We start from the raw sequence: 56968 nt of genomic DNA on the forward strand, positions 1-56968 counted from the left end.
GACCACTCGGCCTGCACCGCGTCGGCGGGAAGCTCTTCCGTGGTGGCCCACTCGGGCTGCGCGGCGGGAGTCTCCGTTGACGTGGCAGACCACTCAGCCTGCACGGCATCGGCGGGAAGCTCTTCCGTAGCGGCCCACTCGGGCTGAGCGGCAGGCGTCTCCGTCGACGTGGCGGCCCACTCGGCTTGCACCGCATCGGCGGGAAGCTCTTCCGTGGCGGCCCACTCGGGCTGAGCGGCGGGAGTCTCCGTCGAGGACGAGGACCACTCGGCCTGCACCGCGTCGGCGGGAAGCTCTTCCGTAGCGGCCCACTCGGGCTGCGCGGCGGGAGTCTCCGTCGACGTGGCAGACCACTCAGCCTGCACGGCATCGGCGGGAAGCTCTTCCGTGGCGGCCCACTCGGGCTGCGCGGCAGGCGTCTCCGTCGATGAGGCAGACCCGTCGGTCTGCACCGCGTCCGGAGCAATCTCCGGCGTGGCCGCCCACTCAGCCTGCGTATCTGGCGTCTGCGCGGAGGACGCAGACCACTCCGACTGCACGGTGTCCGCGGGAAGCTCCTCGGCCGCCATCCATTCGGGCTGCGCTCCAGGCGACTCCGTCACGGGCGCGGACTCATCCGTCTGCACGGCGTCGGCAGGAAGCTCTTCCGTGGCGGCCCACTCGGACTGCGCGGCGGTGTTCTCCGACGTGTCGTGTGCCTGCTCCGTCTCGGACGCGCTCCACGCGGCCGAGGTCGCGTCCGCCGCGGCGTCGGTCGCCGGGGCCTCTGCTCCCGCCTCACCCGTCGACCACTCCGATGACGTGGTCGCCGCGAGTTCGCCCGCCGAGGCGCCTTCGCTCGTCGCGCTCCACTCGGGCTGTGCCTCGGACGTCGACCACTCGGTCGATGCCGCCTCCGCCGTCTGCTCTCCCGTCGCGTCCCAGGTGGGCTGCGCGGCCTCGGCGTTGGCCGAAGCCCATTCCGGCTGCAGCTCGATGACCTCCGAGCCCTGCGCCTCCGCGCTCCACTCCGCGGAACCACCCTCGGCCGGCGCCTCGCCGGAGGACCACTCCGCGCCGCCCGTCGTCTGTGACGCCATGCCCGCGCTGCTGGCCAGCGGCTCCAGCTCGCTCGACTGCGTGCTCCAGTCCTCCTCCGCGCCGCCGTAGGCCGGAAGGTCCAGGCTGCGCTCCGCCGAGGCGGTGAACTGCCCGGGCTCCAGGAAGTCTCCCGCGGTCGCGAGGGGAACGGCCTCCTCGGGGCTGCCGCTCAGGTCGAACGCATCCTGCGACGCGGGCGCGGCCTCCGTGTCGACCTCGATGGTGTCCGCCTGGAGGTCGGGTCCCACCTGCACGGAGCGAAGCTCCAACGAGGGAACCGTGCTCGAGCTGAAGGGCAGCGGCGTCGTCGAGACCGCCTCCGCTCCAACCTCCGCGACGTCGAGCGTGGGCGACTCGCCCGCGGATGTGCCGTCCTCGCCCGAGGTCGCCTGCGTGGCCGTGGAGGCCATCCACACCTCGGCGTCCGTCGCCTCCTGCGTGGGCTCAGGCTGCGTCGAGGCAGCCGTGTCATCCGTGGACGCGGACACCTCGCTGACGTCGGAGGCGTCGAGCGAGATCTCCTCGGCCGTGCCCGCATCGACGTCCCCAGCCGAGAGCTCCACGGTGGAGGACGACGCGTCGCTCACCTCCGAGGCCTCGAGCACCAACTCCTCCGCCACATCACCCGCGTCGAGCGCGATGGGCTCGGCGGACTCCATGGCGCCGACATCGATGATGTCGTTCGCGTCGGCGACCTCCGTCGGCGAGGACTCGAGTGGATCCACCGCCAGCGGAGCCGAGGCCCACGCCTCGTCCACGGGGGCCGACGAGAGGTCCTCCGCGAGCACCGGCTCGCTCTCCGCCGAGGCATCGAGCAGCTCGACCTCGGACGAGGGAACCTCCACATCGGAGGACTCGAGCGAGGACTCCTCGACGGGCTGCGCCTCCAGCACCGGCGTCTCGGCGACGTCCGGCGTCGTCTCGACCTCCAGGGAGAGGTCGGCGAAGGACGACTCGAGCGAAGACTCGGGCGCGTGCGCGGCGGCCGCGGGCTCCTCCGCGCCACCCAGCGCGCTGAAGTCATCCTCGGCGCTCGTCGGAACCTCCACGGGCGTCGCCGCCTCGGACCCCGACGCGACCTCCGCCTCGGAGACCTCCAGCACGTCCTCGAAAGAGGTGGCGTCAGAGGCGGGCGCGCTGACCTCGGGCGTCGCGGCGGGCGCCATCCACGGCGCGGGCTCGCTCAGCGCCGGGATGTCGATGTCGTCCGAGCTGAGGTGCAGGTTCTCCGGCTCGGCGGCGGGCTGCGGCGCGTAGGCGCTCGGGTCCTGCCCTGCCCAGCCCTGCTGCTGCGCATAGGCCTGGTTCGGATCATACCCCTGCTGCGCATACGCCTGGTTCGGATCATACCCCTGCTGCTGCGCGTAGGCCTGGTTCGGGTCGTAGCCCTGCTGCGCATAGGCCTGATTCGGGTCGTAGCCCTGCTGCGCATAGGCCTGATTCGGGTCGTAGCCCTGCTGCGGGTAGCCCGCGTAGGCCTGGTTCGGATCGTACGGCTGCTGGGCGTAGGCCTGGTTCGGGTCGTACCCCTGCTGGGCGTAGGCCTGGTTGGGGTCGTAGCCGGCGGGGTAGGCGTACCACTGGCCATCGGCGCCGTAGTAGCCCTGGGCCTGGTTGGGGTCGTAGCCGGCGGGGTAGGCGTACCACTGGCCGTCGGCGCCGTAGTAGCCCTGGGCCTGCTGGGCATAGGCCTGGTTGGGGTCGTAGCCGGCGGGGTAGGCGTACCACTGGCCATCGGCGCCGTAGTAGCCCTGGGGCGCGGCCTCCGGCTGCTGCCACGCGGAGGCGTCGGCGGGCGCATCCTGGATGCCGAGGAGACCACGCAGCTCACCCCAGCGAGCCTCCTCCACGGGAGACAGGCTTCCCAGCTTTCGCTTCTCGTCGAGGAAGCGAAACTCTCTCATTGCCGCGCGCGTGTCCGACATCCGTCACCTTGCTGCGGACGGCGGACTGCCCGGTTACCGTCGCAGCGCAAATGGGGGGGCTGCGAGTGTAGGTGACTCCCGGGGAGGGGTAAACCAAATGGACCGAGCTTGCCCGGCCGCTACCTCTTCTGGACCGACTCCTCGACCTCTTTTTCGAGGTCATCCATGGTCATCCCATAGTGGGTCAGTAACGCCTTCTCGAAGGAGGGCTGCCCCCGGCCCCTGCATACGGCTCGGGTGAGGGTCATCAGGCGGTAGGCCCCCTCACGGCGCATCAGCTCCTTAACCCCCAGTCCGGAGATGTCGTACGCCATCCCCGCGTTCCCCATCCGGATAGGGGGGATCTTCGTCATCGACCGGAGGCTCATGACGCGAACGTCCGACGTGGAGAGGAGGGCGTGAATCTGCTCCATCATGTCCGGGGTGGGGCCCGGGATGTCCAGGTACTTCCACTCCACGAACATGGCCACGCCCTCGCTGAACCACATGGGGAGGAAGGCGGTGTCGAGGTCACCACTGCCGCAGATCTCCGCCATGACGGCATGGACGTACTCATGGACGATGGTCGCCTTGTTCTGGCTGTTCAGTTCGGCGGCGTTGTTGATGTGGATGGCGTTGGTCTTGTAGATGCCCGCGACGCTGTTGGCGACCCTGTCACCGAACACGACGCGGAACTCCGCCGACGTGTAGAGGACGACCGTCACGGGCTGCTCACGCGTCTCGCCCAGGACCTTCTGGACGAAGTGGTGCGCCGTATCGAGTATCTCGACGATGCGGCCCTCGTACTCGGCGCGCTGGGCGAAGTCCCGGTCGTTGTTGAAGTAGGTGATGACGTACCGGCTGTTGGCGCGCACGCGCATGCCCAGGGAGTTCACGCCGGACTCGAAGCCGACGCGCGGCGTGCGCACGCTCATCCCTGGCCGCGTCTCCAGGGCCACGACGGTGGAGTCGTCGCCCGCCTGGGCGCTCGCCGGCCGTGTCTCAGCGCCCCGGGAGGGGGAGCCCCCGAGCTTCTTCTCGATGCGCGACGCCTCCGCCCGCGCCGAGTCCTCCTGCAGCGTCTGCTGCCGCGCCTGCTGGAGCAGCTTCTTCGCCTCCGCGGCCTCGCGGCTGCGCGGGGGCACCTTCTCCAGCGCCGCCTGGGCGCCCGCCGAGTCCTGCTCCTCCAGCAGCAGCTTGCCCAACTCCAGCGGGAAGGCGCCGTCCTTGGGGAAGAGCGTCACGCCCTTGACCAGGGTCGCCTCGGCCGCGGCGCGCTGCTCGGTCTTCCGGGCCGCGCTCGCCAGGCAGCGCAGCGCGGGAGCGGACTCCTGGAACACCACGGCGCGCTCGCCCAGCGAGTACGCCATCACCGCGTCGTCCTTCAGCAGGGCCTGGCAGCCCTTCACGAGCGCGCCGGACACCCCGGCGCGCTGCTCGGGGGGCACCGCCGTCGCGTCACCGGAGGAGAAGGCCAGGTACAGCTCCTCCCAGGCCTTCTGTCCGGAGAGCTCCTTCGCCTTCTGGGCGGGGGTTTGCGGAGTGGCGGCGACCAGCAGCGCGACGAGCAGGGAACGCATGGGCCCAGTATGGCCGACCCCCTCGGGCCGCGTGCAAGGCCCCCTCCCGTTACTTCCGGGCCACCTGCCAGCCCAGCTCCTCCAGGGCCTGCTCCAGCTCGCGGATGTGAGAGGGGCCCGTGGTCTCCAGCGTCACCTCCACCATGGCCTCGCCCAGCCCCGCCTTGGAGAAGGCGCGCTCGTGGTGCAGGTCCACCACGTTGGCCCTCAGGTCCGCGATGCGCGTCGTCAGCCGCGCGAGCATGCCGGGCCGGTCCGGCAGCCGCACCTCGAGCTGCACCAGGCGGCCCGCCTTCACCAGGCCCCGCTCGATGATGCGGCTGATGACGTTCATGTCGATGTTGCCGCCGCTCAGGATGATGGCGGTGCGCTTGCCCTTCGCCTGGGGCACGTGCCCGTTGAGCACCGCGGCCACGCCCACCGCGCCCGCGCCCTCCACCACGCTCTTCTCCTGCTCGAGCAGCGTGAGGATGGCGGCGGCGATCTCCTCCTCGTCCACCGACACGATGGTGTCCACGTACCTGCGCACCATCTCGAAGGTGAGCTCGCCCACCCGCTTCACCGCGATGCCGTCCGCGATGGTGGTCCCCGCCGCCGGCAGCTCCATCAGCTTCCCCGCCGCGACGGAGGCCTTCATGCTGTCGATGGTGGACGTCTGCACGCCGATGACCTGGATGCCGGGCTTCTTCTCCTTCAGCGCGCAGGCGATGCCGGAGATGAGCCCGCCGCCGCCGATGGGCACCAGCACCACCTCCACGTCCGGCCACTGCTCGAGCAGCTCCAGGCCGATGGTGCCCTGGCCCGCGATGACGTGCGGGTCGTTGAAGGGGTGCACGAAGACCAGCCCCTCGGCCTGCTGGATGCGCAGCGCCTCCGCGTAGGCCTCGTCGTAGTTGGTGCCCTTGAGCACCACGCGCGCGCCGTAGTCGTCGCGCGTGCGAGACACCTTGATGAGCGGCGTGCGCTCCGGCATGACGATGGTGGCCTTCACCCCCAGCCGGCGCGCGTGGTACGCGACGCCCTGCGCGTGGTTGCCGGCGGACGCGGCGATGACGCCCCGCTGGCGCTCCTCCGGCGACAGCGTCAAGAGCTTGTTGAGCGCGCCGCGCTCCTTGAAGGCGCCGGTGCGCTGGAGGTTCTCCAGCTTGAAGTACACCGCGCCGCACTCGGTGCGCTCGGTGAAGTAGTCCGAGGCGGGGCAGGGCGTGGGCCGGATGGCGTCGCGCAGACGCTCCCGCGCGGTGAGGATGTCCTGGAGGGTGACCATGAGCGTGCGCGTCTAGCGGAAGCGCGCCCCGGGCGGAAGGGACAGCCTGCACCGGACCTGGGGCCCCGACGCGTTGCCGCGATGCGGCAGGCTCGCCCGCCCGGGGGACGGACGGGCGCCCGGAGTATCAGATGCCGCGCAGCACGGTGGCCTTGCCCACCCGGCCGATGGCGAGGATGTAGGCCGCCGTCCGCATGGAGACCTTGCGCGAGCGGGCAATCTGCGCCACGCGCTCGTAGGCCTCCTTCATCGTCTTCTCCAGCTCCGCGTTGACGCGGTCCTCTTCCCAGGACAGGTGCTGGAGGTTCTGCACCCACTCGAAGTAGCTCACCGTGACGCCGCCGGAGCTGGCGAGCACGTCCGGCACCACGAAGATGCCGCGCTTCTCGAAGATTTCGTCCGCCTCCGGCTGGGTGGGGCCGTTGGCGCCCTCGATGATGAGCCGCGCGCGGACATGGTTGGCGTTGTCGCGGGTGAGCACGTGGCCCAGCGCGGCGGGGATGAGCACCTCGCAGTCGGCCGCGAGCACCTCCTCGTTGGTGCACGCCGTGCCGCCCGTGAAGCCCGTCACCGTGCCGGTGCGCTTGACGTGCTCGAAGAGCGACGGGATGTCCAGGCCCGCGGGGTTGCGGATGCCGCCCAGCACGTCCGCCACGGCCACCACCACGCCGCCGTCCTCCCACAACAGCTGCGCGGTGTGGCTGCCCACGTTGCCGAAGCCCTGCACCGCGAAGCGCGTGCCCTTCACCGGCAGGCCCAAATCCCTCAGGATTTCACGGCACACGTACAACAGGCCGCGCCCGGTGGCCGCCTCGCGGCCCTTGGAGCCGTACAGCTCCAGCGGCTTGCCCGTGACGACGGCGGGCGAGTGGCCGTGGTAGCGCGAGTACTGGTCCATGATCCACGCCATCACCTGGGGGTTGGTGTTGACGTCGGGGGCGGGGATGTCCCGCGTGGGACCGATGACGTCCTGGATCTGGTCGACGAACTTGCGCGTCAGCCGCTCCAGCTCCTTGAGGCTCAGCTGCGACGGGTCGCACGCGATGCCGCCCTTGGCGCCGCCGTAGGGCACGTTCACCACGGCCGTCTTCCACGTCATCAGCGACGCGAGCGACGAGGACTCGTCCTGGTTCAGCGCGGGGTGGTAGCGCAGGCCGCCCTTCATGGGGCCGCGGCTGTTGTCGTGCTGGATGCGGTAGCCGAGGAAGGTGCGAATCTCCCCGGAGTCCATCTCGATGGAGACCTGGACCTTCACCTCGCGCAGGGGCGTGGCGAGCAGCGTTTCGATGGGGGTTCCCACGTCCATGATCCGCGCGGCCTTGCGGAAGTAGTAGTTGGTACCCTCGACGGCGCTCATGATTCGCAGGGCTCCTGGTGGCGGTGGACCCGGGTGGGCCCGCACCGCGCGCGAGACCTTAACAGAAGGGGTGCGCTACCATAGGAAACTGCCATGTCACCCGGTCCCCCGGATGCTTCCACGGTGAACGGACACCTGCAGGGCCTGGCCCGACGGATTCGCGCGCTGAGGGAGCGCCGGGGCCTCACCCAGGAGGACTTCGCCGTCCGGTGCGGCATCTCCGTGTCCTTCGCGTCGCTGCTGGAGCGCGGGGAGCGCAGCCCCAGCTACGAGACGCTCCTCCAGGTGGCCTCCGCGCTGGAGATGCCCCTGTGGGAGCTGCTCCGGGTGGAGGACGTGGACGACGCCGGGGGCCACCGGCTGGAGGGCTTCGCGCGCACCCGTCACCTCTCCCGTCCGGACGTGGACCGGCTGCTCGAGGTGGCGGAGGTGATGTTCAGCGGCGGCCCGTCGGCGACGCGGCCCGCGCGGCCCGAGCCCGTCCCGTGCTCGCAAGCGGGCTGCGAGCGGCCCGTGCTGGCCCGGGGCCTGTGCACCGCGCACTACCACCGGGAGCGGCGCAGGAAGGCCGCCGCGTCCGAGGAACCCTGAGAGGAGGGCTTGGGCACGGCCCGCCTGGGACTGACGCGCGGCACGCCTCGCGCGGGGCCCTTGTCCGAGCCCTCCGCGCCCATGGCGTCCGGCATGGCCCGAAGGCCCGCCGGACGCCCATGCGGTGCGACTACTTCTTGCGAGCGCGCTCGACCTTCAGCGTGCGCTCACCGTGCTGCTTGCCGTGCGTCGCCTCGAAGCCCGCGGCGTCCTCGTCCGCGACGAACACGTACGCGTACGTGGGGCGCAGGTCCATGCGCACCACCTTGCCGGCCGGAGCCCCGGCGGCCTCGAGCGCGCTGGTGACGCCCGCCTCGTCCAGGCCGTCCTGCTTGCCCAGGCCCACCCACAGGCGCACCTGGCCCGGCAGGTCCGGCAGCGCCTCGTGACGCGGGCGACGCTCCTCGCGTGAACCGCGCGGACGGTGCCGTTCAATCTTCAGCACCTTCTCGCCGTGCTGCTTTCCGTTGAGCGCCTCGAAGCCCGCCGCGTCCGCCTCGGCCACGTACGCGTAGCCGTAGGTGGGGCGCAGCAGCGCCTTGAGCACCTTGCCGGCGGGAGCCCCCGCGGCCTCCAGGGCGGCGGGCAGCTTCGCCTCGTCCATCCCGTCGTCCATGCCCAGGTTGGTCCACAGCTTCACCTCGCCGGGGCCCGCGTCCGGGGACGGGGGCGGACGGGTGCCGGGCTCACGCTCGGTGCGCGGCTTGCTCTTCTCCACGCGCAGCGTCTTCGTCCCGTGCTGCTTGCCGTTGAGCGTCTCGAACGCCGCGCTGTCCTCCTCCGCGACGAAGACGTACGCGAACGTGGGGCGCAGCTCCGCGCGCACCACCTTCCCCAGGGGCGCGCCCGCGTCCTCCAGCGCCGTGGCGATGCTGCCCGGCCCCAGGCCATCCGCGGTCCCCAGGTTCACCCACAGCTTCGCCTCGCCGGGGCCCGCCTCCAGCGCGGCGGCGCCGCCACGGCCGGAGTCACGCTCCCGCCGGGGCTCGTCGCGGCGCGGACGGCGCTCGCGGTCCGGATGCTCCGGACGCGCCATGGGCTTCTCACCGCGCTCGCGACGGTCCTCGCGCTCACGACGCTCGCCCCGGCCACCGCGCTCCTCGCGGTCCCGACGACGGCCCTCGCCGCCGCTGGACTTGCGCTCGGGCGCGGGCTCGCGGCGCTCCGTCTCCTGGGCCGCCTGCAGCTTCTCCATGCGCAGGTGGCTGAAGAAGTACTTGAGCAGGAACGCGACCAGGTCATCCGCGTTGGGGCGGTTCTTCAACTGCGCGGCCAGGGGCAGGAAGCCCTCGAAAATCGAGCCGCCGGCGGCCTCCTGGATTTCGCGCACGTGGCGCTCGGTCCAAAGGCGCATCGCCTCCTCGGGGGCGGGCATCTCCTGCTTGTCGAACTTGATGCCGTACTTCTTCTCCAGCGCGGTGTACGTGGCCAGCTCGCGCCCGGAGAAGAGGTTGATGGCCGTGCCCTTGTTGCCGATGCGGCCGGTGCGGCCCACGCGATGCAGGTAGACGGCCGGGTCCTCGGGCAGCGAGTAGTTGATGACGTACTCCAGCCCGGAGATGTCGATGCCGCGCGCCGCGATGTCCGTGGCGACCATGAAGGCCACCTCGCCGCGCTTCACTTTGCCCATCACCCGCTCGCGCTCCTTCTGCGGCAGGTCTCCGTTGAGCAGCTCCGCGTCGAAGCCGTTGCGGTTGAGCACCGCCGTCACCAGCGCCGTGTCATCCCGCGTGTTGCAGAAGATGATGGCGTTGGGCGGCTCCTCCTTCTCCAGGATGTAGATGAGGTTGCGCGGCTTGGGGAAGGCGTCCGACACGTCGTAGCGGACGTGGTGGATGTGCTCCACGGTGAAGACGTCGCCGGAGAGCAAGAGCGTCTCCGCGTTCGTCGTGTACCGGGCGATGAGGTTCTGGATGTCCGTGGGGACGGTGGCGCTGAAGAGCAGCACCTGGCGCGACTTCGGAAGGCGGTCGAGGATGCGGGTGACCTCCTCGTAGAAGCCCTGGTTGAGCATCTCGTCGGCTTCGTCCAGCACCGCGTGGTCGCACCCGTCCAGCTTCAGGTTGCCGCGGTTGATGTGGTCGAACACGCGGCCGGGCGTGCCCACGATGATGGGCGTGCCCTCCTCGAGCGCGTCCTCCTGCTGCTTCATGGAGGCGCCGCCGTAGATGGCCGCCACCTTCACGCCCTTGTACTTGGCCAGGAGCGTCAGCTCCTCCGCCACCTGCAGCGCCAGCTCGCGCGTGGGGCAGAGGATGAGCGCGCGCACGCGCTTCTCATCCGCGGGAATCTTCTCCAGCAGCGGCAGGCCGAACGCGGCCGTCTTCCCCGTGCCCGTCTTGCTGCGGACAATCAGGTCCTTTCCCTCGATGGCGGGCCGGAAGGCGCGCGCCTGGACAGGGGTGGGGTGGGTGTAGCCGCGCTCCGCCAGCGCGCGGCGGAGGGGCTCGGACAGATTCATGTCGTCGAAGCCGATGTCCGCGATGTATTCGGCGGGACGCGTCGGGGCTTCGTCAGTGGCCGGGCTGCCCGGCGCGGTGGGCTCTTGGATGTCGCTCATCAAGCAGGGGCATAGCCCCTGCATTACCCTCTGGCAACAATCGCGGCACTTTGGGGTATGGAGAGCCGATGGCGAGTGGAGGGAAGAGAACCAAAGGAACGTCGCCCGGACGCCGGGCGAAGCGGGCGCCCGCGAGCGCCCCCGCCAGGGCGGATACCGTCGACGCCGAGGTCGAGGACACCGGGGTGGAGGCCTCCCCAGACCCGGATTCCCTGGAGCCGGACGAGGCCGAGCTGACCGACGTGGAGCCCGAGGAGGAGGCCGCTCCCCGGCCCGCCCAGGCCCTGGTCCGGGCGAGCGAGTCGGGGCTGTCCAACCGGGACCCGCTGCAGGCCTACATGGCCGAGGTGACGCGCCACCCCCTTTTGACGCGCGAGGAGGAGCTGGCCCTGTCGCGGCACTACCGCGAGACGGGGGACGTCAGGACGGCGTACCGGCTGGTGGCCTCCAACCTGCGGCTGGTGGTGAAGCTGGCCCACGAGTACCACCGCAACCCCCTGTCCCTGCTGGATTTGGTGCAGGAGGGGAACATCGGGCTGATGCAGGCGGTGAAGAAGTACGACCCGGAGCGGGGCGTGAAGCTCTCCAGCTACGCGGCCTGGTGGATACGCGCGTACATCCTCCGCTACATCATGGACAACTGGAAGATGGTGAAGCTGGGGACCACCGAGGCCCAGCGCAAGCTCTTCTTCAAGCTGCGCCAGGAGCAGGAGAAGCTCATCGCCCAGGGCTTCGAGGCGAGCCCCAAGCTGCTGGCGGAGCGGCTCAACGTCTCCGAGCAGGACGTGATGGAGATGGACCAGCGGCTGGGGCACGACGAGGTGTCCATCGACGCGCCGCTGGGCGGGGACGACGAGGGCTCGCGGGCCACGCGCGCGGACCGCTACCTGCCGTCGGGCGCGGTGCCCGCCGACGAGCGGCTGGGCGCCGAGCAGCTCAAGGCCCTGTTCCGCGAGAAGCTCGCCGAGTTCTCCCGGACGCTGGAGGGCAAGGAGCGCTTCATCTTCGAGAACCGCCTCACCTCCGACGAGCCCCTGACGCTGCAGGACATCGGCGACAAGTACGGCGTCAGCCGCGAGCGCGCCCGTCAGATTGAAGCCGCCCTGATTGCGCGGATGCGGGAGTTCATGCGCGAACACATCCCGGACTTCGACCTGGTGGCCACGCCCAAGAGCTGACGGACCGGCCCGGGCGGGGGGCTGCCCGGTGGAGAGGTGGGGGCGTTATGCTGGGCGCCCCCGTCTCCGCGGGTCGGAGGTTGCTCCATGCGCAGTCTGCTCGTCGTCGTGCTGTGCCTGCTGGCGGGGTGCTCCCGCTCGCTCCGGGAGAACTACCAGCGCGACAAGGCGGCCAGCCATGTCTACCAGCGCACGCTGCCGGACCTGTGGCCGGAGGTGAAGGCGCACCTCCAGAAGGAGGGCTACTCCTGGAAGGAGATGCCGGGCCGCTACGTGCTGGAGACGGAGTGGCGCGACGCGGGGGGCGGCACGCTGGGGCCCACGTCGTCCTCGCGCTTCCTGATTGAGGGCCACACGCTGCCCAACGGCGGCAGCATCCTCCGGGTGATGCGCGGCAACCGGATGTCGCAGGCCATCGGCGGGGGCAACGTGGAGCAGCGAATCGCCCAGGGAGGCTCCGCCCGCGCGCAGGAGGAGCAGGCCGTGGCGCGCGCCAACGCCAACACCACCGGCGTGCTGCCCACGCAGCAGAGCTACGCGAGGGACTTGGAGCTGGAGCTGGAGCTCTTGCGGCGCATCGAGCCCGACGCGGCCGGCCGGCTGGCGCAGCAGGCGGCGCTCGAGTACCCCTGAACCAGGGGCCCTCCCAGCGCCGCCCGGCGCGTCACTTCTTCCAGGGGCGGGAGATGACGCAGGCGTTGATGCCGCCCACGCCCATGGACAGCTTGCCCGCGCAGCCTTCGGGCGCGGCCTGGGCCTCGTCGAAGACGAAGCGGCCGTGGACGCGCGAAATCTGCTGGTTGAGCTCCGTCTTCTTCAGCGGCGTGGGGAACACCTGCCCGCGCCCGTAGCCCAGGTACTGCGCCGTCAGCTCCCAGCCGCCGCCCGCGGACATGCCGTGGCCGAAGGTGCCCTTGCGCGCGGTGATGAGCACCGACTCCGGCATCACGTCGCGCAGGTTCTGGACCTCCAGGTAGTCCCCCGGCGTCGCGGTGGCGTGCAGGTCCCAGCTGCCCACGTCGGCGGGGCCGCAGCCCGCCTGGGCCAGCGCCTCGCGGATGGCCAGCGTGGGGCCCTCCTTGGACGGGGTGATGATGTGGTCCGCGTCCGCGGTGACGCCCACGGAGACGGGCTCCATGCCCAGGGGCTTGAAGCCCTTGGCCGTGAAGTAGTCGTAGTCGCCCAGCACCCAGACCACCGCGCCGCCCGCGATGTGCGTGCCGCGCAGGGCGGTGAGGGGCTTGGAGATGGCCGCGTCCGCGGAGATGACGCGCGCGTTGTAGAAGCCGCCCACGACGAGCGGGTTGGGCGCCGCGTCCGTCATGCCCATGACGACGGCCTTCGCCTCACCCAGCTGCAGGGCGTTCATCGCCAGCTTCAGCCCGTAGCCGAACGACGAGCACGCGGCCACCGGGGCGAACGTCATGCCGGTGATGCGGCCGAGCATCGAAATCTGCGAGGCGGGCGTGTTGTGGATGTTCCACAGCACGTTGGAGGACACGGCGTTCCAGGGCGGCTCCGGCGCGCTCCACTTCTTCTGCAGCCGGGCGTTGCGCGTGCGCTTCTCCTTGATGACGGCCAGCTTCGCGGACTCCACGTCCGCGCCGTCCGGCACGCCGATGGCCTCGATGTCGCGCAGCTCCGCCAGGTACTCGCGCAGCTCCGTGGAGCGGCCCGTCCAGTAGTGCCACCACGCGTCCTCGGCCTCGTCGCGCACGCCCTCGTCCACCGTGGACGGCTCGGGCGGCACGCCCTCGGCGGGCTCGCGCGTCTCCAGCCACTGGCGCAGCACCGCGTTGCGCTCGGGCGCGGACCAGAAGCGGTCCCACCGGCGCTGGGCGCGGTACAAATCCAGCGAGATGGATTGGATGGTGGGCAGGTCCCCCAGGCCCGTGCCCACGTACACGTGCGCGCGGGGCCCCAGGGCTTGCAGCTCCTGCTCCAGGCCCGGGTTCTGCGCGAGCGACTGGATGAACGCGCCGATGGCGAACTGCGTCGGCTGCCCCATCTTCCGCTCCAGCTGGGAGAAGCGGTTGGCGGGGAAGCGCTCGTCGATCCACGGCTTGTAGTCCGCCAGCTGGAAGTCCGGCGTACCGACCAGGAAGTTGTCCGGCCCGAAGCCGTTGAAGGGGGACAGCCAGCTCTCGGAGGACGCGAGGTTCCTCTCGAACGCCTCGATGTTCCTGGACCGGGGGGCGACGACGCCCCAGCCGAAGATGCCAACTCTGCGCACGGTGTGACTTTCCTTGGGCCGCTAGGGGGCGAGCGGCTCAATCTTCAAATTGTCGAAGTGGACGCGGGTCTGCCAGCCCGAGAACCCGAAGTACTGGTTGCGCGAGCCCTCGAGGGGCGTGGCGTCTTTGAGGGTCAGGAACGGCTGGCCGTCCAGCTCCCAGGCGAGGGTGTCACCGCGGCGGGTCAGCTTGAAGTGGTGGCGCTTGCCCGGCACCACCGCGGCCCCATCCCGCGTGACGCGGTCGGGCGTGTGCTCGCTCCTGCGGGCGATGGCGGACTGGGTGTTCTTCCAGCCGCCGAAGATGAACACGTAGCCGGTGGCGGTGTACTGCAGCCGCAAATCACCCGCGTAGAACGAGCGGCCGTCGCCCCAGGCCTCCACCTTGATGTCGCCCTGCGGGCTGTCCGTCCATGCGTCGAACTCGATGACCGCGTCGCGGGGCAAAGGGCGCTTGAGCCACACGGGGCGGTTGTGGAGCTGCTCCACCACCAGCGCGCCGTCGACGATGCGCGTCGCGGTGGGGTTGGTGACGTTCCACGCGTCGCCGAGCGTGTCGCGCTCGAAGTCGTCCGCGTACGGACCCGGGGGGATGGCCGGCGTCACGGCCGCGACCTTGGCGGGCAGCCGGTCCGGCGTGTCCACGCGCAGGTTGTCCCAGAAGATCTGCGACTCGAAGCCGGACAGGCCCAGCCGGTCGTGCCCCGGCCCCTTGAGCGGGCGCGGGTCATCCAGCTCCAGGAACAGCTCCCCGTCGATGGACCAGCGCAAGAGCGTGCCCCGGCGCTCGATGCGCCAGTGGTACGTGCGGCCCGCCTGCACCGGCGTGCCCCGCGCCTCCACCTTCACCCGGGTGTCGTCCTTGAACACGGAAGCCAGGTCCGCGGCGGCGCCCGACGACTCCGCCTTGCGCTGCGCGCGGCGCTGGAGCGCGTCCAGCGTGGGCGCGTTCAAGTCCAGCCGGGCGATGGCCGACACGGAGTTGTTCTGGCCGCCCTGCATCAGCACGTAGCCGGAAGCCGGGTCCACGCCGTTGCCGAAGAGCTCCACCCGGATGTCGCCCTCGGGCAGCTCCGAGCGCACGTCCAGCTCCACCGCCACGTCGTCCGGCAGCGGCGCCTGCAGCCACAGCGGGTTGTTCTTCACCCCCGGCGCCAGCAGCTCGCCCTGAATCACCCGCCAGTAGCCGCCCGTGGTGAAGAAGTCGCGCTTCACCACGCCCGGGTCGCTGAAGTCCTGGGTGTAGGGGATTGTCGCCGTCACCTCCGCGTCACCGCGGAAGAGGACGTAGTGGATGAGGGGGAACTGGATGACGACGATGAGGCCGACGAGCACGGCCCAGCCCCGGCGCGACAGTCCCTCGGGCTTCACCCATGCTCCCTGAGCCAGGGGCTCCTGCCCGGGGGATGGCTCCGGGGGGGACTCCTGCTTCTCCTTCTCCTTGCGCCTGGCCTGGCCCATCAATCCTTCGGGGGTTTTCCGGGGGGAAAGGCGGCGGAATCTACGCGCCACCCGGGTGGAGGTAAAGCACGGCCGACGACCGGGGGAGGCTGGCTACTTGACCCCCCAACGTTTCTCGAGCGCCCGTTGCTCCGCCTGCCGCAGCTTCACGCGCTCCTTCTCCGCGCGCTGCTTGTCGGCCTCCTCGGGGGAGGGGCGCATGGCCAGCTGGTAGACGGAGCCCGCGATGGCGAACATGCCCGCCGCGACGATGACGCCCCAGGGACGGCTCGCCACCGCCTCCACCAGGCTGCCGAACTGGTGCAGCGCCGCCAGCGCGCCGATGACGAGCACCCACCCGCCCGCCGCGGAGGCGACGAGCGCGCTGACCACCCGGTGCAGGAGCGCGCCCACCAGCCCGCCGATGATGAACCCCGGCGCGAAGCCGAGCAGGAAGTCCTGCGGGCCGGCGATCTGCCCGGCCACCAGGCCCAGCGGCACGCCCAGGCCCACGAAGGTGATGGCGGGCGGGAAGAGGAAGCCCAGCACCAGCAGCACCCCCGCGGCGATGGACGGCGCCCGGGGGTCCAGGTCCGGCAGGCCCAGCTTCACGGCCACCGCGCCCGTCCACACCAGGCCCAGCAGCGCGCCGATGGGGCCGGCGAGCACCCGGAACACCCGGGGGCCTCCGCCGACCAGGAGCAGCGTCACCCCGAGGACACAGCAGACGATGCCCGCCCACATCGGCAGCAGCCGGTAGATGGCGACCCAGCCCGACGGATTGAACTCCTGATAGGCCCTGAGTGCCTGGAGGAGGCCTTCCATGACTTCCGACTCCTTCGCATTGCGGCGCGGCTCGAGCCGCCCCCGAGGGGCGCGGGCGCCGACGATGTAGCTTAAGCGTAGCGCTTCAGCGCCAACAGCAGCAGCACCACGAAGACGGCGGCCCCCAGCGCCGCGAAGCCGTAGAGGGCACGGGGCGTGGACGTGCGGCGCAAGAGCTCCTCGGCCTGGGCGCGGTCCTGGGGGGCCGGATTGCTCGCCAACAGACGCTCGGCCTGGCGTCGGGCCCCGGCGACGTCACCGGCCTCCTTGAGGGCCCAGGCCGCGCGGACCTCGGGGGCGCCGGGCGGCTCGGGCGTCTGTCCGCCTTTCGCCATGGGCCCGCTGTATACCGGGGAATGCGAGCACCCGTCGACGGTATATAGATGCGCTCTATGTCCGCGCGGCGCCTGACCCGACGAAACCTCCTGCTCGGCACCTCCGCGCTCGTCCCGCTGCTGTCTGGGCGTGCGCGCGCCTTCGGTGAGAAGAACCGCTTCATCCCCGCGGTGGCGAAGCACGGCGGCCGCTGGGACGGGCGGCTGTCGGGCCTGCGTCGGATTGCGTGGGAGCTGCAGCGGCGCACCTCGGTGGAGGTGGTGCCGGACGCGCGCCCGTTCGCGCTGAGCAGCCCCGACCTCTTCGAGTACCCCTTCCTGTACTTCGGCGGCGACGGCGCGTTCCCCGCGCTCAGCGAGGCGGAGGTGACCAACCTGCGCCGCTACCTGACGTACGGCGGCTTCATGCTGGCGGACGCCAACGACGGCAGCGACGGGGACGGCTTCGACGCCAGCTTCCGCCGGGAGATGCGGCGCGTGCTGCCGCAGAGCCCGCTGACCGAGGTGCCCTCCACGCACGTGGTGTTCAAGTCCTTCTTCATGCTGGACGCGGCGCCCGGGCGGCTGCTCAACAAGCCGCAGCTCCTGGCGGCCAACCTGGGCAAGCGCGCCGCGGTGCTGTACTCGCAGAACGACGTGGCGGGGGCGTGGAGCCGCAACGAGACGGGCGACTACGAGTTCGACGTGAGCCCCGGCGGTGAGCCGCAGCGCGAGCTGGCGGTGCGCCTGGGCATCAACGTTTGCATGTACGCGCTCTGCCTGGACTACAAGGACGACGCGGTCCACCTGCAGCTCATCCTCAACAAGCGGCGCTGACGCGAAGGGCCTCACCTCAAGAGCCTGGATGAACTCCCCCACCTTCAACGCCTGGAAGCTCGTCAGCCTCTCTCCGCTGCCCTCGTGGGCGCTGGTGTTCCTCGCGCTCGGGCTGCTGTTAGGCGTGGGGCTGGCGGCCTGGGGCGTGCGCCGCGAGCCCGCGCGTGGCCGTCGCATCCTCTTGTGGGCCCTGCGCGTGGGCGCGGGCGTGGCCGCGCTCTTCTTCCTGCTGGAGCCGGGCATCCGTCACCTCCAGGTGGCGCGGATGAAGAACCGGGTGGCGGTGCTGGTGGACCGCTCGGCGTCCATGGGCTTTCCCACCGAGCCGGGCGGGCCCACGCGCAACGCGCAGGTGGCCGCGTTCCTGGAGAAGGCGGGCCCGGCGTTCGCGGGGCTGCAGGACCGCTTCACGGTGGAGATGTACGGCGTGGACCCGGAGCTTTCGCCGGTGACGCCCGCGTCGCTCGCCAAGGAGCCGCCCCGGGCGGGCACCACGGACCTGCTCGCCGCGCTGCGTGCGTCGGCGGGGGCGGGGCAGGGCGCTCGCAAGCTGTCCGGCGTGCTGCTGTTCAGCGACGGCGCGGACAACGCGGAGCTGAAGGCGGGCGTGGTGGGCCGCGCGCGCGCGGCGCTCGCGGACCTGGGCGTGCCGGTGTCCACCTTCACCGTGGGCCAGGAGGCGCTCAAGGACCTGGCGATTGAAGGCCTCAAGGTCGATGACTTCGCCTTCGTGCGCAACTCGCTCACGGTGGAGGCGGAGATCCACGGCAAGGGCTTCCGGGGCAAGGAGATTCCCGTCGTCCTCAGCCAGGAGGGCAAGACGGTGGCCACCAAGACGGTGCGCCTGGAGACGAACGACGACGTGAAGCCGGTGTCCTTCACCTTCACGCCGGACCAGACGGGCCGCTTCGTCTACACGGTGTCGGTGCCCACCTTCCCGGACGAGGCGGTGGCGGACAACAACAGCCGCTCCTTCACGCTGAAGGTCATCCGGGACCGGGTGCGCGTGCTGCTGGTGGTGGGCCGCCCCTCGTGGGACGAGCGCTACCTGCGCGGGCTGCTCAAGCAGGACGCGAACGTGGACCTCATCTCGTTCTACATCCTGCGCACGCTGTCGGACGACCCGGGGACGTCGAACGACCGGGAGCTGTCGCTCATCCCGTTCCCCATGGAGGAGATCTTCGACACGAAGCTGGACACCTTCGACGTCGTCATCTTCCAGAACTTCGGGCACTCGGACCCGTCGCTGTCCATCGCCGAGTACGAGCGCAACCTGGAGCGCTACATCCACAACGGCGGCGCCTTCGTGATGATTGGCGGCGACAGCGTGCTGGGCGAGGGGCGCGCCACCATGCCCACGCTGATGGACGCGCTGCCCGTGGCCGCCGCGGGCCCCGCCAACCTGGACGCGTTCACCGCGCGCCTGACGCCGGAGGGCCTGCGCCACCCGGTGACGGCCATCGGCACCGGCGCCTCCAGCACCGAGGCCGCGTGGGGCGAGCTGCCGCCCATCCCCGGCATCAACCTGACGCGCGCGCGGCAGGGCGCCACCGTGTTGCTGGAGCATCCGCATCTCACCTCGGACGGGAAGAACGCGCCGCTCGTCGCGGTGTGGGATTACGGCCGGGGGCGCGCGCTGGTGATGGCCACGGATGCGTCGTGGTACTGGGCCTTCGCGGCGCACCGGGATGGCTCTCCCAGCCGCGCGTATGACCGCTTCTGGGGCAACGCGCTGCGCTGGCTGGTGAGGGACCCGGACCTGACGACGCTGAAGGTGACGGCGGACCCGCCCTCGGTGGAGCCGGGGCGTCCGGTGGCGGTGGTGGTGCAGGCGCGCAGCGCGGACTACCAGCCGGCGCAGGACGCGCAGGTGCGCGTGGAGCTGTTCTCCGTGGCCGCGCAGAAGCCGGTGGCGGTGCAGACGGGGGCGACGGGGCCGGACGGCGTGGTGCGGCTGGAGTTCGCGCCGCCGGAGCCGGGCCCCTACAAGCTCCTCGCCACGGCGAAGAAGGGCGAGACGGAGCTGGGCCAGGGCGAGGACGCGGTGGCGGTGCGCGCCGTGGGGCCGGAGCTGTCGGACGCGTCGGTGCGGCCGGAGCTGATGGAGCAGGTGGCCAAGGTGACGGGCGGCAAGGCGTACAAGCTGCCCCAGGACAGCCTGCCGGACGTGCCGCTGCTGGACCCGCCCGTGGTGGAGGTGGGCCGCGCCAAGGACCAGCCGCTGTGGGACCGCTGGTACTACCTGGTGGCCCTCATCGGGCTGCTCGGCGCGGAGTGGTTCGCGCGGCGCCGCTTCGGCTACGTCTGACGCACGGGCCCGGAACAAGGGCGGCTGGGGCGTGTTCGCCAGGTGCGGTAGAGAGGGGACTTCGAGCCCCTGCCTGGAGCCCTTCTTGCGTCACGTCCTCGCGCTACTCCTCGTCGTCCTTCCGCTGTCCCCGGCCTTCGCGCAGTCGCTGCCCGCCGACTTCGACGCCACCCTCGAGAAGGCGATGAAGACCTTCGACGTGCCCGGCATCGCCGTGGCCGTGGTGAAGGACGGCAAGGTGGTGCTGTCCAAGGGCTATGGCGTGCGCAAGCTCGGGGACAAGACGCCGGTGACGGCGGACACGCTGTTCGGCATCGCGTCCAACAGCAAGGCCTTCACGGCGGCGGCGCTGGCCATGCTCGTCGAGGAGGGCAAGCTGCAGTGGGATGACCGCGTGGTGGACCACCTGCCGTCGTTCCAGATGCACGATGCGTACGTCACGCGCGAGCTGACGATTCGGGACCTGCTCGTGCACCGCAGCGGGCTGGGGCTGGGCGCGGGGGATTTGCTCTACTTCCCGCAGTCGACGTTCACCGAGGACGAGATTGTCTCGAAGCTGCGCCACCTGCCCCCGGCGTCGAGCTTTCGCAGCAAGTACGCGTACGACAACATCCTCTACCTCGTGGCCGGCAAGGTCATCGAGAAGGTCAGCGGCCGTCACTGGCGCGACTTCGTGCGTGAGCGCATCTTCGTGCCGGTGGGCATGCGCGACAGCAGCACGCTCTTCAAGGCGTTGCGCGTGAGCGGCAACGTGGCCACGCCGCACGCGAAGGCGGACGGCGTGCTCAAGGCCATCTCGCCCATGGGCTTCGAGAACAACGCGCCCGCGGCGGCCATCAACTCCAGCGTCAACGACCTGTCCAAGTGGATGATGACGCAGCTGGCCTTGGGCGTGATTCCGGGCACGGACGGCAAGAAGCGGCTGTTCAGCGAGGCGCAGTCGAAGGAGATGTGGGCGGCGCAGACGGTGATGAACGTCACCGAGCCGTCCAAGCCGCTCGCCGGGCTGCGCGCGAACTTCGCCGCGTACGCGCTGGGCTGGTCCTTGCGCGACTACAAGGGCTATAAGCTGGTGGGCCACGGCGGCGCGCTGCCGGGCTACTACTCGCGGGTGATGCTGGTGCCGGAGCTGAACCTGGGCGTCGCGGTGCTGACGAACCAGGAGGAGCGCGGGGCCATCGAGGCGCCGATGTGGACGGTGCTGGACGCGTTCATGGGCGGGCCCGCCACGGACTGGGTGGCCGCGTTCAAGGCGGATGACGACGCGAAGCGCGCCAAGGCGGAGGCCCAGGTGGCGGGGCTCCGCGGCAGCCGCAACGCCCAGAGCAAGCCGTCGCTCCCGCTCGACGCGTACACCGGCACGTTCCGCGACGCTTGGTACGGCGACGTGACGCTGACGCGGGAGGCGGACAAGCTGGTGCTGCGCTTCAGCCGGACGCCGGGTCTCGTGGGTGAGGTGGAGCACTGGCAATACGACACCTTCGTCGCGCGCTGGAAGGACCGCTCGCTCAACGCGGACGCGTTCGTGTCCTTCTCGCTCAAGCCCGACGGCGCGGTGGGGGAGATGCGCATGCAGCCCGTCTCACCGCTCACCGACTTCAGCTTCGACTTCCAGGACCTGCGCTTCACGCCCGTGAAGAAGGCGCCTGACGCCGTCGCGAAGCCCGTGCACTGAAGAGGGGCCGCTCTGGGACTCGCCCGTCCGGCCAGCAATGCCAGACGGGCGCGTCACCGGGTGAATCGGGCCGCTACTGCTTCTCCACCACGCCGCACGCCAGGCGACCGCCGGCGTCACCGGTCGGGTCCGTGGCGTAGTCGTCCTCCTTGACGTGGACGACGACGGCCGAGCCGTCCTTGTCGAACAGCGACTTCACCGTCAGCCCGCCCTGGGCGAACGTGTCGAACTGCACCTTGCCGTCCTGGCCCACGTAGAGGTTGGGCAGGTCGCCCAGGTGCTTGCCCTTGTGGGCCATCATCCCGTGCGCCTTCTTCGTCGGGTTGAAGTGCGCGCCGGCCGTCTTGAACTCCGGCGCCTCGCACTTGCCCGTCTCGTGGATGTGGAAGGCGTGCTGGCCGGGGGGCAGGTCGTGCAGCGTGCCCTTGATGAGGACGCCCTGCTTGGCCTGCTCGAAGGTGATTTCGCCCACGTCCTTGCCCTGCGCGTCCTTCACCGTCGCCTTCGCCGTCTCGCCCTTGGGCGCCTCCTTCTTCGCCGGCGCCGCGGCGGCGGGGGCGGGGGCGGGCGCGGGGGGCGTCGCCGCGGGGGCCTGGGCCAGCGCGGGCGCGGCGGCGGTGAGAACGGTGGCGGTCAGCAGCGCGCGAATCTTCATGGGTCGGGGTCCTCCTCCAGAGGGGAAATGCTGCTCAGCGAAGGTGGACACTAGCGGTTGTCCGCGCAGCCCGCAGGGAAACCATGCGGGCCGCCCACCGCCTCCTCACTCCTGTCCGATGGGCGGCACTACCAGCGGCACCGGCACCACGCGTGAAGCGCCGAAGGCCGGCGCCCAGGTGCGCTGAACCTCGGGGCCGTTGAGGAATCGCACGATGGCCTTGAAGGCCTCCTCAGGACCTCCCAGCGTCTCCGCCCACTCGAGGCCTCGCGGCGACAGGTTGGGCACCAGCGGCCCCAGCTCCTCGGCGGACGCGGACGAGCGCGTCACGCGCAGGCCCTCGTCGCGCAGCCGCTTGGGAACGAACAGCGGCGCGAAGCGCGCGTGCCGGTGGTCGTGGACGCAGCCCTCCTCCTGCAGCAGCGCCGCGGACAGGGGCAGCTCGCGCACGTTGAAGAGCAGCTTCACCGCGCCCACGTGCGGGTCGTACGGCCCGCGCAGCCGGTGGTCTCCGCGCGGAATCAGCCGCCGGTCCAGGTAGCAGTACGCCCGCGTCTCCGGAGGCAGCGTGCCCCGGTGCCGAGCGCCGCCATACCGGAAGAAGGGCCGCAGGTGCCTGGCGTCCACCTCCAGCGCGGGGCCCACCTTCAGCGCGCGCAGCTTCGGGAGCAGCTCCTCGGACAGCCCATGCACCCGCGCGAAGTCCGGCAGGTCGTCCAGCGAGGACGCCGCGAAGGCGCGGATGCGCGCGAGCAGCCGCTCCGGGTCCGCGTCCACCAAGAGCTCGTCGAAGCGCGTCTTCACCCCGGGCAGGCTCACGGGGACGAGCGTGGTGAGCGGCTCGCCCTCCGCGCTCCACCGCGCGTCCAGCGCGCTCGCCTCCGGCGTCGTGGGTGCCAGCCGCCACTCGGGCGCCTCGGGGGTGAAGTGCTGCCATGCCCCCCGGCGCTCGAAGCGCGGCGGGTCCACGTGGCCCGGCAGCGAGGACCACACGGTGATGCACGTGCGCACCTGCGTGCCGGCGAAGGCGCCCGGCCCCAGGTCCACCACCTCGCGCAGCGTCAGCATGCGCAAGAGCGACTGGCGCAGGGGCGCGTAGAGGAACGCGTCCAGCAGGCTCGCGGGCGTGATGAAGGCGAGCACGCCGGGCCGCGTGGACAGCCGGTGCGCGGCGACGAGCAGGAAGAAGGCGAAGTCGTCGCGCAGGCTGGTGCCCGGCGGCAGCGCCAGCGGCAACAAGGCACGCAGCTTCGCGTACGCGCCCGCGTCCTTCAGCACCGGCGAGGTGCCGTTGTAGGGCGGATTGCCCACCCACAGCTCGCGGTGCTCGGGCGGCGTGGCGGCGAGCATGGGCTCCAGCCCGCCTCGCAGCGTGTCGCCCTCCTTTACGTCCGCCTCGGGGACGCGGGCCTGACACAGCCGGGCCACGGCCGGGTCCAGCTCCAGGCCGCACAGGCGGGCTCCGGGCCAGAGCTTCGAGGCCGCCGACAGGAAGGCCCCGGCTCCACAAGCCGGGTCAATCACCGTGAGCGGCCCTGCTCCCAGGTGCGCCATCGCGAGCGATAGCGTGCGTTCCACCAGGGGCGCGGGCGTGAAGAACGCCCCCACCGCCTTGCGGTCGATTCCGGGGAACTGGTGGACGAGCTTCTCTTCGTCGACGTCCAGCAACCTATTCGCGGCGCGTGGCATTGAGGAGTCATCCTAGCCACCCCCGCCCCTCGCGGTGATCCACTCAAAGCTTTGCAAACGCACTCAAATGTCCGGATGTGATGTCCCAATCACTTCACATGCCCGGAAGTCTGAGATTTGGTGCCCCGCAATGCGTGACTTCAGCCCGCACCGTACACCCGTGAGGGTTGTGTGTGATGAGCCTGCTCACCCAGGTTGCTTCACCAGGGCGCGGAACACCCCCATTCCGGCCACCATCCCCACCACGAAGAGCGCCACCGTCAGTCCTCCCACCGGCAACACCACCAGGACCGGTCCCGGGCAGTAGCCCGACAGGCCCCAGCCCACGCCGAAGAGCACCGCGCCCGCCACCAGGCGTCCATCCACCGAGGCGGAGGTCGTCTCCGGGAAGGTGTCCGCCAGCACGGGGGCCGCGCGGCGGAGGATGAGCCCGCGCGCCAGCGCGTACGAGCCCAGCGCGCCCGCCATCACGAAGGCGAGGCTCGGGTCCCAAGCGCCCGCCACGTCGAGGAAACCCACCACCTTCGCCGGGTCCGTCATGCCGCCCACGCCCAGGCCGAGCGCGAAGAGCAGCCCCGCGGCGCCCGCCGTGAAGGCCTGCTTCATGACGCACCTCCCACGAGATGCCGGGTGACGAAGACGGTGGCCGCGCCCGCCGCCATGAACGTCAGCGTGGCCACCAGCGAGCGCTTGGAGCCCCGCGCCAGGCCACACACGCCGTGGCCGCTGGTGCAGCCGCTGCCCAGGCGCGTGCCGAAGCCCACGCACAGCCCGGCGATGAGCGGGGTGCCCACCCCGGTGAGCACCGGCGCGCCGAGCACCTCCGGCCGCACGGCCGCGAGCACCAAGCCGCCCAGCATCAGCCCACCGATGAAGGCTACGCGCCACCCGGTGTCACCCGACGCGGGCGCCCAGAGCCCACCGGCGATGCCGCTGATGCCGGCGATGCGGCCGTTGAAGAGGAGCAGGAGGGCCGCGCCCAGGCCCAGCAGGACACCGCCCAGGAGCGGAAGGAGGAACGTGTTCATCGATGCAGGCACCTGACGAGGAAGAGAATCGAGGCAAGCGGGTGCGACCGGCTCAGGAGCGTGGCACGCCGCCGGTCAGGATGTGAGAGCCCGCCCCCGGGAAAAGCACCCAGGGGCCCGTGTTGAGGCGGGTGGGTTCTCCCAGGCCGGCGGGCATGGCGCGCGGGCTCCCTCGGGGCCTCGACGCGCGGAGAGGACAGGGCCGCGGTGGTGAGACGAAGGGCGAAGGGGCGCGGCGACGCGGTGCTCGTCTCCGCGGCGACGCGGGGGGACCGGGAGGCGCTGCTCGCCCGATGAGCCTCCCCTCGGTGCACGGCTTCGGGCTGCTGCGCCTGTGCGGCTCCAGGGACCTGCTCCAGGAAACGCTGGTGACGGCGTTCCGGGAGCAGGCGCGGCTGTCGACATGGCTCTACCCGGTGGCGCGCGCTGACTGCTCACGGGAGCGCCGGAAGGAGGCGCGCGGAAGGGGCTCGCGTGTCGCTCGATGCGCCCGTGGCGCGGCAGGTGGTCTCCCTGAGCCGGCGCTCGACGACGTGGCGCACGCGCGTGAATCAGGCGCGGCCGATGGTCTCCCTGAGCCGGCGCTCGACGACGTGGCGCACGCGTGTGACTCAGGGGTGGCCGGTGGTCTCCCCGAGCCCGTGCTCGACGACGTGGCGCACGCGCGAATCGGGGGCGGCCGGTGGTCTCCCCGAGCCCGCGCTCGACGACGTGGCGCACGCGTGAATCAGGGGCGGCCGGTGGTCTCCTCCGGGCCTGTGCTCGACGGCGTGGCGCACGCGCGTGAATCAGGGGCGGCCGGTGGTCTCCTCCGGGCCCGCGCTCGACGGCGTGGCGCACGCGCGTGAGTCGGGGGCGGTGCTTTGGGATGCGCCCGGGACACTGTCCGCGTCGGACCGGCAGGCGCTGCGCCTCCGGGGCTTGGAGGGCCTGTCCGCGGAGGAGGCCGCGCGCCCGTCGGGCATCGACGTGCCCGCGCACAAGCGCCGTCTGCACCGCGCGCACGCGCCAGCGGGAGCAGCGCTCCAGCGTGTCTGCTGTCAGGGATTGAGCAAGAGGGGCGGGCCCCGGGCCCCTTGGAGGCCCGGCGCCCACCCCCGCCCTCCTCCCCAGGAGCAGTGACGGAGGAGGGCTATCTCGATGGCATCAAGCCTTGCTGGGCGTGGGAGTCGGTGTCCGACCTGTGTGTTCCACCGAGGCCGCCGCGGCCTCGGGCGCCGCCCCCAAGGGCCTGCCCGCGCCCATGTGCATGCGGTGCTTCACCTCGGCGAAGCGCTCGCTGGACTCGCGCTCCGGGAACATCAGCGACACGAGCACCCCCACGATGAAAGCCAATGGCATGGTGATGATGCCTGGATTCTTCAGCGGGAACAGGGCGCTCGTGTTCTTGAGCAGGTCCACTTGTACGGTGGGCGACAGGAAGATGAGCACCACCGCGCTGAACGAGCCCGTCAACATGCTCGCCACCGCGCCGTAGGTGGTGAACTTCTTCCACGCCATGGACAACAGCAGCGCGGGGAAGTTGGCGCTCGCGGCAATCGCGAACGCCAGCCCCACCATGAAGGCCACGTTCTGTCCCTTGAAGGCCACGCCCAGGATGATGGCGAGCACGCCCAGCAACAGGCTCGCCAGCCGCGCCACCTTGAGCTGCTCGTGCTCGGGGGCCTGGCCCTTGCGCACCACGCTGGACCACAAGTCATGGGACAGCGCCGCCGCGCCGGACAGCGTCAGGCCCGCGACCACCGCGAGGATGGTGGCGAAGGCCACCGCGGAGATGAAGCCCAGGAAGCCCGTGCCCCCCACGACTTCGGCGAGCATGGGCGCCGCCATGTTGCCGCCCTTGTCCACGCTCGTGATCGCCTGCCGGCCCACCAGCACCGACGCGCCGAAGCCGAGGATGAACGTCACCAGGTAGAAGTACCCGATGAGGCCCGTGGCGTAGAACACGCTGCTGCGCGCGGCCTTCGCGTCCGGCACCGTGTAGAAGCGCATCAGGATGTGCGGCAGGCCCGCGGTGCCGAACATCAGCGCCAGGCCCAGCGAAATCGTCTCCAGCGGGTTGCTCACCAGCGTGCCCGGCGCCAGCGTCTTCTCCCCGTACTGGCGGGTGGCCTCGCTGAAGAGCGCCAGCGGGCTGAAGCCGAACTTGTAGAGCACCGCCAGCGCCAGCGCGGACGCGCCCGCCAGCAGCAGCACCGCCTTCACGATCTGCACCCACGTGGTGGCGATCATCCCGCCGAAGAGCACGTAGAGGATCATCACCGCGCCGACGATGACGACGGCGACCTCGTAGGACAGCCCGAAGAGCAGGTGGATGAGGTTGCCGGCGCCCACCATCTGCGCAATCAGGTAGAAGCTCACCACCGTGAGCGTGCCCAGCGCCGCGGCCAGCCGCACCGGCGTCTGCTTGAGCCGGTACGCCACGACGTCCGCGAAGGTGTACTTGCCCAGGTTGCGCAGGGGCTCGGCGATGAGGAACGTCACCACCGGCCAGCCCACCAGCCAGCCCACCGAGTAGATGAGGCCGTCGAAGCCCGACATGGCGACCAGGCCCGCGATGCCCAGGAAGCTGGCGGCGCTCATGTAGTCGCCCGCCAGCGCGAAGCCGTTCTGCAGCGCGCTCACCCCGCCGCCCGCCGCGAAGAACTCGGACGTCGTCTTCGTCTTGCGCGCCGCCCAGTACGTGATTGCCAGGGTGACGCCCACGAAGAGCAGGAAGAAGAGGATGGCCGTGGAGTTGGGCTGGCCCAGCTGCGTGCCCGTTGCCGAAGGGGGATTCATGCGGATTCTCCTCTCAACGACGCAGTTCGCGCAGGGCCCGGTCGTACTTGCCGTTCGCCCAGATCATGTAGATGCCCGTCAGTGCCCAGGCCGTCACGATGACGAGCGCGCCCAGGAGGATGCCCACCGACAGACCGGGGACGAGCTGCTGGCCCATCAACGGCTTGTTGAAGGCCACCAGCAGGATGAAGCCGAAGTAGGCCACCAGCGTGGCCACGGTGAGGACGGCGGCCACCCGCCAGCGCGCGGCCGCGAGTCTTTCCAACGCCTCTTCTTGAGATGGGGAGGACATCGCTTGAGCTCCGGGTAGGGGTGGGAATCAGCGCCGCGCCTGCGCGGGCGTGGCCTTGGTGAGCAATTCGTCCAGCACCGTCGGGTCCGCCAGGGTGGTGGAGTCACCCAGGTTCTCCGTCTCGCCGGACGCAATCTTGCGCAACATGCGCCGCAGGATCTTGCCCGAGCGCGTCTTGGGCAGGCCGTTGACCACCACGACGCGGTCCGGCGTGGCGATGGGGCCGATGACGTGACGCACCTGCTCCTTGAGCGCGCCCACCATCTGCTCGCTGGAGGTCTCCTGCCAGTCGGGCTTCACGGTGACGAAGGCGCACACGCCGGTGCCCTTGATGTCGTGGGGGAAGCCCACCACGGCGGCCTCGGCCACGGCCTCGTGCGCCACCAGCGCGCTCTCCACCTCCGCCGTCCCCAGCCGGTGGCCGGACACGTTGAGCACGTCGTCCACGCGGCCCGTAATCCAGTAGTAGCCGTCCTCGTCGCGCCGGCAGCCGTCGCCGGTGAAGTACAGGTTGGGGAAGCGCGAGTAGTACGTCTCCACGAAGCGCTGGTGGTGGCCGTACAGCGTGCGCGCCTGCCCGGGCCACGAGCGCGCCAGGCACAGGTTGCCGCTGACGCCGTTGCCCTCGATGACGCGGCCCTCGTCGTCCAGCAGCACCGGCTCCACGCCGAAGAAGGGCAGGGTGGCGCTCCCCGGCTTGCACGGCGTCGCGCCCGGCAGCGGGGAGATGAGGATGCCGCCTGTCTCCGTCTGCCACCACGTGTCGATGATGGGGCAGCGGCCCTCGCCCACCACGTCGTGGTACCAGCGCCACACCTCCGGGTTGATGGGCTCGCCCACGCTGCCGAGCAGCCGCAGCGACCTGCGCGAGGACCTCTTCACGAAGCCGTCGCCCTCCTTGATGAGCGCGCGCAGCGCGGTGGGCGCGGTGTAGAGGACGGTGGCCTTCACGTCGTCCACCACCTGCCAGAGCCGGCCGGAGTCCGGATAGGACGGCGTGGACTCGAAGAGCACGGTGGTGGTGCCGTTGGTGAGCGGGCCGTACAGGAGGTAGCTGTGGCCCGTCACCCAGCCCAGGTCCGCGGTGCAGAAGTGTACGTCGTCGGGGCGCACGTCGAAGACGTAGTGGTGCGTCGTCGCCGCGTACACCAGGTAGCCGCCCGTGGTGTGCAGCACCCCCTTGGGCTTCCCGGTGGAGCCGGAGGTGTAGAGGATGAAGAGCGGGTCCTCCGCGTCCATCCACTCGGCCGGACACACGCCGCGGTGGCGCGACATCTCCTGGTCCAGCCATGAATCACGGCCCTCCACCATGGACACCTCGCGCGAGGTGCGGCGCACCACCAGCACGGAGGACACCTGGGTGAGCCCCTCCACCGCCTCGTCGGCGATGGCCTTGGTGGGCACGCTCTTGGGACCGCGAGGCCCCTCGTTCGCGGTGACCAGCACCCTCGCGCCCGAGTCCAGGATGCGCTCGCGCAAGGACTCCGACGAGAAGCCCGCGAACACCACCGAGTGCACCGCGCCGATGCGTGCGCACGCCAGCATGGTGTACGCCAGCTCCGGAATCATCGGCAGGTAGATGCAGACGCGGTCGCCCTTCTTCACGCCGTGGGCCTTGAGCACGTTGGCCACGCGTCCCACGTGGTGCTGCAAGTCGCGGAAGGTGATGGTCTCGTACTCGCCCGGCTCGTTCTTCGCCCAGATGATGGCGGCCTTGCCGGGGCGCTCGCGCGCGTGGCGGTCCACGCAGTTGTAGGCCACGTTGAGCTTGCCGCCGCTGAACCAGGAGAAGTCCACCTGCTCCGCGTCCACCTCGCGGATGGCCTCCGGCGGGTGGAACCAGGTGAGCCTTTGGGCCTGCTCGCCCCAGAACGCCTCGGGCTCGCGCAGGCTCTTCTCGTGGAGGGCGCGGTACTCGTCGATGCTCTTCACGTGCGCCTGGCGGGAGAAGTGCTCCTTGGGCGCGACGAACGAATCCTTCTGGGCAGTCATCGGGGGTCCTCGACGGGCAGGGGGTCAGTAGAAGAACTGGAGCTGCGCGGTGCCGGTGACGCCGGTGTCCGCGTTGGACAGGTCGCCCACGCGCGCGATGGCGACCTCGGTCCTCAGGTTGAACGTGTGCTTCTGGAACCAGACGTTGAAGCCGGGCCGGAAGATGAGCGAGTCCTGGTTCGTGACGCGCGAGTTGAAGTACTCGACGGACACCAGGGGCTCCACCTTGGCGATGCGGTAGCCCAGCTCCGCCTGGACGCCCGTGCCGCTCTGCGGGTTGTCCATGCCCTGGCGGTAGTGGAACACGCCCGTCTGGAACACCAGCTCCTGGTCATGGCCCATGGGCCAGTCCAGGAACGTGTCCGCGGAGAAGGCCACCGAGTCGTGCACGCCCGACGCGGTGGCGATGGCGGAGGGCTGGTAGTCCGCGCCCACGCCCACGGACAGGTGCGGCTTGTCGGTGAAGTAGATGCCCTGGAAGAAGAGGTCCTCCTCGCGGGTGAGGAAGTTCCAGCGCACCATCGCCACGCCGCGCGGCAGGTCATCCGGGTTGACGGTGGGCGCGTCCTCGCGCTTGGTGCCCTCGGCGCCGTTCACGATGGCCGCGCGGAAGCCCACCGGCCCCGCGAAGCCGCGCAGCTGCACGCCCATGTCGCGCCATATCTTCCCCACCCCCGCGGTGAAGCGGATGACGCTCGAGTGGTAGTCCACCGAGTTGAGCGCGATGGCGCCCTGGAGGTTGTGGCGCGAGAACGGGGCGATGAGCATGCCCACGTCCACCCAGAGCTTGTCCGCGAACTCGTAGGACACGAACGCGTCCTGGACGAAGAAGTCGACGTTGTAGTTGTTGTCCTTGCCGAAGTTGGGCTGGTCCGTCTCCATGAAGAAGGACAGGCGCTTCGTCACGTTGCCATAGACGAGCAGCCGCACCCGGCGGATGAAGAAGTCCGTGCCCACGCCCCCGCTGGGCGCCCCGTCCTTGATGACCTGTGCCTGCGATTGGAGCAGCAGGTTGATGTTGAGGTTCGCTTCGTCGTTGATGGTTATCTTGCCTGCGATTGCGGAGCCCAGCGGGAGGAGGACCACGGCGAGCGCGACCAGGAGCGGCGACGAGCGCAGGGGGGAGGGGGGCATGCACCCTCCTTGAGCAACACTCCGGCCAACCCCGCCTCCGACAAGATTCGGGACGTTGCAGGTTGGCTCGGCGCGTCAGGGTGTTACGGAAGGTGACGTGTGCGTTACCTCGGTAACGAATCGCGCAATGCGTCGTAACGAATCGTGCGCAAGCGACCTGTCGCGTCGAGGACGGCGCGGCGGTGCGTCATGCGCGGGTGCGAGGGAGGCCGAGCTTCTGGCGCTTCTCCCACAGGGCCTTGCGGCTGATGCCCAGGCGCCTGGCCAGCTCCGTCTCGCCCATGTGCTCCTGGTTCTCGAGCACGAAGCGGCGGAAGTACTCCTCCATGGAGCCGCCGCCCGTCTCCTCGGGCTCCGGCTCGGCGGGCTCGGCGGCGTCGAGCAGCTCGCCACCGGGCAGCTCCAGCGCGAGCAGGTCCGGGGTGATGACGGGGCCCTCGGAGAGGATGACGGCGCGCTCCAGGGCGTTCTCCAATTCGCGCACGTTGCCGGGCCACGGGTGCGTCATCAGGGCCTGGAGGGACTCGGGGGACAGCGTCGCGGGCGGGCGGCCGATTCTGCGGCACGCCTTCTCCAGGAGGTACTTCGCCAGCACGGGCAGGTCCTCGCCGCGCTCGCGCAGGGGCGGCAGGCGGATCTCCACCACGCGCAGCCGGAAGTAGAGGTCCTGGCGAAATGCGCCCTCCTGCACGCGGCGGGGCAAGTCCCGATGTGTGGCGGCGACGATGCGCACGTCCACCTTGCGAGGCCGCGTGGAGCCCACCCGCCGCACCTCTCCGTCCTGGAGCATGCGCAACAGGCGCGCCTGCGCGGGCGCGGGCAGTTCGCCCACCTCGTCCAGGAAGAGGGTGCCGCCGTGCGCGGCCTCCACCAGGCCCGCGTGCGCGGTGAGCGCGCCGGTGAAGGCTCCCTTCTCGTGGCCGAACAGCTCGCTCTCCAGGAGGCCCTCGGGGATGGCCGCGCAGTTGACGGAGATGAGGGGGCCGTCCGCGCGAGGGCTCTGCGCGTGGAGGGCGCGCGCCACCAGCTCCTTGCCCGTGCCGGACTCCCCGAGCACCAGCACGGTGGCGGGGGAGGGGGCCACCTTGCGCAGGCGCTCGAAGACGTCGCGCATCGCCGCGGAGCCGCCCACCATCCCGCTCACCGAGTAGGACTGCTCCACCTCGCGCTTGAGGGCCGCGTTCTGCCGCGTGAGCTTGCCCTCGCGCAGCACGCGCTCCACCTGGAGGAGCAGCTCGTCGTGGTCGAACGGCTTGGCGATGTAGTCCACCGCGCCCAGCTTCATCGCGTCCACCGCGGACTTCACCGTGGCGTAGCTGGTCATGATGAGCACCGGCACCCCGGGACACAGCGCGATGACGTCCGTGCCCGGCGCGCCCGGCAGCCGCAGGTCCGACAGCACCAGGTCGAAGGAGTCGAGCGCGTAGTCGCTCGCGGCCTCCTGCACCGCGCCCGCCTCGGACACGTCGTGCCCGGCGCGCACGAGCAGCCGGCGCAGCTCCGTGCGGATGATGGGCTCGTCCTCGATGACCAGGATGCGGCTCACAGGGTGGCTCCCGTGACGGGACGCGCGGGGGGCGCGTGGCTTCGCGCGTCGGGCAGGCTCACCGTCACGCTAGTCCCTCCCCCGGGCCGGTTGTCCACCTGGATGGTGCCGCCGTGCTCGCGCACGATGCCCGCCACCAACGCGAGCCCCAGGCCCGTGCCCTCGCCCGGCTGCTTCGTCGTGAAGAAGGGCTCGAAGACGCGCTGGGTGAGCTCCGAGGAGATGCCGTGTCCCCGGTCCAGCACGCGCAGGTGCACGCGGCCCTCCTGGGCCTGCGCCTCCAGCTCCACGCGCCCACCCTCGGGCGAGGCATCCACCGCGTTGGTGAGCAGGTTGACGAGCACCTGCTCCAGCCGCTGCGCGTCGCCCAGCACCACCAGCCCCTCGGCGCCGCGGTGCTCGAAGCTCACCCCGCGGGAGCGCGTCGCCGAGCGCGCCATCCGCGCGAGCTGGAGCGCCTCCGCCAGGAGCGGCCCCACCTCCACGCGCGCGAAGGGGCGAGCCTCGCCGCCCACGGTGCCGGCGTGGCTGAAGCCCACCAGCGCGCGGACGATGGCGTCGATGCGTCGGCACTGCTGGAGGATGAGCCCGGTGCGCTCCTTCACCGCCTCCGCGTCGTCCAGCTCGTACTTGAGGTTCTGCGTGAGGCTGGCGATGGCCGTGAGGGGATTGCCAATCTCGTGCGCCACGCCCGCCGCCACGCGGCCCAGTGAGGCGAGCCGGTCCTGGTGCGCGAGCTTCGCGTCCACGGCCTTCTTCTCCGTCAGGTCCTCCACGAGCAGCGCCATGCCCTCGGACGTGCCGCCGCCCTCCTCGTCGGGTGTCAGTCGGGAGCGGTGCAGCCGCAGCGTGCGCTCGGCGCCGGCCACGACGACGCGCGTCTCGGTGTCGGCCTCCGCGCCGGCCGAGAAGGCGGACAACAGCGAGCCCCAGGGCGCGGGGAGGTCCGCCAGCGGGTGGCCTCGCGAGGCGTGCTCGCGCACCCCGGACAGCCGCTCCAGCGCGGCGTTCCAGATGACCACCTCACCGTCGGGCCCCACGGTGCACACCCCCAGGGGCAGGTCCTCGAGGATGCGATTGAGGTAGCGCCGCACCGCCTCCACCGCGCGCACCGGGCCCTGCATGCCGCGCGCGTCGCGCAGGCGCTCCTCCACGAAGCGCAGCTGCTCGGCCAGCGCCGCGCGGGTGCCGGGCTCCAGCCGCAGCGCCTCCGCCACCGTGAGCCTCGCGAGCACCGGACCCAACAGGCCCGAGAGGTTCCGCTCCACGCCGTCGCGCAGGCGGCGCAGCTCGGAGGGGCGCCGCTCGTCCGGGGACATGTCGAGCGACTCCAGCGCGCGGTCCACCTCCGCCGACGCGGCCTCCTCGCCGAGCAGGGGGGCCAGTCGCTCGCGGAACTCACGCGGCGAGCCGGCCTCCACGCCGCCGGACACGAGCCCGGGGCCTTCCCGCGTGCACGCCCGCGCGGCCTCTGTCTCCGCCTGCGATTGTCGGGTGGCCAGGGACACGCCCACGAAGGCGAGTGTGTTGAGCGTCAGCGACGCGAAGGTGGAGAAGCCCCACGGCTCGTCGCTCGGGAAGCCGAGCAGCGCCGAGACGCGGTGGGTCCACGCCACCACGCCTGGCGAGGCCCACAGCGGCACCACCAGCGTCACCATCCACAGCGCCGCGCCCGCGCCCAGGCCCGCGAGCAGCCCCGCGCGCGTGGCCCGCTTCCAGAAGAGCAGCCCCAGCACGCCGGGCGCGAACTGCGCCACCGCGACGAAGGACACGAGGCCCAGGTCCACCAGCCCCATCCCCCGCGTGTCGAGCAGGCGGTAGAAGCCGTAGCCGGCCAGGATGATGAGCGCGATGAGCAGCCGCCGCGCCCAGAGCAGCCAGCCGTACAGGTGCGGCTGTCCGCGCGCGTAGCCCAGGGGCAGCACCAGGTGCGTCAGGCACATGGGCGCCAGGGCCAGCGTGGTGACGATGACCATGGCGCTGGAGGCGGACACGCCGCCCAGGAAGGCCACCAGCGCCAGGCCCGTCGCGCCGCGCGAGGCGGGCACCGCGAGCAGGTGGAAGTCCGCGGGCCAGGGCAGCCCCAGCGCCTCGCCGCTCCACAGCACCACGGGGACCGCGAGGTTCATCACCAGCAGCACCAGCGGGAAGGCCCACGTCGCGGTGGACAGCGCGTCCTTCTCAGGCGCCTCGGTGAAGGCGACGTGGTAGCTGCGCGGGGTGAGGAACGCCGCCGCGCACGAGAGCACCAGCAGGGGCGCCCACGACGCCTCCCGCGCGGGGCGCTGCAATTGCTCCACCGCCTCCGGATGCGCCTCCAGCCATGTCCACAATCCGTCCACGCCGCCGAACACCTGCGACACCGCCCACGCGCCCACGGCGACGAGCGCCACCACCTTCACGGCGGACTCGAAGGCGATGGCCAGCATCAGCCCCTCGTGTCGCTCGCGCGGGGTGAGGTGGCGCGCGCCGAAGAGGACGGAGAAGACGACGAGCACCGCGCAGAAGCCCATGCCGACGAGCGTGGGCGAGGCCGACGGGCTGAGCACCTTCGCGGACTCCACCACCGCGCGCACCTGGAGCGCGAGATAGGGGAGGCTGCCGGCCAGCATGAACAGCGTCACCGCCGTGCCCGTCGTCTGTCCCGGGTAGCGGAAGGCGAGCAGGTCCGCGAGCGAGGTGAGCTGCAGCTCACGCGTCAGTCGCAGGAGCGGGCGCCACAGCACGGGCACGAGCAGGCACGCCAGGGTGACGCCCAGGTAGATGCCCAGGTAGCGGTAGCCGTGCCGGGCCGCGTAGCCCACGCTGCCGAAGTAGGACCAGGACGTGGCGTAGACGCCCAGGGCGAGCGCGTACACCAGCGGGTGCTGGGTGATGCGCGAGGAGATGAGGCCCCGCTCCGCCGCGTAGGCGACGAGGAACAGCACGAGCAGGTAGACGACGGACGCGGCGACGAGCGAGCCCAGCTCAAGCGTCATGGCCACCGCCCCGGTACGCGGCCCAACCGCCCAGGGCGATGACGCCCAGCCAGACGACGAAGGGCAGGTAGCCGGGCGCGTCCTCCGCCAACCACAGACGCCGGAGCGGCGAGCCGAAGAGCAGCACCGCGATGGCGAAGACGAGCAGCGACGGCATCGCGGGCGCGTCCGGCTCCGTGGGGCGCTTCATGGCGGCCGAGGATAGCAGCGCGACGGCGGGTGGGTGACAATGCGGTGACACGCTTTCCTCACGAGGCCCGAGTGCCTGAGGAGGCAGCGCGTGCTCGTCGCGCATCGAGGGGGAAGCACAGGATGGCCGAAGCGAGGGCGGTACCGGTCTGGCAGACGCGACTGAAGGCGGACCCTCAGCGTCGCGCGCTCCATGGCGTCATGCTGCTGGTCTGGTGCGCGGTGGGGCTGGGGGGCCTGAAGCTGGGGCTGGACCTCCTCGTCGAGGTGCTTCGGGTGTCGTTCGACCCCGCGCCGATGGGCCTCCGTTCGGACATGCGCAACGTCCAGGCGGTGGGGCTGGTGCTCGGAGGCCTGGCGCTCATCGCCTTCCTCACGGTGTGGCTGGTGGTGGGCGTCCGCGTGGGGCGCTTCTTCCTGCGCTCGCTCTGGGGCGAGGACCAGGTCTCGATGGACACCCGAGGGGTGACGTGGAGGCGGTGGAACGGCCCTGGCAGCGAGCGGTGCTACCTGCCGTTCACGGAGGTGGCGGCCGTGCCGAAGCCCATCGGCGGCGTCGAGCTGCAACTGCACTCGGGACGCGTGGTCCGGCTGGCTTCACTGGGGCTGTCGTCGGAGCACGATGCGCTGTGGAAGATGCTGTGCACGCTCTCGGAGCTGGGGCCCACGCCGCTGGAGCCCGAGAAGAGCGTGCCCCGGGGGAAGGAGACCCTGACGCTCCCGGATGGCGTCGTGGTGCTGCGCGACGACCGGGGGGATGTGGCACAGAAGGCCTGGGTCCGCGGCGGGGTGGCGCTCCTGCTGATGTCCTCGGCGGCGATGGTGGGCTGGCGTCAGTCCATCGATGGGCTCACGGTGGAGGACACGCTGCTCGCGGTGGTGCTCGTGGCCGCGGCAATCTGGGCGGGGCTGAACGCGCTGCCCGCGCTCCAGGCGCGATGGGAGTGGGAGCTGCGCCCGGGTTCACTGGAGCGTGTCTGGCATGGCCTGGGGACTCCCGAGCGCGTGCGTCATCAGGTGAAGTGGCTCGAGCTGCGACGGACCGAGAACGAACATGAGGGGAGCACGTGGCAGGTGTTCTCGCTGTGGATTCGCACGGGCTCGGGCCAGATGGAGCTGTCCCAGGCCGGCTCGCAGCGCTCGCGCATGGAGCACCTGGGCGATTGGCTGGCGCCGCGCCTCGGCGTGCGGTTCAAGCGAGAGCTCGAGGAGTAGGGACGCCAGAGGATGGCGCTCCCCGGGACGAGGCTGCTAAGCCGGGCGGGACATGGCCGAGGACACCCCCTCTCAGTTCGCCGAGCTCGCGCAGTTCACCCTGGACCGTGCCTCGCTCCGCCGGCTCCCCGAGTCCTTCTGTCGTCGCAACCAGGTCGCGGTGCTGGACAAGGTGGACCCGCAGGCCGACGGCGCGCCGGTGACGGTGGGCATGACGAACCCGGACCAGCCCTCCGTCCTGGAGCTCATCACCGAGTTCCTGCGCCGGCCGCTGCGCGTGGTGCGGCTCAATCCGTATGAAATCGAGTCCGCGCTGGAGGTGGGCTTCGGCGCGGGGCCGCGTGTCACCGCGGACGTGGTGCTGACGCCCGGCACGCGCATGTCGAGTCCGCCCACCACGGTGGAGCTGGTGGAGCACGTGCTGGTGAGCGCCGTGGAGTTGAATGCCTCCGACATCCACGTGGAGAGCTACTTCGACGACGTGGACCTGCGCTATCGCATCGACGGCATCCTCCACCAGTCGTACACGGACATCGACCCGCGCTCGCTGCCGGGTGTCGTCAGCCGGGTGAAGGTGCTGGCGGGCTTGGACATCACGGAGCGCAGGCGTCCCCAGGACGGGCGGCTGCGCGCGCTCGTCGAGCGGCCCGAGGGTCGCAAGGTGGTGGACTTCCGCGTCAGCGTGGTGCCGAGCCCCGCGGGGGAGGACGTCGTCATCCGCATCCTCGACGCGAGCGTGGGGCTGGTGCCGGTGGCGCAGCTGGGCATGTCTCCCGCGATGCAGGCCGTCTTCCTGCAACTGCTGGCGAATCCGGAGGGACTGGTGCTCGTCACCGGGCCCACGGGCAGCGGGAAGACGACGACGTTGTACTCGGCGCTGGCGCAGCTGAACGACGGGCTGAAGAAGATCGTCACCGCCGAGGACCCCATCGAGTACTACGTCCCCAAGGTGAACCAGAAGCAGGTGACGCCGCAGATGCCGTACGCGACGTTGCTGCGCGCGCTCTTGCGCCAGGACCCCAACGTGATGCTGGTGGGCGAGGTGCGTGATCTGGAGACGGGCAGCATGGCGCTGACGGCCGCGGCCACGGGGCACGTGGTGCTGGGCACGCTGCACACGGCGGACGCGGTGGGCGCGGTGGCGCGCCTGCGTGGCCTGGGGCTCGACGACGTGGACGTGGCGGACTCGCTGCTGGCGGTGCTGACGCAGCGACTGGTGCGGCGCATCTGCGCGCAGTGCACCGTGGACATGCGGCCCACGGACGAGCAGTCGAAGCTGCTGGGGCGGCTGTTGAACGGCGTGCGCACGCAGGTGGGGCAGGGCTGCGCCGCGTGCAACCACACGGGCTACAAGGGGCGTCTGGGCATCTTCGAGCTCCTGGTGGTGGACCCGGACCTGCAGGACCTCATCGCCCGGGGGGAGCCCACGGTGCACCTGCGTCGGCACGCGCGGTCCCATGGGCTGCGCACGCTGGTGGAGGACGCGCTGGACAAGGTGGACGCGGGCATCACCACGGTGGCGGAGCTGGTGCGCGTGGTGCCCTATCGCCACATCCTCACCACGCGGGACGAGCGCTACGGCCAGGAGTCCGACGAGGCGGCATGAACGCGCTTCGTCGTCGCGGACGTGACAGCGGGGTGACAGACTTTTCATCGTGGGCACGGGCCTTTGTGACCGGGGCACACGGAGGCTCATCAGGAGGCATCGCGTGACGTGGCTCACCCAGGAAGGCGAGGTCTGGCGGGCGAGGTTCGGGCCCTCCGCGCACTCACGGGTGATGATGGGGCTCGGCTGGGTGTTCTGGACGGTGGGGTGGTTGGCGGGGGTGGTGGTGCCCGGCGCGGCGCTCGGGAAGCTGGTGCTCGCGCTGCTGAGGTCCGTCCCGCTGGCGGTCGATGCGCCGCAAGGCTTCACGTCGAGCTGGGGCGCGGTGCTGGCGGTGCTGTTCCTCGCGCTGTGGTTGTGCGTCTGGGTTCCGGTGGGCCTCGTGGCGCAGGTGGGGCTGCTGTGGGCGATGTTCGTGCGGGAGGAGGTGACGGTGGACCCGCGAGGGGTGACGCGCCGCTCGATGGTCGGTCCGTGGGGGCGGTCCACGCGGATCGACTTCTCCGGGCTCGTGGATGTGTATCTCCGACGTGAAGGCCAGGCGGTGATGGGGCTCCGGCACACGGGCGAAGAGGTGGCTTTGTCCCAGGGGGGAACGGCGGAGCAGCATCAAGCGCTGTGGGCGCGGATGCGGGAGGTGTCGGGGGTGGGGGGGCCCGTCTCGGAGCTGAAGCACGTCGCGCCGATGGGGCGGGAGGTGGTGGCCGTGGAGGGAGGTGTCTGGGTCCTGCCGGCTCGGACGACCCGGCTCCGCTGGGCCTGGGTGCAGGGGGTGTTGGGGATGGTGTTGCTGCTGTCGATGCTGCTCCTGGCCTGGCGGCAGCTCTTCGACGGGACGAGCGTCGTGGCCTTGTTGCTGATGGGGGTGCTGGGAGGGCTGGCGGCGTGGATGCTGCGGTTCGCGTTGTGGACGCTGCGAGGCGTCAATGCCTGGGAGGTGCGTCCGGGGGCGCTGGTCCGCAGGTCGCGAGGGCTGGGACGCATTCACGCGGTGCGCTATCCGGTGGAGCGGCTCGAGGTGACGCGGCGCCGTCAGGATTCGGAGGACGGAGGGGACATCGTGTTCTCGCTGTGGCTGCGGTCGGCCGAGGGCTCGTTCGAGTTGATGCGGGACACGGTGGACCGGAGGCCGGTGGAGCACCTGGGGCACTGGCTCGCGCATCGGCTGGATGTGCCGCTGGGGCTCAAGGCGTTGGGGGAGGGGTGGGAGGATTCGGTGACGAGAAGACTCGACGCGTGACGGGGGGGCCCGCAGAATCGCGCGCGTGAGAGCGCTGGGGGAGTCGCGATGATGACGGTTCAGGAGTTGCGTGCGTTGAGCTCGCGGCTGACCGAGGCCTTCTTCTGCAAGCAGGTGGGGCCGTTCGTGTTGGTGCAGAAGCCGCCCAGTCCGGTGATGGCGCAGCTGGCGCTGAAGATGGGCGCGGCGCGCACGACGATGGCGCGGGACATCCCCAGCCTGGAGCGACAGCAGGTGGCGCTGTGGCTGCACTTCGACGCGCTCACGGTGGCGACGCTGCCGCCGGTGGGCGGACAGGACGTGCTCACGGTGGGGCGGCAGCCGGACTGCGACCTGGTGGTCAACGAGCCCTCGGTGTCCAAGCGTCACGCGAAGCTGTGCTGGTGGGGGCCGTCCGCGGGTTGCACGGTGGTGGACCTCAAGTCGAGCAACGGCACGTTCGTGAACGCCCAGGAGGTGGAGTCCGGGGGGGAGATGCACCTGCGGGACGGAGACCTGCTGGGGTTCGGCGACGCGACGTTCGCGTACCTGCTGGCGCCGTCCTTCTACGCGAAGATGAAGCGCGTCGGGACGTGAGGCGGAGTCAGCGTGACACGCGTCCGCCTATCTCCGGGAAGCGCTCGTAGGTTCGCAGGAGCGTCTCCAGGTGGGCGGGGCTGTCCAGGTCGAGCGGAGTCTCGGTGAGTTGCACGAGCCACCCGCCCGACTCCGTACGACGCGCTCGCGACAGCAACTCGGCGTCGAGCGAAGGGTCCGGGAATCCGAGGGCTCGCACGGCGTCCGCGGACCAGTAGTTCAACCATCCCAGGTGATAGGGAATCTCGGGCAGACGGATGTGCTGGAAGAGCTTCAGGGCAGGCAGTCCCCGGCGAGGCGCCGGTGGTCCCTCCCGTGTGGGGGCTGTCTGGAACGCGATGTCCAGTGTGGCGTCATCCGGTGTCGCATGACCCCAGAAGGCTTGTACGCCCTCGGCCACGGCTTCGAGCACGGCTGATGCGGCAGTGGCAACCGTCGCATCCAGCGGCAGCTTCGCATGGACCTGGAGTTGTGGCCGCCTCCCCGGGCTCACGTTCGCTGAGCGGAGGCGTCCCGAAATGATGACCGGGTGACGCTCGTCGCCGTTGCAGACGAACGGGAACTCGCCGCGCATGCCCGCTTCGGTCAACCACTCATCGCGTTGAGGCAGAGCGGCGAGCCGTCGGCTTTCGGTGACCGTCCGATCCAAGCGCAAGCCGGGCAAGGCGTGCTCCAGCCCCTGGACGGTGGCGAGCGGCCGTGGGTCGGCACCTGTGAGCGCCGGCGCGTAGACATTGAGGACGAGAGGGCTCTGCGGGGTCATCTCTGGCATCCCGTGACGACGATCGTGAAGTTGGATTCCTGTTTGAGCAGCGCGTCCCGGTGTGCCTCGGTGCTCACGCCGACGACAAAGTCGTATCCACAGTCGATGGCCGTGTCTCGCTCCTTGCTCAGTTGCACGAGTTCCTTCGCGAGCTCCTGCTCCTGGATGAAGCCATTGTATGTGTCGAAGCGGTGGGTCTTGATTTCCCACAGCACGCGCGCGCCGACTTGCAGTGCATCGAAGCGAATCCCGTTCACGCTCACGTCCATGCCGGGGTACCGATTGGGTGGGAAGCTGTCGGCACAGGCATTGTGGGCCACATCCTTGGAGGCACGTGGCACGGGAACGGGCTCGCAGTGGGGATGGCGCGAGCGGCCCACGGGCAGAGGTGGCACAGGCGGTTGTGCGCCCTGCTCCTCGGGGGCCCGCTCAGGCTTCCGGTTGCCTTCTGCTGCTCCGAGCGTCTGCGTCGTTCCGGAGGTATCTCCCGCTTCCTCGGCGTAGCGGTGTCGTAGCTCATGCACCTCCAGTGCATCGTGAATGGCCGCGGCGACCACCACGACACCCAGGACGATGATGGTGCCCACGATGATTTCGGGAGCCGCCAGGACACAGAGTCCGAGCGCCACGGCGGCGGCGCCAGTGGAGGCCACCGAGCATCTCCCCGTGGTGTCACGGAACTCGAGTCGTTCATGGTCAAGGGCCCGATAGCACCGCTCCGCGAGCAGGGGCCACGGCTGGGAGGCTTCGCGAACGGCGCACCGGCCCTGGTCCATCCACGGCAGCGAGGCCGCTCGCTGGAGATTGGCGAGCCGTGGGCTCCGGGACGTGCGCTCCCGAGGCTCAGGTGCCGACGTCGCGCAGGCCGACAGGAGCAGCACAACCACGGCGCAGGCGCCGAATCGCAAGGCGACGTCCTTTCGGGGGCAGGGTGCGCTCCATGCTACCGCCAGCGTCAGCCGCCTCGCGCCAGTTTCGTGAGCAGGAGGTGGACCGCCGGTAGGATGCCGCGTGGGCTCGCGGATGTGCCCGGCAGGAGGACATCAGACGTGGAAGCGACGTCGGACGACTTTGGACCGCCGAGAGACGAGCAGGAAATCTCCGCCGTGTCGGACATCTTGATGCATGCCTATGCCATGACGCCCGCGGACTGCGCCGCGTGGCGACAGCGCCTGGACTCCAACGACCTCCGACTGCTGCGCGAAGGTGGCAAGGTCGCCGGCACCCTGGTCTCCATCCGCAAGGGACAGTGGTTCGGCGGACGCAGCGTGCCCGTCGTCGGCGTGGGCGGCGTGGGCGTCTCCCCTGTCCACCGCGGACAGGGCACCGCCAGTCGCCTGATGACCCGGCTGGTCCAGGAGGCCCGTGCCTCCGGCGCCGCGCTGTCCATCCTGTACCCCGCCACCCAGCCGCTCTACCGGCGCGCCGGCTACGAACAGGCTGGAGCCCGCTATGAGATCCGCGTGCAGATGGCCGCGCTCGAGATGGGCGAGCGCACGCTGTCACTCCGCGCCATCGAGCCGCGCGATGAGGCCGCCATCACTGCCTGCTACAACCGCGAGGCGAGCCTCCGCCCGGGCTGGTTGGACCGCAGCGAGTTCTCGTGGACCCGCGTGCGAAACCCCCGCTCCGAGCAGGTCCACGGCTATCTCGTCGAGGGCGCCTCCGGCATCGAGGGCTATGTCTACCTCGCGCGCAGGCCCCTCAAGGATTTGCGCCAGGAACTGGCCCTGACCGACCTGGTCGCCAGCACCCCGGCGGCGGCGCGCCGGCTCCTGCGCTTCCTCGGTGACCACCACTCCCTGGGCACGGAGGTCGTCTGGTACGGCGGCCCGGACGACCCGTTCCTCCTGCTCCTTCGCGAGCAGTCGTACACCGTGAAGGTCTACATGCACTGGATGGCGCGCGTGCTCGACGTGCGGCGCGCGCTCGAGTCGCGAGGCTGGACGCCGGGGCTGTCCGGCTCGCTGCACCTCGAGGTGGCCGACGAGCTGTTCGAGGAGAACCGCGGTCGCTTCGTGCTCGACGTCCAGGACGGCGTGGGCCGCGTGACGCGCGGAGGCGAGGGCCGGCTGAAGCTGGACATCCGCCAGCTCGCGACGCTGTACACGGGCTTCCAGTCCGCGGCCGCGCTGCGCTCGGTGGGGCTCGTGGAGGCGGATGACGCCTCGGTGCGCTCGGCGATGGCCCTGTTCGGCGGCCCCCAGCCGTCCCTGCGCGACATGTTCTGACACGGCAGGCCCGCCAGGGGCCCGGGTGGCTACCGCCCCGAGGGCAGGAGGTGGTAGGAGCCCGGGACCTCATTCGTGGAGGAGCGGTCCATGCGGGCGTTCGTCACCGGCGGTTCCGGTTTCGTGGGCAGGTATCTCCTGGCGGCGCTCAAGTCGCGCGGCGAGCCGGCGCGTGCCCTGGCGCGCTCGCCCGTCGCCATGTCCACCGTGGCGGCCGCCGGAGGCGAGCCCTTCGAGGGCGACCTGTCCGACGTGGACGTCCTCGCGCGCGGCATGCAGGGCTGCGACACCGTCTTCCACTCGGCCGCGCTGGTGAAGTCGTGGGCCCCTCGCGCGGAGTACTACGAGGCCAACGTGCGCGGCACGGAGCGCGTCCTGGAGGCCGCGCGCGCCGCGGGCGTGAAGCGCTTCGTGCACGTCAGCACGGAGGCGGTGCTCGCGGACGGCACGCCCCTGGTGAAGGCCAACGAGTCCTGGCCGCTCCCCGAGCGCCCCATCGGCGACTACCCGTCCACCAAGAACGAGTCCGAGCGCCGGGTGCTGAGCGTGAACTCGGCGGACTTCACCACCGTGGCGGTGCGGCCCCGGCTGGTGTGGGGGCTCGGCGACACGTCGGTGCTGCCGCAGATGGTGGACGCGGTGCGCACCAAACGTTTCAAGTGGGTGGGAGACGGGCGCTACCTGAGCTCCACCTGCCACGTGGTCAACTGCGTGGAGGGCATGCTGCTGGCCGCGGAGAAGGGGCGGGGCGGCGAGGCGTACTTCCTCACGGACGGGGAGCCCGTGGTGTTCCGGGACTTCGTCACCGCGATGCTCAGGACCCAGGGCGTGGACCCGGGCACCAGCACGATTCCGTACGGCCTGGCGGCGGTGGTGGCCACGGTGGCGGACCTCGTGTGGGGGACCTTCGGACTTCCGGGCCGGCCGCCGCTCAGCCGCACCGAGGTCCTGCTCATCGGCCGCGAGGTGACGGTGAGCGACGAGAAGGCCCGCCAGGAGCTGGGCTACGAGGGGCGGATGCCGCGCGCCATGGGACTGAAGGAGATGGAGGCGGCGTTCCAGGAGAAATCGTCACAGGCCGCCTGAGGCGCGCCGGGTGCGTGTGCGGTAGCCTTGTGGGCGGCCAGTGCACCGGGAGGATGGGCCATGCGTAGGTTCGAGTTCGTCGAGGGAACCAGCTCCAAGTTCTGGCAGCCGGAGGTTCAGGGCAACGTCTTCATCGTCACCTTCGGCCGCATCGGCACCGCCGGGCAGCGCAAGGAGAAGGCCTTCGCCGACGCCGCGAGCGCGCAGAAGGAGTACGACAAGAAGGTCGCAGAGAAGGTGCGCGAGGGCTACCAGGAGGTGACGGAAGGGGGCGCTCCCGCCGTCGCCGTGGCCGCGCCTCCCGCCGCGCCGAAGCAGACGCCGCTGCCGCGCCGCGTGCCCGTGGCCACGCCGACGCAGGCGACGCTGGACGCCGCCGCCGAGGCGCTCGCGGGGCTCCGGGCCCGCCTGGGCTGGCGCAGCTGGGAGGTCACCTCTCGCGCCCGTCGCGCGCGCAGGGCGCTCAGGGCCCTGGGCGGCGTGGACCCGGCCGCGCACGCGCAGCTGGCGCCCGTCTTCGAGGCGCTGATGAAGCGCGTGGTGGCGACTCCGAAGGAGGGGCGCTTGCCGCTGCGCCACGCGCTGGGGTTGTTGAGCGAGCTGGACGTGGCCGCCTTCAGCCGCGCGGTGGCGCTGTGGAAGTCCGCGCCGGAGTCGGGCGAGCTGGGCATGGTGCGTCGCGCGGACTCGCTGGGCGAGCCGGAGCTGGCGCTGCGGCTGGGGCTGCTGTTGGCGGAGCGCCCCGGGTTCAAGGGCAGCGCCTCCGAGGAGGGCTGGGCGAAGCGCTGGAATCAGTTGCGGCCGCACGTGGAGAAGAAGCTGTCCGAGTCCGGCGGCTCGCTGTCCGAGTGGGTCAAGGGCGTGAGTGCGGGAAGCGAGACGCCGCTGGCGGGACGACTCTCCCGGCTGGAGGCCTGAGGCGCGACATGCTGGATGGGGGACGCGGCGGCACATGACACCCAGGGTTCTCATCGTCGTCGGCTTCATCGCCGCGCTGGGTGGGGTTCTGTACCTGACCTCGGAGCGGGGGCCCCGGTCGACGGAGGTCCCGGAGGCGGGGACGCCGCTGCCCACCTCGGTGTCCCGGCCCTCGAGGCCGGGCAAGGTGGTGGACGTCACCTTCCTCTACAGCACGGAGAAGAAGGACTGGGTGGAGGCGGCGGCGCGGGACTTCGAGCGCGCGCACCCGTCCATCCGTCTGACGTTGGTGGGGCGAGGCTCGCTGGAGGCCGCGCAGGCCATCCTGGAGGGCCGCGAGCAGCCCACGGTGTGGAGCCCGGCGGACAGCGCGGTGTTGCGGATGCTCGCGTCGGACTGGGCGACGGACGCCACGCGTCGGCCGTTGTTCGCGGAGGCCGGTGAGCAGGCGCCGCGTCCGCTGGTGATAACGCCGTTGGTGTTCGTGGTGTGGGCGGACCGGGCGGAGGTGCTGCGCAAGGCGAGTGGTGGCGGCGCGGTGTCGTGGAAGGTCCTCCAGAAGGCGGTGACGAGCCCTCGGGGCTGGCCGGCGATTGGGGGCAAGGGGGAGTGGGGGTTGGTGAAGCTGGGCCACACGGACCCGACGCGCTCGAACTCGGGGCTGCAGGCGTTGCTGCTCGCGACGCTGGAGTACTACGGCAAGCGGGGTGGGCTCACGGTGGAGGACCTGCTGGACCCGGGGTACCAGGATTGGATGAAGGCATTGGAGCGGGGGGTGACGCGCTTCGAGGCCTCGACGGGGACCTTCATGGCGGACATGGTCCGCTTCGGGCCTTCGCGCTACGACATCGCGGTGGTGTACGAGAACCTGGCGATTGCGCAGGTGTCGCAGGCGCAGGGGCGGTGGGGTGAGCTGAAGGTGTCATATCCCGCGCTCACGTTGTGGAGCGACCACCCGGCGGCGGTGCTACAGGGCGACTGGGTGACGCCCGCGCAGAAGGAAGCGGCGCTGGAGTGGCTGCGCTATCTGCACAGCCGGCCGGTGCAGGAGCGGGCGCTCCAGTTCGGCTTCCGGCCGGCGGACCCGGCGGTGCCGTTGAAGACCGAGGACCCGGACAATCCGTTCACGCGGCTGGCGTCCCACGGAGTTCAAGTGGACGTGCCGCCCGTGGCGGAGGTGCCCGAGGGCCCGGTGGTCCGCGACTTGTTGATGCTCTGGTCGCGCGTGCTGACGTCGGGCCGGTAGGGACAGCGTCTACCGCGTCGGCAGCTCGCGGAAGGTGAGGCCCTCCAGGGCGAGTTGGCTCACTGCATCGCGAAACCGCTCCGTGCAGATGACCATCGTGGCGAAGTCGCCCGACCGGAACAGGTCCGCCTCGGTGGGGAGGGTGGCTGCCTCCAGGATGGGCGCATCGGGCCAGCGGAAGGACTGGCGTCCGCAGGTTGCGCAGGCCGGAGGCGTGTCCGCGGGGAGGCTGCTCGGGTGCAGCCGGCCTGTCGGTCGAAGCTGAAGCTCCAGCAGCTCGGGTGGGTTCTTCTGCCGGTGTCGGAGCTCGGTGCGGCAGCCGACGAGTCCACGGACTCCGGCGGTGCGAAGTTGTTCCAGGACCTCCGACCGGAGGAGGAGTCTGATTCCTCCGACCCAGGCCAGTGGACCGAAGGCGCCGAAGGCCTGACCCACCAGCGGGCCGAAGTGCGTGCCGGGTGGAAGCTCCGCTTGGGGAGGTAACAAGGGACGCACCAGCTCGCGCAGTCGGTTGAGCTCGGCGAGAGGTTCCGGTCGAGGTCGCTCGAATGCGCGGTGCTCGGCGAGGCCCGAGAGGTCGACGGAGGGATGGTCATGCCCCACGTCGCTCCAGGTGGCGCCGCACGCAGGGCACTTCACTCCGGGAAGTCGCCACCGATGCGTCGCATCGACTTCCCCGCCGTGCTTCGCGGTGGCCGCCCTGTCCTCGCCCAACAAGAAGTAACGGCTCATGCGTGCCTAGGCTCCTGGGCGGGAATAGTAGGGCTGGATGGGACCTCCGATGAGGTCGAATCGATGAATCAGCTCTCCCGCATGCCGGAAGATCTCCTCGGGACTTGCCTTGGGAGAGGTTCGGATGAAGTCACGCCACGCATCGTTCCAGGCTCCACCTCGCCCCGTGCCGTCATGGATTCGCCTGTGCACGTGAAGGGGAATGGGCATCGTGTAGCTGTGAATCTTGACGCCTTGTTGCTCGAACCAGTCGGCGAGGTCTCGGGCCTGGGGGAAGATGTGGTGCTTCTCCCATCGCCCCGGAGTGAGCTGGCGTGAAGGCGGAATGACCGTCGCTGGAGCGCCATTCCAGTTCGGGAAGACCATGACCGCGCCTGGTGGGAGTTGTTGGGCTCCGCCCCAGTTCCGCCTGGGCCCTCTGCCTGGAGCCGCGCTCGCCGCAGGTGGACGCGCCGGAGGGAAGCGCGCCAGCTCGATGTCTCCGGGAGCGCGTTCGCAGGGGTAGAAGCCGCAGGCTTCGCCCAGACACAGGAGGGAGACGCATTGGTCTTCCTCGGGTGTGTGGCATTCCACCTCGGCTGCGTCCCAGGCCTGCTGCATGGGTGGCTTGCCGAGGGTGGTGCAGCCTGAGAAGGACGCGAGGACCAACGCAACCAGAGGGGCGTGCAGGGTTCGCATGGGTTGGCATGGTACGAGGGGCATCTGTCATGCCCTCGAGAAGGAGGGCCGCGAACGGCGCTTCACATTCCCCTCGTCGTTCAGTGCCCCGCGTGCTGGGCGCCCTGGCTTCCGGATGCGCTCGCGACCACCTTGGCCGCAGGTGAGGGGAGGGGGCATGAGGGCGTTGGCATCCTGGACATGGAAGGTGTTGGGGTTGGTGTTGCTCCTGGGCGGAAGTGGGGCCCGTGCGTTCAATGACGCGGACGCGCTGAAGGTGGTGGGGTTCGCGCGGACGCAGCTTCGGAAGTCCGCGGCCGCCATGCCGAACGAGACGCGCTCTCCGAAGGCCTCACGCGCGGATGGGACGTGGACGACGGTGGCCAACACGGACGAGGTCGCGTGGACGCAGGGCTTCTTCCCAGGCGGCCTGTGGCAGCTCTACCAGGTGGGGCTGGAGCCCTCGTGGCAGAGCAAGGCCGACCGATGGACGCGGCCCCTGGAGGTGCAGAAGACGAACCGGAAGACGCATGACCTGGGCTTCAAGATGTTCCTCAGCTTCGGCAATGCCTACCGGCTCACCGGAGACGCCTACTACCGCAACGTGCTGCTGACCTCCGCCGAGTCCCTGGCGGCCCGCTACAACACGCGCATCGGCATCATCGACTGTTGTGACTGGAACTCCGCGTGGGACGTGCCGCTCGTCACGGACACGATGATGAACCTGGAGCTGCTCCTGTGGGCCTCGGCGAACGGCGGGCGCGCGGAGCTGCGCACCATGGCCGTCAACCATGCGCTCACCACGCTGCGAGACGCGGTGCGCCCGGATGGCAGCTCGTTCCACTATGTGGACTACAACGCCGCCACCGGCGCCATCCGCTCCAAGGGCACCTTCCAGGGGTACTCCACCAACTCCACCTGGGCCCGAGGCCACGCGTGGCTCATCCATGGGTACACCATGGTGTACCGATACACGGGGGACTCTCGGATGCTTGCCGCCGCGCGGAAGGTGACGGACTGGTACCTGTCGCGCGTGCCGACGGACATGGTGCCCAAGTGGGACTTCGATGCGCCAGGAACGCAGAAGGACTCCTCCGCCGCGGCCATCGTCGCCTCGGCGCTGCTGGAGCTGAGTCAGCTGGAGACGGATGCCGCGCGCAAGACGCGCTACCGCGACGCCGCCCTGCGCACGCTCGACACCCTGGTGTCTCCCGCGTACTTCGCGCAGGGCACCAACAGCCCGGGACTGCTGCTGCATGGCGTGGGGCACCTGCCCGCGAACCAGGAGGTCGACGTCAGCCTCATCTACGGCGACTACTACTTCCTGGAGGCGGTGCTGCGCTTCAATCCCAACCCTCCGTACCCCTGGTACTCGAAGCTCTCCTTCTTCGAGAGCCAGCACCGGCTGGGCAGTGGCAACACCGGCGTGCGCACCATCGAGTTCGACGTGACGCCGCTCGCCTCCCGGCAGGATGGAACCATCGGCTACACGGACAGCTCCACCTCGGTGACGGACTACGCCTCGCTGAACATGACGGTGCGCATGAACCTGGAGGGGTACTTCGACGTGCGCAATGCGGGCGCGTATGCGTCACTCACCCGGGTTCCGTATGTCAATGGCCGCACGTACCACGTGCGCATCCTCGCGGACCTGCCCGCGCGTCGCTACAGCGTCTGGGTGCGGCCTCCTGGAGGCAGTGAGGTGCAGATTGCGAACCGGTTTGTCTTCCGCACGGGCGCGCCGCCCATCGACGACCTCGGCCGCGCCTCCGTCCGGACCCTCATCGCGGACAGTGACTTCCGCGTCCTGAATCACCAGGTGCGGGCCGGCGTCACGGCGTCCGTGAGTGACGAGTCCACCGAGGCCCTGAGCGATGCCGAGGAGTCCTTCGGCTGTGGGGCGACCCCCGGTCGGGCCACGTCATCCGGAGTGCTGACCGTGCTCGGCGTCATGGTCCTGCTTCAGCGGAGCCTTTCGACGAGACGGCGACGCTGACCCGTGACAGGAGCGGGGCGCTCAAATCACCCCATCCCATCCCTGGTCATGGCGGCGGAACAGCTCGCGCAGTCCGGCGACCTGTGACTCGGCAAGCGGCCCCCTGGACAGGATGTCCAGGTTGCGCCGCAGCCGTGACGCCTGGGTGGTGCCGACGATGCACGCGCTCACCCCGGGGGCATGGGCCGCGAAGCGCAGCGCCAGCTCATCCCACTTGAGCCCGCCCAGGTCCACCTGCATCGCCCGCATCCTGTCCCAGTACTGCCCCACGTCGTGCGCCTGGGGCCGCGTGTCGTGGCGCCAGGCGGCGTTGCCCAGGGGCCGCTTGGCGATGACCCCCACGCCCATCCCCGCCGCGCGCGGCACCGCCCCCTCCAGCGCCCGCTGGTCGAACACATTCACGGAGGTCTGCACGCAGCCGAAGGCCCCGTTGGCCAGCGCCACCTGGAGCGCGGCGTTGTCCCCCGAGTACGCCGCCACGCGCACCTTGCCCTGGGCGACCGCGCGCCGCAGGGCGTCCACCAGCTCCGTGCGCCGCAGCACCTCCTCGGGACACGAGTGAAGGTGCATCACGTCGACGTAATCCGTCCGCAGCCGCCGCAGCGCCTGGTCCACGCCTCGCGTGATGCACTCGGGCGTCCAGTCCTCCACCCCCGGCACGCCGTAGCCACACTTGGTGGACAGGACGACGTCGCCCCGGCGCGCACCGAGGAACCGGCCGATGCGCTCCTCGGACGCGCCGTAGCTCGGCGCCGTGTCGATGAGGTTCACCCCCGCGTCCAGCGCGCCGAGCAGCAGTGCCTCCACCGCCCGGTCCTCCAGCTCCGCGCTCCCCAAGGGCCCCGCGCCCAGCCCCAGCGCGGACACCTTCAGGCCCGTCATCCCCAGCGGACGGCGCTCCAGACGTTGCACGGTGACAGCCTCCTCGCGCGACCCGCAGGGAACGGACCGGCGGGTCAGCATGTCACGCCGCACGTCGCGTCGGTCAGCGCTCCTTGCGCGCGGCCAGGTCGATGAAGCCCCGGATCCAGGCCAGGTTCACCTGGTGGCACGCGTCCAGGCTCGTGGGCGTGGTGGTCTCCAGCGCCGCCGTGTACGGCACGCCCTGGCGCATGTACCAGTCCGTCACGCTGCCGTCGTGGTACCAGATGAGGCCCGCGTCATCGGTGAAGTTGTTCTCGTCCACCTTCTGGTTGCGAATCACCGTGGCGTGCTTCGACGCGGCGTCGACGAGCGGCAGGTACGCGGCCTTGTCCCCGAAGACGTACGCATATGTCGCGGCGCCGCCCAGGTAGTTGTCCTGGTGGATGTCCAGCGCGGCGTTCGGCGCGGGCCAGCGCGCCAGGTCCGCGCGCACCGCCCGCGTCTCCTTGGGCCCGCCGTCGTAGAGCGCCCAGCGCAGGTGCGCCTGGCCGGGGTTCAGCTCTCCTCGCCACTCGCCCGGCGCCACCTCGTAGCGCATGAAGTCGTTGTTCGGCTTCTCCCCGCTGCGGTTGTAGCGGGTGCCGTCCTCGAAGCCGGAGGGGTTGATGCACGGATACACGCGCAGCCCCACGCCGCGCTCCTTCGCGTAGGCCACCACCTCCGGCAGGCGCTCGGCCAGCGTGAGCGGACCCGCGGGCTCCTCACCATGGAAGCCGGAGGTGATGACCAGCCAACGCTCACCGGGCACGATGATGCGGAAGAGCGGGTAGGTCTGCCCGCCCTCGATGACGTGTCCGTATTCGGCCACTTCACCGAGGTTCTCGAAGGAGCGGATGCGTTGCGCGTAGTCGGTGTACCGGTATCTCACGCTCCCAACCTATGCGCGGCGCGCCTCGTCGCCTACCCATTCCTACCCGCGGGCAGACGAAGGCCGTTGAGTGGGGGACGCGGCTCCTCACTCCAGGCCGGTGCGCTCGCGGAACTCCGTGGCCAGCGCCTTGCGCTGCTCGGGCGTGAGCGTGCCGTGCACCTCCAGCGCGGCGTCCGTCGCCTGGTGGGCGAACGCGCGCAGGGCCTCGATGCGCTCGTCCACCAGCGCGTGCAGCCGCTTCGCGTCGGGCGTGGCGGACTCCAGCTGGCCCACCACTTCCGAGCGCACCCCGCGCTGCTCCTCGGCCAGCTTCGCGCCCTGCTCGAGCATGCGGTCCTTCACCGCGTGGATGGACTGACGCTGGGCCTCCGTCGCGTCCAGGTCATCCAGCTTGTCGTTGAGCTTCCACGTCACCACCTGCTTGATGCGCTCGGGGTTGTGGCCCCAGCCGTGGTGCCCTCCGCGAAAGGCGAAGCCGCTGAGCAGCACGACGGCGACGACGGCGGAACTGGCGATGGCGAGCTTCTTCATCATGGTCTTCTCTCCGGCAAGGGGCGCGCGGAAAGCGGCCCCGGTGGCTGCGCCGTACTGGCGACGCTGCCCAATGTGCCGGCCGGGTTTTGGGCGCGCTTGTACCGGGCGTGAAGAAACATGAAGGCCCGTGCGCCCCCGGAGTTCCACCCCGGACGTGCTCGCCTGGACGCCGGGTGGGGAGGCGCGCGGAGTCAAGTTCTCCGAGGGCCCCGGGCCGCCATTTTCCGACGGGGACACGACGGCGCAAGAGGCCGATTTTCCGGCCTCCAGGGCCCCTCGCGCGCGGGGCGCACACTGGACTGGCGAGCAGGGGGCGAGGGCCATACTGTTCGCCTCACCATGTCCTTTACCCACCTGCACCTTCACACCCTGTACTCACTGCTCGATGGGGCCATCCGGATGAAGGACCTCATCAAGACGGTGAAGGAGAAGGGGATGACGAGTGTCGCCGTGACGGACCACGGCAACATGTTCGGCGCCATCGACTTCTACAAGAAGGCGAAAGACGCGGGCATCAAGCCCATCCTCGGCATGGAGGCGTACGTCGCCGGTCCCAAGGGGCGTGAGGACCGCTCGGAGAAGGTCTCCCACCACCTCATCCTCGTGGCGAAGAACGCGGAGGGCTACGCCAACCTGCGCTACCTGTCGTCCACGGCGTACATGCAGGGCTTCTACTACCACCCGCGCATCGACAAGAAGGTGCTCGCCGACCACAGCAAGGGCCTGTTCGCGCTGACGGCGTGCCTGGGCGGCGAGGTGACGAGCGCGTGCTTCCGCGGGGACATGGACCACGCCCGCCGCGCGGCCCAGGAGTACAAGGACATCTTCGAGCCCGGGCACTTCTTCCTGGAGGTGCAGTCCAACGGGATGCCCGAGCAGGACAAGGCCAACGAGAACCTGATGCAGCTGTCGCGGGACCTGGACATCCCGCTGTGCGCCACCGCGGACGCGCACTACATCAAGCGCGAGGACGCGCGCGCACACGAGCTGCTCATGTGCATCGCCAGCGGCAAGACGCTGGCGGACAACAAGCGCCTGAAGCACGCCACCGACAAGCTCTACGTCACCAGCCCCACGGAGATGCTGGAGTTCTTCAAGGACACGCCCGAGGCGGTCCACAACACCCAGCGCATCGCCGAGCAGTGCAACCTGGAGCTCAAGCTGGGCAAGCCCATGCTGCCCACCTTCAAGGTGCCCGACAGCCACACGCCGGACAGCTTCATGGCGGAGCTGGCCTACGAGGGCCTGCGCGAGCGCTTCAACGAGCTGGCGGCCACGGTGACCTACCCCATCGACCGCGAGCAGTACCAGGCGCGCCTGTCGCTGGAGATTGGCGTCATCCAGAAGATGGGGTTCAGCGGCTACTTCCTCATCGTCCAGGACTTCATCAACTGGGCGAAGAAGATGGGCATCCCCGTGGGCCCGGGCCGTGGCTCCGGCGCCGGCAGCCTGGTGGCGTACGCGCTGCGCATCACCGACGTGGACCCCATCCCGTACAACCTCCTGTTCGAGCGCTTCCTGAATCCGGAGCGCGTGTCGATGCCCGACTTCGATATCGACTTCTGCCAGGACCGGCGCGACGAGGTCATCCAGTACGTCGGCCGCAAGTACGGCGAGATGAACGTGGGGCAGATCATCACCTTCGGCTCGCTGAAGGCCAAGAGCGTGCTGCGCGACGTGTGCCGCGTGTTCGCGCTGCCGTTCAGCGAGGGAGATCGCATCGCGAAGCTGGTGCCGGAGGTGCTCAACATCACCTTGAAGGAGGCCATCGAGATGGAGCCTCGCCTCAAGGAGATGATGGAGAAGCCCAGCAACATCGGCGAGGTGGAGGGCAAGCCCGTCACGACGAAGGACGTGCTGGAAATCGCGCTCGCGCTGGAGGGACTGCACCGCCAGCCCGGCATGCACGCGGCCGGCGTGGTCATCGCCGACAAGCCCCTGTGGGAGTTCGTGCCCGTCTACCAGCCGCCGGGTGAGAAGACGCTCATCACCCAGTTCGCCAAGGACGAGGTGGAGGCGGCGGGCTTGGTGAAGTTCGACTTCCTCGGCCTGAAGACGCTCACGGTGATTCAGCACGCGCTGGACCTGGTCAAGCGCAACCACGGCAAGGACATCCCCCGGCACGAGATTCCGCTCAACGACGACAAGGTCTGGGAGCTGATGGCCAAGGGCGACACGGCCGGCGTCTTCCAGATGGAGTCCAGCGGCTTCACGGAAATGGTGGTGAAGCTCAAGCCGTCCTGCTTCGAAGACGTCATCGCCGCCGGCGCGCTCTACCGCCCGGGTCCGCTGGACTCCGGCATGGTGGACGTCTTCATCAACCGCAAGCACGGCCGCGAGAAGGTGTCGTATCCGCACCCCGCGCTGGAGCCGGTGCTCAAGGACACGTACGGCGTCATCGTGTACCAGGAGCAGGTGATGCAGATCTCGCAGGTCCTGGGTGGCTACACCCTGGGCCGCGCGGACCTGCTTCGCCGCGCCATGGGCAAGAAGAAGGCCGAGGTCATGCAGGCCGAGCGCGCCGGCTTCCTCGAGGGGTGTGCGAAGAACAACGTCGACCTGAAGGTCGCGGGTGAAATCTTCGACCTGATGGAGAAGTTCGCCGAGTACGGCTTCAACAAGAGCCACTCGGCGGCGTACGGCCTCGTCACCATCCACACGGCGTGGCTGAAGGCGCATTACCCGTGCGAGTTCATGGCGGCCCTTCTCTCCAGCGAGAAGGACAACACGGACAAGGTGGTGAAGCACATCGGCGAGGCGCGCGAGTCGGGCCTGCAGGTGTTGCCGCCGGACGTGAACCAGTCGGACCTGCAGTTCGGCGCGGTGGAGGGGAAGATCCGCTTCGGGCTGGGCGCCATCAAGGGCGTGGGCGAGGGCGCCATCGAGTCCATCCTGGACGCGCGCAAGGATGGGCACTTCAAGAGCCTGTTCGACTTCTGCGAGCGCGTGGACAGCCGCAAGGTGAACCGCAAGGTGCTCGAGGCGCTGGTGAAGGCGGGCTCGTTCGACTTCGAGAAGCGGCCGCGTCGGCAGATCTTCGACACCATCGAGAAGGCGATGAACCGCGGCTCGGCCAGCCAGAAGGACAAGGCGGCGGGGCAGAGCTCGTTGTTCGGGATGCTGGCGGGGCCGGCGACGGGCGGGGCGGGGCTGAAGGACGACTACGTGGTGGTGGAGGAGTGGTCGGAGAAGGAGCGGCTGGCGCTGGAGAAGGAGGCCATCGGCTTCTACGTGTCGGGCCATCCGCTGCATCAGTACGACAAGGAGCTCAAGCGCTACGCGAAGCCGATTACGGCGGTGCAGCGCGCGCGCAAGGACGACAAGCTCACGGTGGCGGGGGTCGTCACGGTGCTGCGCGAGCGGCCCACGAAGACGGGCAAGCGCATGGCGTGGGTGACGATTGAAGATTTGTCGGGCTCCATCGAGCTGGTGTGCTTCCCGGGCAAGGAGGGGACGCGCAGCGTGATGGGGAGCAACGGCAAGTGGACGAAGCAGGGGCCCAAGCCGGGGTTCGAGAACTGGGAGCACCTGCTGAAGTCGGACGACCCCATCCTGGTGACGGGGACGGTGCAGATCAGCCAGCGTGACGAGGACTCGCCCACGCCGGAGCTCATCGTCGACAACATCCAGAGCCTGAAGGAGGTCCGTGAGAAGCGCACCAAGCGGCTGGAGCTGCGGGTGCCGGCGGACCTGCTGACGGAGGACCGGGTGGCGAAGCTCAACGAACTGGCGAAGAAGTACGCGGGGGCCACGCCCGTGGCCGTCAGCGTGCTGTTCCCCGGTGAAGCGGAGGCGCTCATCGGGAACACGTCCCTGAAGGTCCAGGTGCATGACGACCTGCTGCTCGCCGTGGACCGACTGTTCGGGATGAAGGTGGTCGAGTTCGGCTGATGAAGGGGCGCTGTCACGCGCCGCTTTCGCGTGGGTGAGGTACGGTGCGCTCACTCTCGCGGGAGGTCGTGATGGACGCCACGTACAAGTCGCTGCGCATCGAGAAGGCGGATGGAGTCGCCGAGGTGGTTCTGCTGGGCCCTGGGCGTGGCAATGCCATGGGCCCGGACTTCTGGCGGGAGATGCCGGAGGCCATCCGCGCACTCGATGACGATGACTCCGTCCGTGTGGTGCTCGTCCGTGGCAACGGCGACCACTTCACCTACGGCCTGGACCTCATGGGCATGATGGAGTCCCTGGGGCCGCTGCTCACCGGCGACAACAACCTCGCCCTGGAGCGCACCCGGCTGCTCAAGCTCATCGGCGACATGCAGCAGGCCACCGAGGGAGTCGCCCGCTGTCGCAAGCCCTTCATCGCCGCCGTGCACGGCTGGTGCATCGGCGGAGGCATGGACCTCATCGCCGCGTGCGACTTCCGCTACTGCTCGCGCGACGCGAAGTTCTCCCTTCGCGAGGTGAAGGTCGGCATCGTCGCGGACCTGGGCGCTCTCCAGCGCCTGCCTCGCATCATCGGCGAGGGCCACACCCGCGAGCTCGCCTATACCGGCGGCGACGTGGACGCCGAGCGCGCCCTTCGCATGGGCCTCGTCAACGAGGTGTTCCCCTCCGCGGAGGAGATGCTCACCCAGGCCCGTGCCACCGCGCGCCGCATCGCCGACAATCCGCCCCTCGTCGTCCAGGGCGCCAAGCAGGTCATGGAGTACTGCGCCGACAAGTCCACCGCCGACGGCCTGCGCTACGTCGCCGTGTGGAACTCCGCCTTCCTCCAGTCCCACGACCTCGCCGAGGCCTTCTCCGCCTTCGCCGAGCGCCGCCCCGCCAGGTTCCTGGGCCGCTGAGTCCACCGACGTCCAAGTCTCGGGAGTCCCTCGGAATGACGGAGACGGTTGGCTTGCTGGGCTATGGGCGCTTCGGTCGCGCCCTCTCGGGGCTGCTCGCGGACGCGGACATCCCCCACCGCGTCCATGACCCGAAGCTCGATGAGGTCC

The 56968-nt window shown here is 70.3% G+C and carries 46 protein-coding genes and 1 pseudogene (1 of these 47 cut by a window edge); 20 read left to right on the forward strand and 27 right to left on the reverse strand.

What is annotated here, in order from left to right:
- The 4 genes and pseudogenes from K8640_RS17315 to K8640_RS17330 all read right to left on the reverse strand — a co-directional run.
- Nucleotides 1-2984, reverse strand: a pseudogene (locus tag K8640_RS17315) (hypothetical protein); the annotation flags it as partial.
- A gap of 140 nt (nt 2985-3124) precedes the next feature.
- Nucleotides 3125-4564, reverse strand: a complete 1440-nt coding sequence (locus tag K8640_RS17320) for a peptidase MA family metallohydrolase (protein ID WP_141323531.1) — start codon at nt 4562-4564, stop codon at nt 3125-3127.
- Between the two features lie 49 nt (nt 4565-4613).
- Nucleotides 4614-5831, reverse strand: a complete 1218-nt coding sequence (gene ilvA, locus K8640_RS17325) for a threonine ammonia-lyase (RefSeq protein WP_223748034.1) — start codon at nt 5829-5831, stop codon at nt 4614-4616.
- 127 nt (nt 5832-5958) lie between these two features.
- Nucleotides 5959-7188 carry a Glu/Leu/Phe/Val dehydrogenase gene (locus K8640_RS17330; RefSeq protein ID WP_223748035.1) on the reverse strand — a complete coding sequence of 410 codons (1230 nt, stop codon included), beginning with the start codon at nt 7186-7188 and terminating at the stop codon, nt 5959-5961.
- Nucleotides 7189-7281: 93 nt separating this feature from the next.
- Between K8640_RS17330 and K8640_RS17335 the strand changes: the two genes are divergently transcribed.
- Nucleotides 7282-7779 carry a helix-turn-helix domain-containing protein gene (locus K8640_RS17335; protein WP_223748036.1) on the forward strand — a complete coding sequence of 166 codons (498 nt, stop codon included), beginning with the start codon at nt 7282-7284 and terminating at the stop codon, nt 7777-7779.
- Nucleotides 7780-7909: 130 nt separating this feature from the next.
- Here K8640_RS17335 and K8640_RS17340 read toward each other — a convergent pair whose 3' ends face one another.
- The gene (locus K8640_RS17340; RefSeq protein ID WP_223748037.1) at nt 7910-10339 is read right to left on the reverse strand and encodes a DEAD/DEAH box helicase; all 2430 of its coding nucleotides are present in this window, start codon (nt 10337-10339) and stop codon (nt 7910-7912) included.
- A 68-nt stretch (nt 10340-10407) separates the two neighbouring features.
- Here K8640_RS17340 and K8640_RS17345 point away from each other — a divergent pair, with 68 nt between their 5' ends.
- Nucleotides 10408-11517 (forward strand): RNA polymerase factor sigma-32, encoded by a 1110-nt coding sequence (locus K8640_RS17345; RefSeq protein ID WP_223748038.1) that lies wholly within the window; start codon nt 10408-10410, stop codon nt 11515-11517.
- A gap of 87 nt (nt 11518-11604) precedes the next feature.
- A complete protein-coding gene (locus tag K8640_RS17350) occupies nt 11605-12150 on the forward strand; it encodes a hypothetical protein (protein ID WP_223748039.1) in 546 nt (181 codons plus the stop codon).
- A gap of 31 nt (nt 12151-12181) precedes the next feature.
- Here K8640_RS17350 and K8640_RS17355 read toward each other — a convergent pair whose 3' ends face one another.
- The 4 genes from K8640_RS17355 to K8640_RS17370 all read right to left on the reverse strand — a co-directional run bounded on the left by K8640_RS17355 (nt 12182) and on the right by K8640_RS17370 (nt 16350).
- Nucleotides 12182-13750 (reverse strand): beta-ketoacyl synthase N-terminal-like domain-containing protein, encoded by a 1569-nt coding sequence (locus K8640_RS17355; RefSeq protein WP_223748040.1) that lies wholly within the window; start codon nt 13748-13750, stop codon nt 12182-12184.
- A gap of 21 nt (nt 13751-13771) precedes the next feature.
- A complete protein-coding gene (locus K8640_RS17360) occupies nt 13772-15211 on the reverse strand; it encodes a hypothetical protein (RefSeq protein ID WP_255653188.1) in 1440 nt (479 codons plus the stop codon).
- Between the two features lie 93 nt (nt 15212-15304).
- A complete protein-coding gene (locus K8640_RS17365) occupies nt 15305-16015 on the reverse strand; it encodes a hypothetical protein (protein ID WP_223748042.1) in 711 nt (236 codons plus the stop codon).
- Nucleotides 16016-16086: 71 nt separating this feature from the next.
- Nucleotides 16087-16350 (reverse strand): DUF2379 family protein, encoded by a 264-nt coding sequence (locus tag K8640_RS17370; protein WP_223748043.1) that lies wholly within the window; start codon nt 16348-16350, stop codon nt 16087-16089.
- 57 nt (nt 16351-16407) lie between these two features.
- Between K8640_RS17370 and K8640_RS17375 the strand changes: the two genes are divergently transcribed.
- From K8640_RS17375 to K8640_RS17385, 3 genes are all read left to right on the forward strand, one after another.
- Nucleotides 16408-17166: a DUF4159 domain-containing protein gene (locus K8640_RS17375; protein WP_223748044.1), complete on the forward strand. Its 759-nt coding sequence runs from the start codon at nt 16408-16410 to the stop codon at nt 17164-17166.
- 28 nt (nt 17167-17194) lie between these two features.
- Nucleotides 17195-19474, forward strand: coding sequence for a glutamine amidotransferase (locus tag K8640_RS17380; RefSeq protein ID WP_223748045.1), 2280 nt, complete (start codon nt 17195-17197; stop codon nt 19472-19474).
- 85 nt (nt 19475-19559) lie between these two features.
- On the forward strand, nt 19560-21149 hold the full coding sequence (locus K8640_RS17385; RefSeq protein WP_223748046.1) for a serine hydrolase: 1590 nt from the start codon (nt 19560-19562) through the stop codon (nt 21147-21149).
- 73 nt (nt 21150-21222) lie between these two features.
- On the opposite strand, the gene K8640_RS17390 is transcribed toward K8640_RS17385, so the two are convergent.
- From K8640_RS17390 to K8640_RS17405, 4 genes are all read right to left on the reverse strand, one after another.
- On the reverse strand, nt 21223-21804 hold the full coding sequence (locus K8640_RS17390; protein ID WP_223748047.1) for a superoxide dismutase family protein: 582 nt from the start codon (nt 21802-21804) through the stop codon (nt 21223-21225).
- Between the two features lie 105 nt (nt 21805-21909).
- Nucleotides 21910-23493, reverse strand: coding sequence for a class I SAM-dependent DNA methyltransferase (locus K8640_RS17395; RefSeq protein ID WP_141333196.1), 1584 nt, complete (start codon nt 23491-23493; stop codon nt 21910-21912).
- 186 nt (nt 23494-23679) lie between these two features.
- A complete protein-coding gene (locus K8640_RS17400) occupies nt 23680-24099 on the reverse strand; it encodes a DUF6691 family protein (RefSeq protein WP_223748048.1) in 420 nt (139 codons plus the stop codon).
- Nucleotides 24096-24521 carry a YeeE/YedE family protein gene (locus K8640_RS17405; RefSeq protein ID WP_223748049.1) on the reverse strand — a complete coding sequence of 142 codons (426 nt, stop codon included), beginning with the start codon at nt 24519-24521 and terminating at the stop codon, nt 24096-24098. Before K8640_RS17405 ends, K8640_RS17400 begins: the two co-directional genes overlap by 4 nt.
- A 474-nt stretch (nt 24522-24995) precedes the next feature.
- Here K8640_RS17405 and K8640_RS17410 point away from each other — a divergent pair, with 474 nt between their 5' ends.
- Together K8640_RS17410 and K8640_RS43140 are read left to right on the forward strand one after the other, a co-directional pair.
- Nucleotides 24996-25247 (forward strand): hypothetical protein, encoded by a 252-nt coding sequence (locus K8640_RS17410; protein ID WP_223748050.1) that lies wholly within the window; start codon nt 24996-24998, stop codon nt 25245-25247.
- Between the two features lie 132 nt (nt 25248-25379).
- Nucleotides 25380-25643, forward strand: coding sequence for a sigma factor-like helix-turn-helix DNA-binding protein (locus tag K8640_RS43140; protein WP_223748286.1), 264 nt, complete (start codon nt 25380-25382; stop codon nt 25641-25643).
- A 24-nt stretch (nt 25644-25667) separates the two neighbouring features.
- On the opposite strand, the gene K8640_RS17420 is transcribed toward K8640_RS43140, so the two are convergent.
- The 7 genes from K8640_RS17420 to K8640_RS17450 form a co-directional block, all read right to left on the reverse strand.
- Nucleotides 25668-27302: a sodium:solute symporter family transporter gene (locus K8640_RS17420; protein WP_223748051.1), complete on the reverse strand. Its 1635-nt coding sequence runs from the start codon at nt 27300-27302 to the stop codon at nt 25668-25670.
- 13 nt (nt 27303-27315) lie between these two features.
- A complete protein-coding gene (locus K8640_RS17425) occupies nt 27316-27594 on the reverse strand; it encodes a DUF485 domain-containing protein (protein ID WP_046715732.1) in 279 nt (92 codons plus the stop codon).
- A gap of 27 nt (nt 27595-27621) precedes the next feature.
- Nucleotides 27622-29586 (reverse strand): acetate--CoA ligase, encoded by a 1965-nt coding sequence (acs, locus tag K8640_RS17430; RefSeq protein WP_223748052.1) that lies wholly within the window; start codon nt 29584-29586, stop codon nt 27622-27624.
- A 24-nt stretch (nt 29587-29610) separates the two neighbouring features.
- Nucleotides 29611-30720 (reverse strand): porin, encoded by a 1110-nt coding sequence (locus K8640_RS17435; protein WP_223748053.1) that lies wholly within the window; start codon nt 30718-30720, stop codon nt 29611-29613.
- A gap of 187 nt (nt 30721-30907) precedes the next feature.
- A complete protein-coding gene (locus K8640_RS17440) occupies nt 30908-32266 on the reverse strand; it encodes a sigma-54 dependent transcriptional regulator (protein ID WP_223748054.1) in 1359 nt (452 codons plus the stop codon).
- Entirely contained in the window at nt 32263-35244 is a 2982-nt protein-coding gene (locus K8640_RS17445; protein WP_223748055.1) for an ATP-binding protein, read from the reverse strand. The genes K8640_RS17440 and K8640_RS17445 overlap by 4 nt, the downstream gene beginning before the upstream one ends.
- A complete protein-coding gene (locus K8640_RS17450; protein ID WP_046715727.1) occupies nt 35234-35434 on the reverse strand; it encodes a hypothetical protein in 201 nt (66 codons plus the stop codon). The genes K8640_RS17445 and K8640_RS17450 overlap by 11 nt, the downstream gene beginning before the upstream one ends.
- Nucleotides 35435-35556: 122 nt before the next feature.
- Between K8640_RS17450 and K8640_RS17455 the strand changes: the two genes are divergently transcribed.
- From K8640_RS17455 to K8640_RS17470, 4 genes are all read left to right on the forward strand, one after another.
- Nucleotides 35557-36648 carry a hypothetical protein gene (locus K8640_RS17455; protein WP_223748056.1) on the forward strand — a complete coding sequence of 364 codons (1092 nt, stop codon included), beginning with the start codon at nt 35557-35559 and terminating at the stop codon, nt 36646-36648.
- Between the two features lie 52 nt (nt 36649-36700).
- Entirely contained in the window at nt 36701-38254 is a 1554-nt protein-coding gene (locus K8640_RS17460; RefSeq protein ID WP_223748057.1) for a GspE/PulE family protein, read from the forward strand.
- 103 nt (nt 38255-38357) lie between these two features.
- A complete protein-coding gene (locus tag K8640_RS17465; protein ID WP_223748058.1) occupies nt 38358-39494 on the forward strand; it encodes a hypothetical protein in 1137 nt (378 codons plus the stop codon).
- A gap of 48 nt (nt 39495-39542) precedes the next feature.
- The gene (locus tag K8640_RS17470) at nt 39543-40070 is read left to right on the forward strand and encodes an FHA domain-containing protein (protein WP_141332062.1); all 528 of its coding nucleotides are present in this window, start codon (nt 39543-39545) and stop codon (nt 40068-40070) included.
- 7 nt (nt 40071-40077) lie between these two features.
- Here the strand turns inward: K8640_RS17470 and K8640_RS17475 are convergent, their stop codons facing one another.
- Both K8640_RS17475 and K8640_RS17480 read right to left on the reverse strand, forming a co-directional pair.
- Complete coding sequence (locus K8640_RS17475; protein WP_223748059.1) at nt 40078-40833, reverse strand: DUF5953 family protein; 756 nt, start codon at nt 40831-40833, stop codon at nt 40078-40080.
- Nucleotides 40830-41486, reverse strand: coding sequence for a DUF6310 domain-containing protein (locus tag K8640_RS17480; protein WP_370640357.1), 657 nt, complete (start codon nt 41484-41486; stop codon nt 40830-40832). The genes K8640_RS17475 and K8640_RS17480 overlap by 4 nt, the downstream gene beginning before the upstream one ends.
- 396 nt (nt 41487-41882) lie before the next feature.
- Here K8640_RS17480 and eis point away from each other — a divergent pair, with 396 nt between their 5' ends.
- From eis to K8640_RS17500, 4 genes are all read left to right on the forward strand, one after another.
- Complete coding sequence (eis, locus tag K8640_RS17485; protein ID WP_223748061.1) at nt 41883-43064, forward strand: enhanced intracellular survival protein Eis; 1182 nt, start codon at nt 41883-41885, stop codon at nt 43062-43064.
- Nucleotides 43065-43154: 90 nt separating this feature from the next.
- Nucleotides 43155-44150 carry an NAD-dependent epimerase/dehydratase family protein gene (locus K8640_RS17490; RefSeq protein WP_223748062.1) on the forward strand — a complete coding sequence of 332 codons (996 nt, stop codon included), beginning with the start codon at nt 43155-43157 and terminating at the stop codon, nt 44148-44150.
- 60 nt (nt 44151-44210) lie between these two features.
- Complete coding sequence (locus tag K8640_RS17495; protein ID WP_223748063.1) at nt 44211-45068, forward strand: WGR domain-containing protein; 858 nt, start codon at nt 44211-44213, stop codon at nt 45066-45068.
- 34 nt (nt 45069-45102) lie between these two features.
- A complete protein-coding gene (locus tag K8640_RS17500; protein WP_223748064.1) occupies nt 45103-46314 on the forward strand; it encodes a substrate-binding domain-containing protein in 1212 nt (403 codons plus the stop codon).
- 9 nt (nt 46315-46323) lie between these two features.
- On the opposite strand, the gene K8640_RS17505 is transcribed toward K8640_RS17500, so the two are convergent.
- Nucleotides 46324-47046 carry a double-CXXCG motif protein gene (locus tag K8640_RS17505; RefSeq protein ID WP_223748065.1) on the reverse strand — a complete coding sequence of 241 codons (723 nt, stop codon included), beginning with the start codon at nt 47044-47046 and terminating at the stop codon, nt 46324-46326.
- Nucleotides 47047-47052: 6 nt separating this feature from the next.
- Entirely contained in the window at nt 47053-47724 is a 672-nt protein-coding gene (locus tag K8640_RS17510; RefSeq protein WP_223748066.1) for a TIGR02269 family lipoprotein, read from the reverse strand.
- Nucleotides 47725-47881: 157 nt separating this feature from the next.
- Between K8640_RS17510 and K8640_RS17515 the strand changes: the two genes are divergently transcribed.
- On the forward strand, nt 47882-49699 hold the full coding sequence (locus K8640_RS17515) for a glycoside hydrolase family 88 protein (protein WP_223748067.1): 1818 nt from the start codon (nt 47882-47884) through the stop codon (nt 49697-49699).
- 21 nt (nt 49700-49720) lie between these two features.
- On the opposite strand, the gene K8640_RS17520 is transcribed toward K8640_RS17515, so the two are convergent.
- From K8640_RS17520 to K8640_RS17530, 3 genes are all read right to left on the reverse strand, one after another.
- Nucleotides 49721-50611, reverse strand: coding sequence for an aldo/keto reductase (locus K8640_RS17520; protein ID WP_223748068.1), 891 nt, complete (start codon nt 50609-50611; stop codon nt 49721-49723).
- Nucleotides 50612-50684: 73 nt separating this feature from the next.
- A complete protein-coding gene (locus K8640_RS17525) occupies nt 50685-51491 on the reverse strand; it encodes a hypothetical protein (protein ID WP_223748069.1) in 807 nt (268 codons plus the stop codon).
- 87 nt (nt 51492-51578) lie between these two features.
- Nucleotides 51579-52028 (reverse strand): Spy/CpxP family protein refolding chaperone, encoded by a 450-nt coding sequence (locus tag K8640_RS17530; RefSeq protein WP_141325788.1) that lies wholly within the window; start codon nt 52026-52028, stop codon nt 51579-51581.
- Between the two features lie 339 nt (nt 52029-52367).
- Here K8640_RS17530 and dnaE point away from each other — a divergent pair, with 339 nt between their 5' ends.
- The 3 genes from dnaE to K8640_RS17545 form a co-directional block, all read left to right on the forward strand.
- On the forward strand, nt 52368-55919 hold the full coding sequence (gene dnaE, locus K8640_RS17535) for a DNA polymerase III subunit alpha (RefSeq protein WP_223748070.1): 3552 nt from the start codon (nt 52368-52370) through the stop codon (nt 55917-55919).
- A 71-nt stretch (nt 55920-55990) separates the two neighbouring features.
- Nucleotides 55991-56818: a crotonase/enoyl-CoA hydratase family protein gene (locus K8640_RS17540; RefSeq protein ID WP_223748071.1), complete on the forward strand. Its 828-nt coding sequence runs from the start codon at nt 55991-55993 to the stop codon at nt 56816-56818.
- Between the two features lie 35 nt (nt 56819-56853).
- Nucleotides 56854-56968 carry the beginning of a prephenate dehydrogenase/arogenate dehydrogenase family protein gene (locus tag K8640_RS17545; protein ID WP_223748072.1) on the forward strand. The gene runs 923 nt beyond the window's last position, so the window shows 115 of its 1038 coding nt (coding positions 1-115); it begins with the start codon at nt 56854-56856; the stop codon falls past the right edge of the window.

The sequence above is a fragment of the Myxococcus sp. XM-1-1-1 genome, from assembly GCF_020037095.1.
In the GTDB taxonomy this organism is placed as follows: domain Bacteria; phylum Myxococcota; class Myxococcia; order Myxococcales; family Myxococcaceae; genus Myxococcus; species Myxococcus fulvus.

What these genes read in the sequence shown, in the direction of transcription:
- K8640_RS17345 (WP_223748038.1), top strand. Translation starts at nt 10,408, where the DNA reads ATGGCGAGTGGAGGGAAGAGAACCAAAGGAACGTCGCCCGGACGCCGG.
- K8640_RS17320 (WP_141323531.1), bottom strand. Translation starts at nt 4,564, where the DNA reads ATGCGTTCCCTGCTCGTCGCGCTGCTGGTCGCCGCCACTCCGCAAACC.
- K8640_RS17510 (WP_223748066.1), bottom strand. Translation starts at nt 47,724, where the DNA reads ATGCGAACCCTGCACGCCCCTCTGGTTGCGTTGGTCCTCGCGTCCTTC.
- K8640_RS17515 (WP_223748067.1), top strand. Translation starts at nt 47,882, where the DNA reads ATGAGGGCGTTGGCATCCTGGACATGGAAGGTGTTGGGGTTGGTGTTG.
- K8640_RS17335 (WP_223748036.1), top strand. Translation starts at nt 7,282, where the DNA reads ATGTCACCCGGTCCCCCGGATGCTTCCACGGTGAACGGACACCTGCAG.
- dnaE (WP_223748070.1), top strand. Translation starts at nt 52,368, where the DNA reads ATGTCCTTTACCCACCTGCACCTTCACACCCTGTACTCACTGCTCGAT.
- acs (WP_223748052.1), bottom strand. Translation starts at nt 29,586, where the DNA reads ATGACTGCCCAGAAGGATTCGTTCGTCGCGCCCAAGGAGCACTTCTCC.
- K8640_RS17340 (WP_223748037.1), bottom strand. Translation starts at nt 10,339, where the DNA reads ATGAGCGACATCCAAGAGCCCACCGCGCCGGGCAGCCCGGCCACTGAC.
- K8640_RS17490 (WP_223748062.1), top strand. Translation starts at nt 43,155, where the DNA reads ATGCGGGCGTTCGTCACCGGCGGTTCCGGTTTCGTGGGCAGGTATCTC.
- K8640_RS17400 (WP_223748048.1), bottom strand. Translation starts at nt 24,099, where the DNA reads ATGAAGCAGGCCTTCACGGCGGGCGCCGCGGGGCTGCTCTTCGCGCTC.
- K8640_RS17455 (WP_223748056.1), top strand. Translation starts at nt 35,557, where the DNA reads ATGGCCGAAGCGAGGGCGGTACCGGTCTGGCAGACGCGACTGAAGGCG.
- K8640_RS17425 (WP_046715732.1), bottom strand. Translation starts at nt 27,594, where the DNA reads ATGTCCTCCCCATCTCAAGAAGAGGCGTTGGAAAGACTCGCGGCCGCG.
- K8640_RS17370 (WP_223748043.1), bottom strand. Translation starts at nt 16,350, where the DNA reads ATGGCGAAAGGCGGACAGACGCCCGAGCCGCCCGGCGCCCCCGAGGTC.
- K8640_RS17460 (WP_223748057.1), top strand. Translation starts at nt 36,701, where the DNA reads ATGGCCGAGGACACCCCCTCTCAGTTCGCCGAGCTCGCGCAGTTCACC.
- K8640_RS17420 (WP_223748051.1), bottom strand. Translation starts at nt 27,302, where the DNA reads ATGAATCCCCCTTCGGCAACGGGCACGCAGCTGGGCCAGCCCAACTCC.
- K8640_RS17330 (WP_223748035.1), bottom strand. Translation starts at nt 7,188, where the DNA reads ATGAGCGCCGTCGAGGGTACCAACTACTACTTCCGCAAGGCCGCGCGG.
- ilvA (WP_223748034.1), bottom strand. Translation starts at nt 5,831, where the DNA reads ATGGTCACCCTCCAGGACATCCTCACCGCGCGGGAGCGTCTGCGCGAC.
- K8640_RS17470 (WP_141332062.1), top strand. Translation starts at nt 39,543, where the DNA reads ATGATGACGGTTCAGGAGTTGCGTGCGTTGAGCTCGCGGCTGACCGAG.
- K8640_RS17350 (WP_223748039.1), top strand. Translation starts at nt 11,605, where the DNA reads ATGCGCAGTCTGCTCGTCGTCGTGCTGTGCCTGCTGGCGGGGTGCTCC.
- K8640_RS17475 (WP_223748059.1), bottom strand. Translation starts at nt 40,833, where the DNA reads ATGACCCCGCAGAGCCCTCTCGTCCTCAATGTCTACGCGCCGGCGCTC.
- K8640_RS17530 (WP_141325788.1), bottom strand. Translation starts at nt 52,028, where the DNA reads ATGATGAAGAAGCTCGCCATCGCCAGTTCCGCCGTCGTCGCCGTCGTG.
- K8640_RS17390 (WP_223748047.1), bottom strand. Translation starts at nt 21,804, where the DNA reads ATGAAGATTCGCGCGCTGCTGACCGCCACCGTTCTCACCGCCGCCGCG.
- K8640_RS17405 (WP_223748049.1), bottom strand. Translation starts at nt 24,521, where the DNA reads ATGAACACGTTCCTCCTTCCGCTCCTGGGCGGTGTCCTGCTGGGCCTG.
- K8640_RS17505 (WP_223748065.1), bottom strand. Translation starts at nt 47,046, where the DNA reads ATGAGCCGTTACTTCTTGTTGGGCGAGGACAGGGCGGCCACCGCGAAG.
- K8640_RS17395 (WP_141333196.1), bottom strand. Translation starts at nt 23,493, where the DNA reads ATGCCACGCGCCGCGAATAGGTTGCTGGACGTCGACGAAGAGAAGCTC.
- K8640_RS17365 (WP_223748042.1), bottom strand. Translation starts at nt 16,015, where the DNA reads ATGGAAGGCCTCCTCCAGGCACTCAGGGCCTATCAGGAGTTCAATCCG.
- K8640_RS17445 (WP_223748055.1), bottom strand. Translation starts at nt 35,244, where the DNA reads ATGACGCTTGAGCTGGGCTCGCTCGTCGCCGCGTCCGTCGTCTACCTG.
- K8640_RS17540 (WP_223748071.1), top strand. Translation starts at nt 55,991, where the DNA reads ATGGACGCCACGTACAAGTCGCTGCGCATCGAGAAGGCGGATGGAGTC.
- K8640_RS17380 (WP_223748045.1), top strand. Translation starts at nt 17,195, where the DNA reads ATGAACTCCCCCACCTTCAACGCCTGGAAGCTCGTCAGCCTCTCTCCG.
- K8640_RS17435 (WP_223748053.1), bottom strand. Translation starts at nt 30,720, where the DNA reads ATGCCCCCCTCCCCCCTGCGCTCGTCGCCGCTCCTGGTCGCGCTCGCC.
- K8640_RS17360 (WP_255653188.1), bottom strand. Translation starts at nt 15,211, where the DNA reads ATGGGCCAGGCCAGGCGCAAGGAGAAGGAGAAGCAGGAGTCCCCCCCG.
- K8640_RS17500 (WP_223748064.1), top strand. Translation starts at nt 45,103, where the DNA reads ATGACACCCAGGGTTCTCATCGTCGTCGGCTTCATCGCCGCGCTGGGT.
- K8640_RS17375 (WP_223748044.1), top strand. Translation starts at nt 16,408, where the DNA reads ATGTCCGCGCGGCGCCTGACCCGACGAAACCTCCTGCTCGGCACCTCC.
- K8640_RS17495 (WP_223748063.1), top strand. Translation starts at nt 44,211, where the DNA reads ATGCGTAGGTTCGAGTTCGTCGAGGGAACCAGCTCCAAGTTCTGGCAG.
- K8640_RS17450 (WP_046715727.1), bottom strand. Translation starts at nt 35,434, where the DNA reads ATGAAGCGCCCCACGGAGCCGGACGCGCCCGCGATGCCGTCGCTGCTC.